The sequence below is a fragment of the Bradyrhizobium sp. CCBAU 53340 genome, from assembly GCF_015291645.1.
In the GTDB taxonomy this organism is placed as follows: Bacteria; Pseudomonadota; Alphaproteobacteria; order Rhizobiales; family Xanthobacteraceae; genus Bradyrhizobium.
This window is the reverse complement of the sequence record NZ_CP030056.1, coordinates 573,478-631,148: the sequence shown is the minus strand read 5'-3', so window position 1 is coordinate 631,148 and position 57,671 is coordinate 573,478. Positions and strand designations below refer to the sequence as shown.

Annotated in this window: 41 protein-coding genes and 9 pseudogenes (2 of these 50 only partly in view); 43 read left to right on the top strand and 7 right to left on the bottom strand. The window is 58.5% G+C overall.

What is annotated here, in order from left to right:
* From XH89_RS39525 to istB, 3 genes and pseudogenes are all read left to right on the top strand, one after another.
* Nucleotides 1-458, top strand: the 3' end of a protein-coding gene (locus tag XH89_RS39525; RefSeq protein ID WP_164934317.1) for an IS110 family transposase. Its footprint begins 568 nt before the window's first position; the window shows 458 of its 1,026 coding nt (coding positions 569-1,026); its start codon lies beyond the left edge, outside the window; its stop codon occupies nucleotides 456-458.
* Nucleotides 459-739: 281 nt separating this feature from the next.
* Nucleotides 740-2,212 (top strand): annotated as a pseudogene (gene istA / locus XH89_RS39520) (IS21 family transposase).
* A pseudogene (istB, locus tag XH89_RS39515) lies at nucleotides 2,209-3,017 on the top strand (IS21-like element helper ATPase IstB). The pseudogenes istA and istB overlap by 4 nt, the downstream one beginning before the upstream one ends.
* A gap of 1,024 nt (nucleotides 3,018-4,041) precedes the next feature.
* Here istB and XH89_RS39510 read toward each other — a convergent pair.
* The gene (locus XH89_RS39510; RefSeq protein ID WP_128955129.1) at nucleotides 4,042-5,055 is read right to left on the bottom strand and encodes an LLM class flavin-dependent oxidoreductase; all 1,014 of its coding nucleotides are present in this window, start codon (nucleotides 5,053-5,055) and stop codon (nucleotides 4,042-4,044) included.
* A 37-nt stretch (nucleotides 5,056-5,092) separates the two neighbouring features.
* Entirely contained in the window at nucleotides 5,093-6,145 is a 1,053-nt protein-coding gene (gene hisC / locus XH89_RS39505) for a histidinol-phosphate transaminase (protein ID WP_232995662.1), read from the bottom strand.
* A 655-nt stretch (nucleotides 6,146-6,800) separates the two neighbouring features.
* Between hisC and XH89_RS42265 the strand changes: the two genes are divergently transcribed.
* From XH89_RS42265 to XH89_RS42255, 3 genes and pseudogenes are all read left to right on the top strand, one after another.
* Nucleotides 6,801-7,193 carry a transposase gene (locus tag XH89_RS42265; RefSeq protein WP_128929899.1) on the top strand — a complete coding sequence of 131 codons (393 nt, stop codon included), beginning with the start codon at nucleotides 6,801-6,803 and terminating at the stop codon, nucleotides 7,191-7,193.
* Nucleotides 7,175-7,219, top strand: a pseudogene (locus XH89_RS42260) (hypothetical protein); the annotation flags it as partial. The gene XH89_RS42265 and the pseudogene XH89_RS42260, both read left to right, overlap by 19 nt.
* Nucleotides 7,220-7,264: 45 nt before the next feature.
* Nucleotides 7,265-7,462 carry a DDE-type integrase/transposase/recombinase gene (locus XH89_RS42255; protein ID WP_167506288.1) on the top strand — a complete coding sequence of 66 codons (198 nt, stop codon included), beginning with the start codon at nucleotides 7,265-7,267 and terminating at the stop codon, nucleotides 7,460-7,462.
* Nucleotides 7,463-7,613: 151 nt separating this feature from the next.
* Here XH89_RS42255 and XH89_RS39490 read toward each other — a convergent pair.
* A pseudogene (locus XH89_RS39490) lies at nucleotides 7,614-8,152 on the bottom strand (IS30 family transposase); the annotation flags it as partial.
* A 560-nt stretch (nucleotides 8,153-8,712) separates the two neighbouring features.
* Here XH89_RS39490 and XH89_RS39485 point away from each other — a divergent pair.
* Complete coding sequence (locus tag XH89_RS39485) at nucleotides 8,713-9,129, top strand: MerR family transcriptional regulator (RefSeq protein ID WP_128929901.1); 417 nt, start codon at nucleotides 8,713-8,715, stop codon at nucleotides 9,127-9,129.
* A 205-nt stretch (nucleotides 9,130-9,334) separates the two neighbouring features.
* On the opposite strand, the gene XH89_RS39480 is transcribed toward XH89_RS39485, so the two are convergent.
* Nucleotides 9,335-10,276 carry a LysR family transcriptional regulator gene (locus XH89_RS39480; RefSeq protein ID WP_128929902.1) on the bottom strand — a complete coding sequence of 314 codons (942 nt, stop codon included), beginning with the start codon at nucleotides 10,274-10,276 and terminating at the stop codon, nucleotides 9,335-9,337.
* A 725-nt stretch (nucleotides 10,277-11,001) separates the two neighbouring features.
* On the opposite strand from XH89_RS39480, the gene XH89_RS39475 reads away from it, so the two are divergent.
* The 13 genes and pseudogenes from XH89_RS39475 (at nucleotide 11,002) to XH89_RS39415 (ending at nucleotide 28,669) form a co-directional block, all read left to right on the top strand.
* The gene (locus tag XH89_RS39475) at nucleotides 11,002-11,595 is read left to right on the top strand and encodes a NodA family N-acyltransferase (RefSeq protein WP_128929903.1); all 594 of its coding nucleotides are present in this window, start codon (nucleotides 11,002-11,004) and stop codon (nucleotides 11,593-11,595) included.
* A gap of 11 nt (nucleotides 11,596-11,606) precedes the next feature.
* Entirely contained in the window at nucleotides 11,607-12,251 is a 645-nt protein-coding gene (nodB, locus tag XH89_RS39470; RefSeq protein ID WP_128930191.1) for a chitooligosaccharide deacetylase NodB, read from the top strand.
* Nucleotides 12,252-12,258: 7 nt separating this feature from the next.
* Nucleotides 12,259-13,569: a chitooligosaccharide synthase NodC gene (gene nodC, locus XH89_RS39465; protein ID WP_128929904.1), complete on the top strand. Its 1,311-nt coding sequence runs from the start codon at nucleotides 12,259-12,261 to the stop codon at nucleotides 13,567-13,569.
* Nucleotides 13,570-13,649: 80 nt separating this feature from the next.
* Entirely contained in the window at nucleotides 13,650-14,258 is a 609-nt protein-coding gene (locus tag XH89_RS39460) for an SAM-dependent methyltransferase (protein ID WP_128929905.1), read from the top strand.
* Nucleotides 14,259-14,288: 30 nt separating this feature from the next.
* Complete coding sequence (gene nodU / locus XH89_RS39455) at nucleotides 14,289-16,001, top strand: nodulation protein NodU (RefSeq protein ID WP_128930192.1); 1,713 nt, start codon at nucleotides 14,289-14,291, stop codon at nucleotides 15,999-16,001.
* 8 nt (nucleotides 16,002-16,009) lie between these two features.
* Nucleotides 16,010-16,924 (top strand): nodulation factor ABC transporter ATP-binding protein NodI, encoded by a 915-nt coding sequence (gene nodI / locus XH89_RS39450; protein WP_128929906.1) that lies wholly within the window; start codon nucleotides 16,010-16,012, stop codon nucleotides 16,922-16,924.
* Nucleotides 16,921-17,709 carry an ABC transporter permease gene (locus XH89_RS39445; RefSeq protein ID WP_128929907.1) on the top strand — a complete coding sequence of 263 codons (789 nt, stop codon included), beginning with the start codon at nucleotides 16,921-16,923 and terminating at the stop codon, nucleotides 17,707-17,709. Before nodI ends, XH89_RS39445 begins: the two co-directional genes overlap by 4 nt.
* Before the next feature lie 139 nt (nucleotides 17,710-17,848).
* Nucleotides 17,849-19,882, top strand: coding sequence for a carbamoyltransferase (locus XH89_RS39440; protein ID WP_128929908.1), 2,034 nt, complete (start codon nucleotides 17,849-17,851; stop codon nucleotides 19,880-19,882).
* Between the two features lie 181 nt (nucleotides 19,883-20,063).
* Nucleotides 20,064-21,092: a nodulation protein NodZ gene (locus XH89_RS39435; RefSeq protein ID WP_128929909.1), complete on the top strand. Its 1,029-nt coding sequence runs from the start codon at nucleotides 20,064-20,066 to the stop codon at nucleotides 21,090-21,092.
* 646 nt (nucleotides 21,093-21,738) lie between these two features.
* Nucleotides 21,739-22,809, top strand: a complete 1,071-nt coding sequence (gene gmd / locus XH89_RS39430; RefSeq protein ID WP_128929910.1) for a GDP-mannose 4,6-dehydratase — start codon at nucleotides 21,739-21,741, stop codon at nucleotides 22,807-22,809.
* Nucleotides 22,790-23,739, top strand: a pseudogene (locus tag XH89_RS39425) (GDP-L-fucose synthase family protein). Before gmd ends, XH89_RS39425 begins: the two are co-directional and overlap by 20 nt.
* A gap of 1,364 nt (nucleotides 23,740-25,103) precedes the next feature.
* Nucleotides 25,104-26,819: a nif-specific transcriptional activator NifA gene (nifA, locus tag XH89_RS39420; RefSeq protein ID WP_128929911.1), complete on the top strand. Its 1,716-nt coding sequence runs from the start codon at nucleotides 25,104-25,106 to the stop codon at nucleotides 26,817-26,819.
* A gap of 1,466 nt (nucleotides 26,820-28,285) precedes the next feature.
* The gene (locus tag XH89_RS39415) at nucleotides 28,286-28,669 is read left to right on the top strand and encodes a hypothetical protein (RefSeq protein WP_128929913.1); all 384 of its coding nucleotides are present in this window, start codon (nucleotides 28,286-28,288) and stop codon (nucleotides 28,667-28,669) included.
* 272 nt (nucleotides 28,670-28,941) lie between these two features.
* Here the strand turns inward: XH89_RS39415 and XH89_RS39410 are convergent, their stop codons facing one another.
* Nucleotides 28,942-29,553: a hypothetical protein gene (locus tag XH89_RS39410; RefSeq protein ID WP_128929914.1), complete on the bottom strand. Its 612-nt coding sequence runs from the start codon at nucleotides 29,551-29,553 to the stop codon at nucleotides 28,942-28,944.
* 1,642 nt (nucleotides 29,554-31,195) lie between these two features.
* Between XH89_RS39410 and XH89_RS39405 the strand changes: the two genes are divergently transcribed.
* A complete protein-coding gene (locus XH89_RS39405; RefSeq protein WP_232995663.1) occupies nucleotides 31,196-32,305 on the top strand; it encodes a glycoside hydrolase family 28 protein in 1,110 nt (369 codons plus the stop codon).
* 213 nt (nucleotides 32,306-32,518) lie between these two features.
* On the opposite strand, the gene XH89_RS39400 is transcribed toward XH89_RS39405, so the two are convergent.
* The gene (locus XH89_RS39400; protein WP_128930193.1) at nucleotides 32,519-33,493 is read right to left on the bottom strand and encodes a pectinesterase family protein; all 975 of its coding nucleotides are present in this window, start codon (nucleotides 33,491-33,493) and stop codon (nucleotides 32,519-32,521) included.
* 262 nt (nucleotides 33,494-33,755) lie between these two features.
* Between XH89_RS39400 and XH89_RS39395 the strand changes: the two genes are divergently transcribed.
* The 15 genes and pseudogenes from XH89_RS39395 (at nucleotide 33,756) to XH89_RS39325 (ending at nucleotide 48,767) form a co-directional block, all read left to right on the top strand.
* Complete coding sequence (locus XH89_RS39395; RefSeq protein ID WP_128929916.1) at nucleotides 33,756-34,067, top strand: transposase; 312 nt, start codon at nucleotides 33,756-33,758, stop codon at nucleotides 34,065-34,067.
* 140 nt (nucleotides 34,068-34,207) lie between these two features.
* A pseudogene (locus XH89_RS39390) lies at nucleotides 34,208-35,297 on the top strand (IS110 family transposase).
* Between the two features lie 9 nt (nucleotides 35,298-35,306).
* A pseudogene (locus tag XH89_RS39385) lies at nucleotides 35,307-36,191 on the top strand (IS3 family transposase); the annotation flags it as partial.
* A gap of 1,596 nt (nucleotides 36,192-37,787) precedes the next feature.
* Nucleotides 37,788-38,618 (top strand): SDR family NAD(P)-dependent oxidoreductase, encoded by an 831-nt coding sequence (locus XH89_RS39380; RefSeq protein WP_232995639.1) that lies wholly within the window; start codon nucleotides 37,788-37,790, stop codon nucleotides 38,616-38,618.
* A 587-nt stretch (nucleotides 38,619-39,205) separates the two neighbouring features.
* Nucleotides 39,206-40,708: a nitrogenase molybdenum-iron protein alpha chain gene (gene nifD, locus XH89_RS39375; RefSeq protein ID WP_128929919.1), complete on the top strand. Its 1,503-nt coding sequence runs from the start codon at nucleotides 39,206-39,208 to the stop codon at nucleotides 40,706-40,708.
* An 85-nt stretch (nucleotides 40,709-40,793) separates the two neighbouring features.
* The gene (gene nifK, locus XH89_RS39370; protein WP_128929920.1) at nucleotides 40,794-42,338 is read left to right on the top strand and encodes a nitrogenase molybdenum-iron protein subunit beta; all 1,545 of its coding nucleotides are present in this window, start codon (nucleotides 40,794-40,796) and stop codon (nucleotides 42,336-42,338) included.
* A 117-nt stretch (nucleotides 42,339-42,455) separates the two neighbouring features.
* Complete coding sequence (nifE, locus tag XH89_RS39365; protein WP_128929921.1) at nucleotides 42,456-44,018, top strand: nitrogenase iron-molybdenum cofactor biosynthesis protein NifE; 1,563 nt, start codon at nucleotides 42,456-42,458, stop codon at nucleotides 44,016-44,018.
* A gap of 11 nt (nucleotides 44,019-44,029) precedes the next feature.
* Nucleotides 44,030-45,412, top strand: a complete 1,383-nt coding sequence (gene nifN, locus XH89_RS39360; RefSeq protein WP_128929922.1) for a nitrogenase iron-molybdenum cofactor biosynthesis protein NifN — start codon at nucleotides 44,030-44,032, stop codon at nucleotides 45,410-45,412.
* Nucleotides 45,413-45,432: 20 nt separating this feature from the next.
* Nucleotides 45,433-45,843 carry a nitrogen fixation protein NifX gene (gene nifX, locus XH89_RS39355; protein ID WP_128929923.1) on the top strand — a complete coding sequence of 137 codons (411 nt, stop codon included), beginning with the start codon at nucleotides 45,433-45,435 and terminating at the stop codon, nucleotides 45,841-45,843.
* Nucleotides 45,844-45,943: 100 nt separating this feature from the next.
* Nucleotides 45,944-46,093: a DUF269 domain-containing protein gene (locus XH89_RS39350; RefSeq protein WP_232995640.1), complete on the top strand. Its 150-nt coding sequence runs from the start codon at nucleotides 45,944-45,946 to the stop codon at nucleotides 46,091-46,093.
* 44 nt (nucleotides 46,094-46,137) lie between these two features.
* The gene (locus tag XH89_RS39345) at nucleotides 46,138-46,338 is read left to right on the top strand and encodes a hypothetical protein (RefSeq protein ID WP_232995641.1); all 201 of its coding nucleotides are present in this window, start codon (nucleotides 46,138-46,140) and stop codon (nucleotides 46,336-46,338) included.
* Nucleotides 46,244-46,576, top strand: a complete 333-nt coding sequence (gene fdxB / locus XH89_RS39340; protein WP_128929924.1) for a ferredoxin III, nif-specific — start codon at nucleotides 46,244-46,246, stop codon at nucleotides 46,574-46,576. Before XH89_RS39345 ends, fdxB begins: the two co-directional genes overlap by 95 nt.
* Before the next feature lie 846 nt (nucleotides 46,577-47,422).
* A complete protein-coding gene (locus tag XH89_RS39335) occupies nucleotides 47,423-47,725 on the top strand; it encodes an iron-sulfur cluster assembly accessory protein (RefSeq protein WP_128929925.1) in 303 nt (100 codons plus the stop codon).
* Nucleotides 47,726-47,838: 113 nt separating this feature from the next.
* Nucleotides 47,839-48,054, top strand: a complete 216-nt coding sequence (nifT, locus tag XH89_RS39330; protein WP_128929926.1) for a putative nitrogen fixation protein NifT — start codon at nucleotides 47,839-47,841, stop codon at nucleotides 48,052-48,054.
* Nucleotides 48,055-48,569: 515 nt separating this feature from the next.
* Nucleotides 48,570-48,767, top strand: a complete 198-nt coding sequence (locus tag XH89_RS39325; RefSeq protein WP_164934261.1) for a hypothetical protein — start codon at nucleotides 48,570-48,572, stop codon at nucleotides 48,765-48,767.
* On the opposite strand, the pseudogene XH89_RS39320 reads toward XH89_RS39325, so the two are convergent.
* Nucleotides 48,741-49,585, bottom strand: a pseudogene (locus XH89_RS39320) (transposase). The gene XH89_RS39325 and the pseudogene XH89_RS39320 overlap by 27 nt on opposite strands.
* A gap of 554 nt (nucleotides 49,586-50,139) precedes the next feature.
* Here XH89_RS39320 and nifB point away from each other — a divergent pair.
* The 7 genes and pseudogenes from nifB to XH89_RS39285 all read left to right on the top strand — a co-directional run.
* Nucleotides 50,140-51,696 (top strand): nitrogenase cofactor biosynthesis protein NifB, encoded by a 1,557-nt coding sequence (gene nifB, locus XH89_RS39315; protein ID WP_128929927.1) that lies wholly within the window; start codon nucleotides 50,140-50,142, stop codon nucleotides 51,694-51,696.
* Nucleotides 51,697-51,706: 10 nt separating this feature from the next.
* On the top strand, nucleotides 51,707-51,946 hold the full coding sequence (locus XH89_RS39310) for a 4Fe-4S binding protein (RefSeq protein WP_128929928.1): 240 nt from the start codon (nucleotides 51,707-51,709) through the stop codon (nucleotides 51,944-51,946).
* Between the two features lie 943 nt (nucleotides 51,947-52,889).
* Nucleotides 52,890-53,204, top strand: coding sequence for a nitrogen fixation protein NifZ (locus tag XH89_RS39305; protein ID WP_128929929.1), 315 nt, complete (start codon nucleotides 52,890-52,892; stop codon nucleotides 53,202-53,204).
* Between the two features lie 1,404 nt (nucleotides 53,205-54,608).
* Nucleotides 54,609-55,493: a nitrogenase iron protein gene (gene nifH, locus XH89_RS39300; protein WP_128929930.1), complete on the top strand. Its 885-nt coding sequence runs from the start codon at nucleotides 54,609-54,611 to the stop codon at nucleotides 55,491-55,493.
* A 95-nt stretch (nucleotides 55,494-55,588) separates the two neighbouring features.
* On the top strand, nucleotides 55,589-56,239 hold the full coding sequence (locus tag XH89_RS39295; RefSeq protein ID WP_128929931.1) for a nitrogen fixation protein NifQ: 651 nt from the start codon (nucleotides 55,589-55,591) through the stop codon (nucleotides 56,237-56,239).
* Nucleotides 56,240-56,724: 485 nt separating this feature from the next.
* Nucleotides 56,725-57,036, top strand: a pseudogene (nifW, locus tag XH89_RS39290) (nitrogenase stabilizing/protective protein NifW); the annotation flags it as partial.
* Between the two features lie 180 nt (nucleotides 57,037-57,216).
* Nucleotides 57,217-57,671 carry the 5' portion of an electron transfer flavoprotein subunit beta/FixA family protein gene (locus XH89_RS39285; RefSeq protein ID WP_128955188.1) on the top strand. It continues 388 nt past the right edge of the window, so the window shows 455 of its 843 coding nt (coding positions 1-455); its start codon is at nucleotides 57,217-57,219; its stop codon lies off the right edge, out of view.

The window sequence follows — 57,671 nt, the reverse complement described above, 5'->3', positions numbered from 1 at the left end:
AGCGGATCGATGCCAAGGCAGAGCAGCTCAAGAAGTTGGCGACGCGGACGGTCACGGCGCAGCGGCTGCAGACAATGCCGGGGGTCGGCCCGCTGACCGCACTCGCGATCGAGGCTTTCGCGCCCGACATGGCGGCCTTTCGACGTGGCCGAGACTTCGCGGCTTGGCTCGGCTTGGTCCCACGGCAACATTCCTCAGGGGGAAAGGAAAGGCTCGGACGCGTTTCGAAGGAAGGACAGGCGGACATTCGCCAGTTGCTCATCGTTGGGGCGATGTCGCGGCTGAACTGGCTCGGGCGCAAGTCGATCCCTAGCGGATCCTGGCTGGCGCAGATGCTGGCGAGGAAGCCGCGCATGCTTGTGGCGATCGCCTTGGCGAACAAGATGGCTCGGACGATTTGGGCCATGCTCACCCGGAAGGAGGATTATCGGAACCCAGCGCAGGCAGTGACGGCATGACTGCATGCAGCACGAAATAGCCTGACGTTGGCGAAGGGGGTGTGAGAAGGCGACGACCCGAATGGGCGCAACGATCGAACAGATCTGGATCAGGAAACCAGCTAGAGCCAAAGAGCCGACGTGCTCGGAGATGAGAATTGGACCTGGTCCGCGGATCACCATACCGGCCAGCGGCTTCTGAAAATGCCGTAAAGGAAGGCCTGACAGAAGACCGCACTCGATCACACGCCAAAGGGTCAGAAACTTCTTGCATTGCGGGCGGCAACCACAGAAGGCTCTACATGAAGTACCGTCAGACCGATAGCCCGCCAGTGGCGGCGGCCAAGGCGTCATTCAGTGCGTCGACCGCCTATCGGATCGAGAGAGATCCCCGATTTCCATCGCAAAGGAAGGCGCCCCGCGGCCGGCGACGACCGGACCCGTTGAGCGAGGTGTTCGAGACCGAGATCGTCCCGATCCTGAAGGCGGCACCTGGCTTACGCCCGGTGGCGGTGTTCGAGGAGATGCTACGGCGTCATCCGGATCTCGGCATCGGTATCCGTCGTACCCTGGAACGTCGGATCCGTGCATAGCGGGCGGTCCACGGCGAGGAGCAGGAGGTGATCTTCCGCCAAACCCACGAGCCTGGCCAACTCGGCCTCTCCGACTTCACAGACATGGACGAGTTGGGTGTGACGATCGCGGGTGCTCCGTTGGATCATCGTCTCTATCACTTCCGTTTGGCCTATTGCGGGTTCGAGCACGCCCACGTCGTGCTTGGCGGCGAGAGCTTCGTCGCCCTGGCGGAAGGCCTGCAGAATGCCCTCTGGTCGCTCGGTGGGGCGCCGCGGGAGCATCGGACCGACAGTCTGTCGGCCGCATTCTGCAATCTCAATCGTGATGCACGGGACGATCTGACGCAGCGATACGAGGCCCTTTGTGCCCATTACGGCATGCGGCCTTCCCGCAACAATCGAGGCGTCGCCCACGAGAATGGCTCGATCGAAGGGCCTCACGGTCATCTCAAGCGAGCAATCGCGGACGCCTTGCTGCTGCGCGGAACTGTCGACTTCGACGATCTTGCCACCTATCGCGGCTTCATCGACGAGATCGTCAGCCGCCGCAATGCCCGCAACGCCAAGCGGATCGATAGCGAGCGCGTGGTGTTGCAGGAGCTGCCCGATCGGCGCACCTCCGACTACGAAGAGGTGATCGTCCGCGTGACCTCGTCCGGCGGCTTCACCCTGCGCAAGGTGTTCTACACGGTGCCATCGCGCCTGATCGGTCACCGGCTGCGGGTGCGCCTTTACGACGATCGTCTCGACGTGTTCGTCGGGGGCACCCATCTCGTCACCTTGCCGCGTGGGCGGCCGCATCCCAATGGCAAGTACGACCAGGTCGTCGATTATCGGCACGTGATCCATTCCCTGCGGCGCAAGCCGATGGCACTTCTCAATCTGGTCTACCGGGATCGGCTGTTCCCGCGCGATGCCTACCGGAAGACCTTCGATCGCTTGCGCGAACGCTTGCCGGACAAAAAAGCCTGCCGGATCATGGTCGATCTCCTCGCGCTCGCTCATGAACGCGGCTGCGAGACCGAACTCGCCGATCAGCTCACCGCCGACCTCGAGGCCGGCCAACTGCCCGACATCAACCGGCTACGTGCTTACTTCGCCCCCGATCCCGCCAACCTGCCGAACGTCGTGGTGCAGCTCGTGCCGCTTGCGACCTACGAATGCCTCATCGGTACCGCCGAGACCGGAGGTGCCGCATGAGCGTAACGAACACGGTTGATGCCGCGCGCCTCAATCTGTTGCTCAATGAGCTCCGTCTGCCTGCCATCAAGGTGCTGTGGGCGCAATTTGCCGAACAGTCCGACAAGGAAGGCTGGCCGGCCGGCCGCTTCCTCGCGACCATCGCCGAGCACGAGATTGCCGAACGCGGCCGCCGTCGGACCGAACGACACCTTGTCGAAGCACGTTTGCCCACCGGAAAGACCTTCGACAGCTTCGACTTCGAAGCTGTGCCGATGATCTCAAAGGCGCAGGTGATGGCGCTCGCCGGTGACAGCTGGCTGGGCAAGGGCGCCAATTTGCTGTTGTTCGGCCCGCCCGGCGGCGGAAAGAGCCACTTGGCGGCAGCGATCGGCCTGGCCCTCATCGAGAACGGATGGCGCGTCCTCTTCACCCGGACCACCGATCTCGTGCAGAAGCTCCAGCTAGCGCGACGCGAGCTTAACCTCGAGGCGGCCATCAATCGTCTCGATCGCTTCGATCTCCTGATTCTTGATGATCTCGCTTACGTCACCAAGGATCAGGCCGAGACCAGCGTGCTGTTCGAGCTCATCAGCGCACGCTACGAGCGCCGCTCGATGCTGATCACCGCCAATCAGCCATTCGGCGAATGGAACAGGGTCTTCCCGGACCCCGCCATGACCTGGCCGCTATCGATCGCCTCGTTCATCACGCCACCATCGTCGAGATGAACGTCGAGAGCTATCGCAGACGGACCGCCCTCGAACGAAAACGCGGTCCCGGACGGCCGCCATCGCACGCGACATCCAAAACCGTCGCTGATTGACGCTGCGCGACAATCAGAGTTCAACAAAACTCTTGCGCGCGACAATCATCGCGGCAATCATCATCAGGCCGCGACACGCCTCGCCATCCTGATTGCCGCGCACTTCCTACCCAGATTGCCGCGCTACATCAGCTCCCGTCGCTACGACCCCAATCGGGAATCCAACAGCCAGAGTGTACTCAGGGCTGGATAATCGTTGGGGGTCAGTCAAAGTCTACGGCTGCTGATGTAGTTCCAGAAGTTCCAAATGGGAGTCGCCAAGTTCCATGCCTTTGTCGGAACGAGCCGCCCGTCCAACAGTCAAGCACGGATGACGCCAGACTGGGGACAGACGCCGGCACTGTCGTCCCCGGAATGTCTACTGAAGGAGCAACAACGGCTCACATCTAGGGCCAAGTAATCTCACCCCACGCGCCAAATTGCTACCTCTCGGTAACATGGCATGATCCAATCCGTCGGGCAGGAATGACAAATTGGGGTTCGCTTGCTGGCTGTGGGCCCATCCGGTTTGGACCGTGCAAACCACAGCCACGGCAATCGAGGACGACGAACCGTCCGTGATGACGACTACCGCATCCTGCTCGCATCTCGACAAAAGCTCGACAAGTTCACAAACCTTCATCTTCCTAACCAACTTCTCGCCATCTAACCTCCTACTACAACAGCTTCTGTCTCTCTTTGACATTTCGCATTGCTCGGCTGACTGATCCGCCCTCAGTCGGTCGTCACTCTCCTGTTAAATACAGAGCCCACCTCGAGGTCATCGGACCTCGCCACCTTGCGAGGCACCACCACTCGCTCGTTCAGCGCCCGGAAAGCCCGCCGAATGAGCAGACCTGGAGTACTCACCCGCGCCGCCTGGGACAACCATGCTTCGAACACTTGATGTGCCCGCTCGACTGCACTAGGTGCAGCCGAGCGGGCATCCGCTTCACAGGCGCTCGACCTGGCGCCGCAGCGCCTGTCCAGAGAGGATCATGGGCTTCAGCCCACCGAAAGGTTTATCACTCTTATCCTAAGAGGTTCATGGGCCGCCTCCCGCCATAAGTTCGGACCGGAGAATAGTCGCCGTGTTCAAGGCCGCAACAAGCGGGAGATCGCCAAAGGCCACTTGGCAGAGAAGATAGTTAGCTCCCGCTTGCTCCAGGTGATCAATAAGGACACTTCGCACAGAAGCGGCGGTTCCGACAACGCACAATTCACTTTCAATTGCTGCTTCGAAGGTTGGCGGAAGGTTCGGAGGGGCAGGTACCCCGCTGAGATCATAAAGGACCCTAAAGCTCGTGAGCCATCTGTCGTAAGCCGCTGCAGCTAGCGAATACGCATGAGCTTCCGAAGTGTCTGCTACAATCATGCGAAGCAAACCGACAAGCGGAGCCCCTCCGCGCCAATTGCACGCGCGGTACGCGTCAGTCGATTTCCGAACCATAGAGGCCGGGCCAATGCTCGCGATATTGGCACCGATCTCAGCGGCCGCTCGCGCAGAGCCGGGCTGGCTCACGGGAATCCAGGTCGGTGGATGGGGACGCTGATAAGGCGTAATTGCTAACGGCACTTCGTGGAGGCGATAATGCTGACCTTCGTAGGACAAGGTCCCGCCTCGCATCGCTCTGGTCAAGATCTCCATTCCTTCGGAATACAGCTCGCGAGCGCTCTCTGCGCTAACCCCGAAGTACCCCAATTCAATCGGTAGAGAGCCCCACCCGATACCGAGCTCAAGACGACCGCCGCTCAAATGATCCAGCATGCATGCCTCTTCATAGGCCCGAAGGGGGTGCTGAAGGCTTAGCAGCATGACCATCGGCCCGATGCGGAGCTGCTTCGTACGCTGCGCAACGCTCGACAGAAATACGTTAGGCGAGGGCGATCGCCCGTGCGGTGTGCAATGGTGCTCGGCAAGATGGTACGCGTGGTATCCCAACCGGTCACACGCTTCGGCCAACACCAGTCGATCGTTATACTGCTGCGATAAGTCGAGACCGTCTTCGTCCAAGTGGTCAAAGATTCCAAGCCGTATTCGACGTGATACATTTGTCACGTTAGTCCTCCCGATTTGACGAAATCGTTCTCATTAATCAGATCAGCCCCCCAGCAATGCCACTGACCACAGATAAACAGGTGTCCATCTGCTCCGCCGCACCTATTGAGATTCTTATGAAGCCCCCAAGGTCCCCCTCGGGAAACACCGCAACGTTCACATTCTTCCTCTCTAAGGCTTGCTGCCACCATCTACCGTCGTACCCAAGCGGTACGCGAGCCAATACAAAGTTTGCATGTGATGGCAGGACATAGAATCCAAGCGCCGACAGCGCCACCATAGTTCTCTCCCTTTCCTGAACAATGCATTCAATGCACTGATCGTAGGCATTACGATGCTCGAGGATGCTGACGCCAACGGACTGGCTAATCACGCTCATGTTGAAAGGGTTCTGTATGCTACGCAGTCTTGCAATCACCCGCGGGTTACCGAGGCCAAAGCCGATGCGAAGGCCCGCTGCAGCGTAACTCTTCGAAAACGTCCTTAGCAGCAGAAGATTCTGATATCGGTCGATCAGACCCAGTGCATTGTCTGGAGCAAAGTCGACATACGCCTCATCGAGCACGATAAGCTGATCCGTTTCAGCGACCAGTCGCTCAATTTCCGCGATCTGAACGAATGTCCCTGTTGGGTTATTTGGGTTGGCGAGCACGATGAACTTTGCGTCTCCTGCCGCCTGCCGAACACTTTGGCTCGCCGGCAGAGCATTGTGATCGGCCCAATCAACTTCAAGCAAGCGCGCTCCGTTCACCGCCGCCAATTTATGATTGAACGAAAAGCCGGGCGACAACATTCCGACAGTATCGCCAGCGGCAAGAAACCCCCGGTAAATAAGTGCGAGAATCTCCGATGAGCCATTTCCTGCGATCACCTGCTCGACAGAGACCCCATAGGCTCGCGCGGCCGCTGATCGTAAGCCGCCGCTGTCCTCCTCCGGATACCTATTGTGGGTTCCAATCGCGGCAAACGCAGCCCGCATGACTACGTCAGGCATCGGGAACGGGTTTTCGTTCCTGTTGAGGTTCACGCATGGCAGCGAGTACGCAGCGATCCCGGCGGATCTGCCTTCCGCGAGACTCCTGTCTGCCATAGCATGTCGATGAAGGTATTCCTCGTCACCTGACATCCAGATCCTCCTCTATGCAGCCCGACATCCGCCTGCTGCCGCAGGTCGCGCTGCTTTCCCTATCTCTGTTGCGGACCAGCCGCACCTCACCTCTTGGTTTGTTCAAAGCCGGTCACAGTGCCCCACATTGGGCTCTATGGGTTCGGTTGAAGACACTCGAGGCTGTCACACAGCAAGGCGTCAAAATGCAGCCCTAACCGACAGCATCTAGCGCGATCGCCATAGCCATTGCTTACCAATCGAGCTCACTCGGCACGCCTGTGCGCTTCCACCTTTTCCGTGTACAACCTGACCCTGCGGTCGATTCAAGTGGTTTATCCCAAGGCCGCTCCTGCAGACCGACATTAATCAGCTGGAAGCACACACAATCCGAACCAATAATGCCGCCGTTCACAGATCACTCCTTTCGCCACAGGGCCGCCAAAAGCAAACCGCCTGCCCCCCGGCCTGTTCAAATGACCTGTTGAGCCTCTGCCGCTGAATGCCGCACCGATCAGAAACAGCCCGGTGCCACACCGCACATTGGCTCCGGATATTACCGATCTCCCTTGTTGCACCCGTGAACCTCCTCCGAATTGATGGACACCTGTAGTAGGCTCGAAGAGCCAGGAGGTGTCGGATGGAAGGACGTCAGCGTCGGTCGCTTACGGACGACTACAAGCGGCAAGCGGTTGATCTCGTAACATCGAGTTGGCGCTCGATCGGATCTGTTGCCAAGGAGCTTGGCTTGCGAGAGTCCGTGCTGCGGCGGTGGGTGGAGCAGCGAGGGGTTCGGCTGCAGCCGACGGCGGCGGCGCGGCGCCCCACGACGCGGGCGACGCTGCCGTCGGCGGACCACGCGGCAGAGATCGCGCGTTTGCAGCGAGAGAACGAGCGGCTGCGCATTATGCCTGGCGCTCGCGCCCGGGGAGCCGACGATCTGCTGCCAATCGTGACCTCGTCGACGACATCAGGCGGGTCCACCGCGACACCCGCGGGCGTTATGGCAGCCCGCGTATCCATGCCGAGTTGAAGGATCAGGGCCGCGGGGCGAGCCGTGGTCGCATCGAGCGGTTGATGCGGCGTCACGGCAGCAGGGCCATCATGGCGCGGCCACGTCGGGTGCGGACCACCGACAGCCGCCACGACCTGCCGATCGCCCCCAATCTGCTCGACCGCAACTTCATCGCCACTGCGCCGAACCGGATCTGGCTGGCCGATATCACCTACATCGAGACCGATCAGGGCTGGCTCTATCTGGCTGCCGTCATGGATCTGTACAGCCGCAGGATTGTCGGCTAGGCGATGGCGGATCATTTGCGCGCCGAGCTGGCCTTGGCGGCGTTGCGGATGGCGATCGCGGCGCGGCGGCCAAGTGCCGGCCTGATCCACCATTCCGATCGCGGCGTTCAAGGCGGATTCAAGCGGTCGTCGCAACACAGATTGTGTTCACTCACGATAGCAACTCGTCAAGGGCCTCTGCCGGCGTTTTCTAACCCAGGGTTTTTCTCGGTCGAGCATTGAGGGCCGCGGCCACAGCGGCGATCTCGTCGGCGCTGTGGCCGCTCAGGTCGGTGCCTTTCGGGAAGTACTGACGCAGCAGCCCATTTGTGTTCTCGTTGGTGCCACGCTGCCATGGGCTTTGCGGATCGCAGAAGTAGATTTGGACACCCGCGTCGATCTTAAGACGATCGTGCTGAGCCATTTCAGCTCCCTGATCCCAGGTCAGCGAACGACGCAGCTCTTCGGGCAAGCTGATGATGGTGCGCGTAATCGCGCCGCGCACCGCTTCAGCTCCGTGCCCTGCGAGAGCAGGCCCATTCTTCATGCGCGGAGCTTCGCCATGCCCCGCAACCCGGGGAAGATGCAGCAGCATCGTGAAGCGCGTCGTACGCTCAACCAGCGTGCCGATCACCGAGCTGCCAAGACCAAGGATGAGGTCTCCCTCCCAGTGACCGGCACCGCGCGATCGGCCGCTTCGGCGGGGCGTTGTCGCTTAAACTCGCTCCTCTAGGCGGGGGCACCTGAGAGCTTCTCCGTGCCCGGGCCGAGGAGCCTGCGTTTTTTCAAGTCTCCGGTCCTACGCGCCCCAGGTCCGTCTCCGTTCTGCCTCATAGCAGCCAAACCCCTTTGTAAGGAGCCGCGCCGACGTGACGGATTTGAATACAAGCTAAGGGACCACGTTGCATATGCCAGGCCGCATCTATACTCCCGAAGACCTCTTAATGCTCGGACGTCTTCTTGATGAGGCCGTCGTTGCGCTCCCCGATTGCATGCGAACTCCTGCGAATCGCACAGCACTCGCGACGCTCATTCTTGAACGCACGTCCGCCGCGGACGATCTGCGTTCATTTGTCAGGCTGATGCAGCTTGTAGCGCCCTCAACGTAGTTCAGGCCGGATGCGCTATTAGCGCAATATTGCGCTACATGGCCTGCCGCAACACCCGCGTATCGCAAGCTTCGTTCGATCTACGACACGCCGCCGCCCTGCCAGGCAAGCGGTCCGAAAGCGCTTGAACCTCCCCTGGCGTCAGGTTGTACAGGTCCGGCTATGAACAGGCCTTCATTCTATAAGCGTCGGTGGCGGCGCATTGGTGAACTTGCAGATGCCACCGGCGTCACGGTGCGGGCATTGCGTCACTATGAGCAGACAGGACTGCTCACTGCTTCTCAGCGTACGTGCGGCGGCCATCGCATGTACGACGCCGACAGTTTGACACGCGTTTACCACATAGTCGCACTTCGCCGGCTCGGCCTTTCGCTTCAGGAAATCCGGAGCGCTCTTGAAGGACGCTCGTCTCTTTCGCGTTTGTTGAGCGAGCAGCTGGAACGTGCAGAGCGCGAAGTGATGCGCGCAACCGCCGTCCGCGATCTGCTGCGCCGCCTCGCTCAGAATGTCGACGCAGATGTCCGGCTAGACGAGCTACCCAACCATCTGAACCGACCTCCGGGTAAAGTCGACATGTGAGTACCTCTGCTCGAACGGCGCGCTCGGCGGCAATCAGAGTGGGGCCGTCGCCTGTCTGGACGCCGCTGCGCGACACCGTTTCCGACGACCAACAAGGGCATGCGGGTCATTTGCTGCGGCCAACCCGTGTCACGTGGAGGCCAGTAATTGAAGGCTTAGCGCGACATGCTCCGCCGCGTCTGAACGGCCCCAATTGGGGGACGCGCTACTCAGGAGCCAGGCTTGGTTCCTCCTGTGACGAACCGAGGCGAGCGGCTTCCTCAAGCAAGACCTGGCGCATCCACTTGCTTGCAGGCTCATTGTTGTGCAGTGCAGGCCATTGCAGCGTCTCCGTAAAGCCAGGCAACGGCAGGGGAAGCTTTGCAACGCGCAAGGGTAGCGATTTTGCGAAATGCCGCACCAACGTTGCCGGCATGGTCGCTACCCGGTTCGTCCCGACGAGCATGTGGGGCATCATGCTGAAGCCCTGAACCACGACCTCCACGCGCCGCTTAACTCGATGCTCCTGCATGAACCATTCGTCGATTGACGGGACGCGAGAACGGCCGAACCGGACAGCAACGTGCCCCATGGACATGTAGCTTGAGAACGTCAGCGGTCGCGCCAATCGCTTGTTGGAACGGCAGCCCACGCAAACCAGCGTCTCATCAAATAGCGTGGCCTTCGGATGCTCATCCGTCGTGTACACGTCGGGAAGAATGATAAAGTCGACCGCACCCCGCTGAAGGGGGTGGTCGAATGGATCGGCCAGTGGCATCAGCTCGAATTTGATGCCGGGCGCCTCTCGCGCGACGCGCTCAATCACCTTGCGAATAAGCACGATAGCCGCGAAATCGGACATGCAAAGGCGAAAACGGCGATTTGATTCGTCCGGCCTAAAGGGCTCGCGAGACGTGATGGAAAGCTGAATGTGCAGTAACGCTTCGCGAGTAGGTGAGGCGAGAGCCTCTGCGCGTGGGGTCAGGACAAGTTCACGGCCGCTCATCGTGAACAACTCGTCCTTGAAATACGCACGCAGGCGGGCGACCGCCGCACTCATTGCGGGCTGGCTCAAGTTGATGCTGCGTGCTGCTGCCGTCAAGTTACGCTCTGCTATCAGGGCATCAAGAGCGACGAGCAGATTTAGATCTAGGCCACGAAACCGCATTGTTCATTCATCCGCAGTGTAGATGTAACTCATCTAAACAATCGATTTTACCCGCGCGCGCCACGATGGAATAAAAGTGACGTGTCCGACGCAACACGTTAGATTTTGGAGACCACGATCGTGGCGCTGCGCATTGAACATAGTGAACCGCGAATCATAGCGACACCGCCCCAGGCATTTCTTGAAGCTCACATATGGTCTCAGCCCTGCAGACCCCTTGGTCTCGCGACCCAGTTATCAAGCGGCAATGGGCTCTTTACAACGATCAATCGGACAGCGCGCCCCATCCAATCGACACCACCATGCGTGCCCCTTGCAAACAGCAACAGGCGCTATCCCAGTTCGAGCGCGCCATGTCTTACATTAGTAGCCCGTACCAGTTCACACATTCAAACCACCTCGATCACCCCATCAAACATCTTTAAGGCGAGTAATACATCAGAGGTGCTTTGTCTCGCAACTCGCAGGACGCCGATATGTCCGCGAAAGGACGCCGATATACCATCGTATATTGTACAACCTGACCGCACCCACCTTCTTTCTAGCAGGATTCCTGTAGGGCTCCCGCGGCCTGCTACGCATTGCGCCGCATTCCCAAGTCGTTCTTCGCCGAACCGCAGGAGAGCGCCTGCAGCAGCCCCGTGCGCTCGATTCCGTGCGCACCCTGCTGTAGCGCCTCACCTCATGCATACACGGCAATGAAGCCAAACGTAGGAGATGGGTCGATGCGCCCCCCAATACAGTGGCGGACGTGCTGGGAGAATGAGTTGGAGCTATCGGATCATATCCAGCTCTCGGCATTCTTACGAGCGGCTTACGGACCGACCGGAACGTTCAATGCACGTCCCTTTGAGGGCTATCGGAGCTGGGCGGGTGCGAGGCCCGAGCTCCGATGTGTCGGCTACGACAGCAGGGGCGTTGCGGCTCATCTTGGCGCGCTGCGACGGTTCATCAAGGTCGGCGATGCCGACGTGTTGGTGGCCGAACTCGGATTGTACGCGGTACGCCCCGACCTAGAGGGTCTGGGAGTGCCACACTCTGTACGCGCAATGTATCCTACACTACACCTGATGGGCGTTCCTTTCGGATTTGGCACAGTCCGTCATGCGCTCAAAACGCACATCACGAGGTTGCTCGATCGCCCAGGGCTGGCCTCGATCATTCCGGGTATACGCGTCCGTTCTACGCTGGCGGAGGTCTATCCTGCTTTGCCGCCCACGCGAACAGACGACGCTCTTCTCGTCGTTTTGCCTGTCGGAAAGCCGTTGAGCGAATGGCCGCCCGGAACGACAATTGAGCGAAACGGGCCCGAACTGTGACAGGCCTCTCTATGCACTTAACAAGCGTTGGCGATGGCAGGCAGTATGCTGACTCACCAAGCGTCCACTTGACGTTCGACGACGGGCCGCACTCTTTTTATACCCCGCACATCTTAGACATCCTCTCCCAACATAACGTGCCGGCGACGTTCTGCGTCATCGGCAGATATGCAGCAGAACATCCGCACATTACGCGCAGGATAGTTTCCGACGGACACGAACTCGCAAACCACACCATGAACCATCCCGATCTCTCGAAATGCGAGCCAACGAAAGTCGCGTCGGAGATTGCACACGCGAACTGTGCCATTAAGTCGGCTTGCCCGGAGGCTCGGCTCCGACATGTGCGTGCGCCATATGGGCTCTGGACCGAACATGTGCTCTCCTGCGCCGCGAGCGCTGGGCTCGGCGCACTTCACTGGTCTGTAGACCCTCGCGACTGGTCTCGGCCTGGTGCGGATGCGATCGTCAGCGCGGTACTGAGCTCCATCCAACCTGGAGCCATTGTTCTTTTGCACGATGGCTGCCCTCCCGATGAACGCAATTGGGGTCATGATCAAAGGCTGCGCGATCAGACAGTATGCGCCGTCAGCCAGCTAATTCCCGCATTGCACAGTCGCGGCTTTGCAATTCGTCCCATTCCTCACTTTCACTGAGACCAGAATGAGCCTGCTTGTGACCGCCAGCACTGCCGCGATTGGATCATACACAATCCTTTCAGCGTTTTATAAGAGCGCTCAAATGATCTATGCAATAAAGAGCCGGGCCTCATCGCCGCCACTCACGGACGTCGATCACGAAACGATGCCCAGTGTCGACGTTATCGTTCCTTGCTACAATGAAACGCCAGACACCCTGTCGGCGTGCTTAGGCTCGATTGCCGCCCAGGATTTTACTGGACGACTGCGCGTCTATGTCGTTGACGATGGCTCTCAAAACCTCGCTGCTGTCAAAGCTGTCCACGACGCTTACGCGCAAGATACACGATTTCGCTTTATCATTCTGCGAAAGAACGTAGGCAAGAGGAAGGCGCAGATTTGTGCCATCCGGCAGTCATCTGGAGACCTGGTTCTCAACGTCGACTCTGATACGACGCTCGCAGTCGATGTCGTCACAAAACTAGCAGCTAGCATGCACGAGCCGGAAGTTGGTGCCGCTATGGGCCATCTGGTCGCGACCAATCGGGATCGCACTTGGCTCACGCGGCTCATCGACATGGAGTACTGGCTTGCTTGTAACGAAGAACGCGCTGCACAAGCCAGCTTCGGTGCTGTTATGTGCTGCTGCGGACCCTGCGCCATGTATCGCCGTTCGGCTCTTACATCGCTGCTCGACAAGTATGAAACGCAATATTTCCGCGGGAAGCCCAGTGATTTCGGCGAGGATCGTCACCTCACAATACTTATGCTGCAGGCAGGGTTTCGAACTGAATACGTTCCAGATGCGATAGCCGCAACCGTCGTTCCCGACAGGCTCGGACCTTATTTGCGTCAACAACTACGCTGGGCACGCAGTACGTTCCGCGACACGCTGCTAGCACTGCGGCTGCTGCCTCATCTTAATGGCTATCTCACATTAGATGTTATCGGACAGAACCTTGGCCCTCTTCTTTTGGCTCTGTCCATAATGACCGGGCTCGCTCAGCTTGCGACCACGCACACCATACCATGGTTGACGATCGTTGCTATTTCATCGCTAACGCTGATGCGGTGCACCACAGCGGCGATTCGTGCTCGTGAGGTGCGATTTCTTGGCTTCGCGTTGCACACGCCAATCAATCTGTTCCTAGTGCTTCCCTTGAAAGCCTATGCATTGTGTACATTGGATAACAGTAACTGGCTCTCCCGTACGACGCCTCCGGCATCACTCTGCGGGGCTCCGGAAACGATCCACGAACGTGACGCCTGTCACCATGATGCCGCTCGGCGACAGCCGGCAGCGCTGGCGGTCACCGGGGAGGGGACCACCCGTTAAGGCGCTCCAACGCTCGGCCTGTGATCTAGGACCGCGCTCAAACGCGGCGAAAACAAGCGCACTAAAGTAAGGAAGGGTGAATGACATTCGATAAGGTACTGCGCTTGCTCGAGCGGGAGATGGAGGCGGACGACCCGTGGCGGCTCAACGCGAACCCATTCGAGCAAGAGCGCCACGCGCACTTGCTCCGTCTGTGCCTCGCGGAAGGCGCGGTCGGTAACGCGCTTGAGGTGGGTTGCGCAGCGGGCGTCTTCACGGCAAAGCTGGCGCCCCACTGCCAGCAACTCGTAGCAATCGACGTTCTGCCGCGTGCGATCACTCGAGCAAGGGAGCAAGCTCAATGGCCTCATATCGCCTGGCACATCTCTGACGTGCGGGACCTCAACGCAACTAATCCATTCGACCTGATCGTGGTGGCGGAAGTGCTTTATTATCTTGAAGATACCGGCCAGATGGGTGACGCCATCGAGAAGCTCACGCGAATGCTGGCGCCCAGCGGACGGCTCGTTTTCGGATCAGCGCGTGACGCCTCTTGTCAGCGTTGGGGGCATCCTGCGGGTGCCGAAACAATGCTTGATGTTTTGAATGAACATCTGGTCGAGACTGAGCGCGTACAATGCCGTGGCGCGAGCATCGACGAAGATTGTTTGATTGCGTCTTTTCGCACTAAGTCGAACTTGCCAGACTAGTGCATTCGCTGCGGCGAACACGGAGTGACTATGCGAATCTGTGGAATCAAGCTGACACATGACGGAGCGGTTGCCGTTGTGGAAGATGGGCGCTTGCTCTTCTGCATAGAGCAAGAAAAGAGAGCCAATAATCCACGCTATCAAGCCATCACCGACCTCTGCGCAGTCACTCTCGCGCTGGCCGAACACGGCTTAAGGCCCACGGATGTTGACCGATTTGTCATCGACGGCTGGGACGGGCTGACGCACTCGCAATTTGATGTCCTAAGTGAAGGGGTGCCGCTCACCATTAAGGGAGCGCCATATATCGAGTCCCACGAAAACACGCTCCTCACGCCCTATGCCGGGTCGGGCCTCGTCCTCGATCGGGTGCCTTTACGTTATCATAGCTATGCTCACGTAGCCGGCCACGTGGCCGGCGCTTACTGTACCAGTGCTTTCGCCAAAGCCCGAGCCCCTGCATTGTGCTTAGTGTGGGACGGCTGCATCTTTCCGCGCCTGTATCATGTAGATCCGACCGGAGCCCGCTTCCTCGACACTCTTTTCCCTTTCATCGGCCATGCCTATGCTATCGCTGGGCAGCACTTCGGGCCCTATCGTCAAGCCAGCAGGGCAGGCTGGGATCTTGGTGTCGCAGGTAAGCTTATGGCGTATATCGGGCTAGGCGCTCTCGATGAGGGCATTCTGGCAGTCTTTCAAGAGATGTATGAAGCGTGTCTAGCCGGTCCTTCCGAGCGTGCTCGCGCTTACCGTGCCAGCATAAACGATCCTGAAGCCTTACTTGCCGCCACTGACTGGTTTTTCGAGGCATGCGGTCGTCGGCTCACCGGTACGCCTTCCGAAGATGTACTCGCATCTTTTCACGTTTTTCTGGAGCGGCTGCTGGAGCAAGAAATAGGACTTGCTCTGCTACGGCACTCAGGTCTTCCGGGCTTACGGCACCTGTGCATCGCTGGAGGGTGTGGACTTAATATAAAGTGGAATAGTGCTCTGCGCGCGACGGGATTGTTTGATTCAGTTTGGGTACCCCCGTTTCCAAATGATAGCGGCTCAGCAATTGGCGCGGCTTGCGCCGCCATGGCCGAGCCAAACGCTTTGACTCCTTTGGAGTGGTCAGTTCACAGCGGACCGGCCTTGACCGGAAGCAACCCATCAGGCCAATGGGAGGCTTTGCCCTGTACCATCGTAGAGCTTGCGGCTCTCATCGCTACAGGCAAGCCCGTAGTGTTCCTCACCGGCCTCGCGGAGCTCGGACCCAGAGCACTCGGCGGCCGCAGTATTATTGCGGCTGCAACCTCCAAGGAGATGAAAGACCTTCTGAACGATATCAAGCTACGGGAACGATTTCGTCCCGTCGCTCCTATTTGCCTCGAGGACCGGGCTGCTGAAATTTTCGATCCCGGCAGCCCAGATCCTTACATGCTCTTCGACCATCAAACCCGTCGCGAATGGCGGACAAAAGTTCCCGCTATCGTGCACCTGGATGGTTCTGCCCGATTGCAAACAATCTCCCGAACGTCTCCGCAAAAGATCGCTGCTCTTCTGGTCGAGTATGAGAAACTTACAGGAATTCCGCTGCTCTGCAACACGAGCGCCAACCATCCTGGCCGGGGGTTTTTTCCTGATGTTGCTAGCGCTTGTGACTGGGGTCGCGTCGACCATGTTTGGTGCGACGGCTTTCTCTGGCAACGATCCGTCGAAGCTGGTCTGACATTATCCAATTCCGCTCTGGTCACTGACTAAGACAGCCTATGTCCAATCCAGCGATTCAACTGACTGACGTCCAAAAGACTTATCATGATCGAGGCGTCGTACGGGGTCTGACCTTTAGCGTCGCTAAGGGAGAGTGTTTCGGGCTACTCGGTCCAAATGGGGCGGGTAAAAGCACGATCGTTCGGATGATCCTCGGCCTCATATCGCCCGATGCCGGCCGGATCACTGTTTTGGGTGAGCAGGTGCCGGCACGCGCCCGTTTGGCGCGCGCGGGCATCGGCGTCGTCCCACAAGTTGATAATCTCGAGGATGCGTTCACTGTGCGCGAAAATCTCCTCATATTTGGACGGTACTTTGGACTGAATACGCGCGAAAGTGAGGAGGCTGTGCCTTCGCTGCTCGAATTTGCGCGACTTGAGGGTAGAGCAGAGTCACGGGTCGCGGATCTGTCCGGCGGCATGAAGCGACGTCTCGTGCTGGCCCGTGCCCTGATCAACGATCCACAACTGCTCATCATGGATGAACCCACGACCAGCCTCGATCCCCACGCCCGCCACTTGATTTGGGAACGCCTGCGTCTTCTGCTCGCTCGAGGAAAGACTATCCTGCTGACGACCCACTTCATGGAAGAGGCTGAACGACTTTGCGATCGCCTCTGCGTGCTAGAGAATGGACGTAAGATCGCCGAGGGTGCGCCCAATGCTCTGATCGACTCTCAGATTGGCTGTGATGTCCTCGAGGTCTACGGCGGAAACCCACTCGAGCTCCGTGCGATAATAGAGCCTCACGCTTCGCGCATCGAGGTGAGGGGAGAGACGCTGTTTTGCTACGCGCCGGATCAGGCGGCGGTGCGGCTTCGGCTTCGTGGATGCACCGGTCTGCGCCTTCTGGAGCGGCCGCCTAACCTGGAAGACGTCTTCCTGCGGTTGACGGGACACAGGATAGACGCATGAAGACGATATCCAAAGCAGCCTTGCCATCGGACGCACTCAGTTGGATCAGCGTGTGGCGCCGCAACTATCTGGCATGGAGGAAGGCCGCCGCTGCTTCGCTGCTTGGCAACTTGGCCGACCCGTTGACCAACCTCTTGGGTCTCGGCTTTGGGCTCGGCCTGATTGTCGGCAATGTAGACGGTCACTCATATGTCGATTTCTTGGTCGGCGGAATGGTGGCAACCAGCGCTATGACCGCGGCAAGCTTCGAAACTCTGTACGGAACGTTCGCTCGCATGCGCAGCCAACGAACCTGGGACGCAATGATGTGCACTCCGCTCACGCTGGGTGATATCCTCCTCGGTGAATTGGTTTGGGCAGCAAGCAAGGCCACTTTGGCGGGCACCGGAATCGCGCTTGTTGCTACGGGGCTTGGCTATGGCACCTTATTATCCACGTTCTATTGTTTCCCCGCTCTCGCCCTCACCGGCCTTGCGTTCGCGAGCGCGGCGCTCGTCGTTGTCGCGATTGCCCCAAGCTACGACTATTTTGTGTTCTACCAGACTCTCATCTCGACCCCTATGGTGTTCCTATCCGGGGCAGTCTTTCCCGTTGCGCACCTTCCGCCCGCTCTCCAGTTGGCTGCAGCCGCGTTACCTTTGGAACATTCGATTGCGCTAATACGGCCTGCAATGCTCGGGCTACCACTCGATAGCATCGGCGCGCATGTTGGTGTCCTTTTCGCTTACGCAGTACTGCTCTTCTTACTGTCGGCAAAGCTATTTCGGCGACGCTTATCACACTGACGATGCCCAGCCGCTTAATGAACGCACACCCTGTTTCTCGGCCTGCGCTTGCCGGCCTATTCGCGTTCAACGTCGCGGACGTTTCATTACCCGGCCGCCCTAAAGATCATGATTACTACCACACTTGCTGGAGGATAGAATGCTGTGTCTTGGATTGAGCGGCGGATTGGATAAGGTCCATGAATATCGACCTGCACTCTCGCACACATTCTTGCATGATGGCGCAGCTGTCATGGTGCGTGACGGGCGTGTGTTAGCCGCGGTTGAAGAAGAACGCCTAAACCGAATTAAGCATTCCAACAAATTTCCCGCCCAGGCCATCCGCTACTGCCTGGCTGCTGCGGGAGCGCAATTAAAGGACATCGATCGCATCGCATTCTATGCAACCGAGTCCTATTGCAACGCGATGCTTCGGCTTTTGTTTGGTTCGGAGACGCAGAGTGGCATCCCTCTCGACGCCAGAACCCTTCTACAGCTTATGCTATCGCAGGAGTTTGATACAGAGATCGAGCCATCGCGCTTGTCATTCGTCAGTCACCATCATGCGCATGCAACAAGTGCTTTTGCTGTGTCCGGCTATGACGAAGGTCTAGTCTTGGCAATCGACGGCGGCGGTGATTTCCTCTCCGGGATGGTGGCCATTGGATCGGGAAGTCGTCTTACTCAACTACATACCTTCCCAGAGGACGGTTCCCTCGGATTGTTTTACTTAGAGGCAATCAAGTGCCTCGGTTATGGCTTGTTCGACGAGTACAAGGTTATGGGCCTTGCTCCGTACGGGGACTCCTCGCGTTTCCGAGAACTATTTCAGCAATTCTACGAATTAAAGGAGAACGGTGGCTACAAGATACATTTGAACGACATCGCTCCGGCGTTAGAGCACGACATACACGTTCGCGGCAAGGGAATGCCGTTCACCCAAGAGCATAAAGATGTTAGTGCAGCCTTGCAGGAGGCCTTGGAACGTATTGTTTTTCATGTTCTCAGGCATTACCGTGAGGTGACCGGCATGAAGCGGCTATGCTTGGCTGGTGGTGTCGCCCACAACTGCACCATGACCGGTAAGTTGCTCTATACAGGACTATTTGATGATATCTTCGTGCAGCCCGCGGCGCACGATGCTGGATGCGCACTCGGCGCTGCTCTCATGGTTTCCGAAGAACAAGGACGTCCCGCACCCCGTGAGCGGCTTCAGCATGTCTATTGGGGCCCGGCACTTGGGGATGACCATGCTGTAGAGCGAGAGGTTGCTGCATGGCGCGGGCATATCGACGTGCAAAGAAGCGCGAACGTGGCGAGCGTGGTAGCTGAATGGATAGCCAACGGTTCGGTTGTTGGCTGGGTCCAAGGCCGCTCCGAATTTGGACCGCGCGCCCTCGGTAACCGCAGCATTGTTGCTGACCCCAGACCAGCAAAGAATAAGGACCGCATAAACGCCATCGTTAAAAAACGCGAGGGCTACCGGCCGTTTGCACCTTCCGTATTGGAGGAACATGCCGCTGAGTTTTTCGATCTTCCTAAGACCGCGGGAGCTTTTCCGTTCATGAACTTTGTCGTTCAAGTTCGTGATTGCAAGCGAAGTGTGCTTGGTGCGGTTACGCACGTCGATGGTACAGCACGGCTGCAGACGGTGTCACGTAGATCGAACCCGCGGTACTGGGAGCTGATTAATCAATTCCACAAGCGGACGGGCGTCCCTGTCCTCCTCAATACATCTTTCAACAACAATGTCGAACCGATCGTGCAGTCGGTTACCGACGCAATGGTCACGTTCCTTACGACAGATCTTGACGCCCTCGTGATCGGATCGCTTCTCATCACGAAGCGCGTCGCCACGCCGGAGGACTGGGCTGCGCTCCGCGTTTCCTTACCGGCCTACACTTCACTTCGCCGTACCCCGGATCACGTCACCGCAGAGTGTCGGGAGATCGTCTGCGAGACTTATACCACCTTCTCCGATGGCGGCGCTGTGCGCATCTCGCCCGATCTATTCGAGTTGCTGCATGGAATCAAAGGGGACGCCGCCCTCGGCGAGCTTCTCGCTCACGTAAAGGGCGAGCGGCGCGACGCAATCATCCTTGAACTTCGGCAGTTGTGGGAAAAGCGCCGCATCTGCTTGCGTCCCGCCGCCAACAATCTGGGAGATCTGCGCGATCAGGCGCATGCGACTTGATAGGTATCTCTTTGTCTAGCTAGCGAACGGCAATCCATAACCGACCTCTTGGTCGCGAAGCGGACAAGCTCTCGCAACCTAACATACGGCTCGCGACGGCCTGGCGGACGATAACACTGCCGGTACTTTCCTGCCGTCCAGGGTGAGCAACTTATTCAACTGCCGGAGCAATGGATTCAAGATGACTCATCAACAGCGCTTCGTCATTTCCAGGCGTCGCACCGGTTTCGGCGATTGCTTATGGTCGCTCGCGTCAGCCTGGCAATACTCCAAGCGAACAGGGCGCACTTTGGTCATTGACTGGCGCGGATCTTGCTATCTCTCTGACCCCTTTACAAACGCCTTCAGCGTGTTCTTTGAGCCGCTCGACAACATCTCGGGCGTACCCGTTATCTGCGACGATAAGATCAATCAACTCTGCTTTCCTGGGCCGTTTTTTCCACATTGGTGGAACAGGCCTGCAATTGACGGCGTTTACCGGTCGGATGACCAAATTTTCCACGAGCGTGATGAGCTGCGCAGGTTGTTGGTAACGTCAAGGGATATCCAGGCGAATACTATCGTTTGTGACGCTTGCTTAATGTGGGGCTGTGATCAGGAGGCCGAGCGCAACATATTCCAAAGCATCACACCACGCCAGGAGATCAGGCGTCGCATCGACGATGTTTACCATCGAGCGTTTGAGGGGCACGATGTAATCGGGATACACGTTCGGCACGGGAACGGTGAAGATACTATGGGTCATAGGCCTTATTGGACCGACCCACGAGTCGCTATGGAGCAGGTATGCGCTGCAGTTGAACGGGCAAAAGCATTGCATCATACACGACCGACAAGGCTCTTTTTGTGCACTGACAGTCCCAGCGTCGCTGATCACCTTTCGGCTGTCTATTCTGAGCTCTTCAGCATTCCCAAACGCTTCCGAGCGAACGATGCTGGCCCGCTGCACACTGCAGATCTTGGAGTCGAGGGCGGATTCGCTGCTCTCGTGGAAATGTACCTCCTGGCCTACTGCCATACCGTTATCCGATTTCCGTCGACAAGTGCTTTCTCGCGCTACGCAAGCCTAGTCGTCCCCCAAGTAATCGAATTTAGCTTGGACGATCCAAGCCACTTGATCTTAGCCGAAAGGTCATCCGCCGAGCACGCGCCAGATGCGCGCTCTCTCGCCGGTCCTCACGAGCGGCGGCCAGCGAAGCCGGCCTTTTGATGCTTGCCACAGGACGTCAAGCCCCACCAGCGCCAAGAAAGGCTTAAATGAGCCTAGCACTTACTTCAGCAGTCACCAGGTACAACGCCTCGGTGCCATATCTGGACATCGGTTCGAAGCCATCCAATGGACTCCGCGCGAAGCGAGGGTGCGACACTGCTGTCGTAATGTCTCACCGACCTATGCCGTTCTCCGACGGAGCCGGCTCGGTTCGTATCCCAAGCACCTTGTTTGGTGAAGGCGAGTGCTGCGGATGAAGGTGCGGCGGGAGTAGATTTCTCAAATGAGTTACCGATGCCCATACCTGGAGATAAGGTGGTCACACATTGTGCTGGACCTCTCTATGCACACGAGGGAAGGGCGCCGAGCTCACCTCGCGCGGGTTGATGCCGGATGCAGGCCTCCCAGGATCGTTAATTCAGGCCCCAACGTACTTGGTATTCCTTGCTGCTTTCACCACACAGCGCCTTGCCAACTTCTCCACGGCTGAGAGATGGTGGAGCCAGGGCGCGCCGCCACACTTCCCCGGAATATGAGCACTAGCGCCATAGTAGGTTGACCACGCCGGACGATATGTCAGAGGGACAGGCTTCGGCCGTTGCTGGAAGTCGGTAGGCCCCTGAGGCATTTGGGAGCATTTGTGAATATGGCTGAGCGCGTCGCTCTCATCACCGGCGTAACCGGGCAAGACGGGGCTTATCTCGCCGACTATCTACTGTCGCTCGGCTATGTTGTGCACGGCATCAAGCGCCGCTCGTCCTCGTTCAACACAGCGCGCGTCGATCACCTTTACCAGGATCCGCATGTCGGCAAGGTCCCGTTCCTGATGCATTACGGCGACATGACGGATTCGACCAATCTGATCCGCCTGATACAGCAAATCCGGCCGACTGAGATCTACAATCTCGCCGCCCAAAGCCATGTTGCCGTCAGCTTCGAGAGCCCGGAATATACCGCTAATGCGGACGCAATCGGGGTGCTGCGCCTCCTGGAAGCAGTCCGCATTCTTGGAATGGAGAGGCACACGCGGTTCTATCAGGCTTCGACCTCGGAGCTTTATGGCCTGGTGCAGGAGATTCCGCAGAAGGAGACGACCGCATTCTATCCACGCTCGCCTTATGGCGTCGCAAAGCTGTATGGCTACTGGATTACGGTAAACTACCGCGAAGCCTATGGCATGTTCGCCTCCAACGGTATTCTGTTCAACCATGAGAGCCCGATCCGTGGCGAGACCTTCGTGACCCGCAAGATCACGCGTGCCGTCGCGCGCATCGAGGTCGGCCTGGAAGATGCGCTCTATCTTGGCAATCTCGAAGCCAAGCGGGATTGGGGCCATGCCCGCGACTATGTGGCGGGCATGCATTTGATCCTGCAGGCCGATAAGCCAGACGACTTCGTGCTTGCCACCGGAGAGATGCATTCCGTGCGGGAGATGGTCGAGCTGGCCTTCGCGCAGGTCGGCCGCCGCATCGAATGGCGGGGCGTGGGCGTCGAGGAAACCGGCCTCGACGCTAGAAGCGGCAAGACCGTGGTCCGCATCGATCCGACCTATTTTCGCCCCACCGAGGTTGATCTTTTGGTCGGCGATGCCAGCAAGGCGCGCACCAAGCTCGGGTGGAAGCCAAAGCGGAGCTTTGTCCAACTGGTTCAGGAAATGATGGCGAGTGATCTGGCCGAAGCAAAACGGGACGCCGACAATGGCAGCCACTTCCTTTGAGCTGAAGGTCACACGCGTCTACGTCGCCGGTCATCGCGGCATGGTCGGCAGCGTGCTGGCGCGCCGGCTCGCGCAGGAGGAGGTTGAACTTGTGACTGTCGACCGGCACGGTCGACCTCTGCAACCAGGCCGCCGTATTCGACTGGTTCGCAAAGAAGACGCCGCAAGTCGTTTTTCCTTGCCGCGGCCAAAGTCAGCGGTATCCTCGCCAACAATACGCGGCGCGCTGAGTTCATCTACGATAATATTGCCATCGCGCCGAACGTGACCCATGGCGCGCATCTGAATAGCGCCGAGAAGCTGATGTTTCTTGGCTCCTCCTGCATCTATCCGAAGCTGGCGCCACAGCCGCTTCGCGAGGACTCACAGGCCAGCTGGAGCCGACCAATGAGCCCTACGCCATGCAAAGATCGCCGGGATCAAGATGGCCGAGGCCTATCGCAGCCAGTATGGCAGCGACTTCGTCAGTGTAATGCCGACTACTCTGTACGGCCTTGGCAACAATTGTCATCCAGAATACAGCCACGTCGTAGCCGCGCTGATCCGGCGCTTTCACGAAGCGACGCTTGCCGGCGCGAAAAACGTTGTGGTCAGGGACACCGGCTTGCCACGCGCAAATTCCTTTATGTCGACGACATGGCGAATGCCTGCCTCCGTTTGATGAAGCGCTATTCTGAGTCCGAGCTCGTCAATATCGGGAGCGGCGAGGACATCATCATCGCCGAGTTCTCCCGCCTCGTCGCCGAGGTCATCGGTTATCGAGGCGAGATCAGCTTCGACACCTCGCGTCCCGGCGGCATGCCACGCAAGCTGCTCGATCTCCGCCGCCTTGACAAGCTCGGCTAGCGGGCGACGACGTCGCTTCGCGACGGCTTGATGCGCGCCTATGAATCCTATCAGGCGTTCACTCGGCTCCCGCCGCAAACCTAGATACGATTACCACAAGCAGGAGTTAGCCGCAGGGAGCAGGAACGACATGCCACACGAGGCTGCCACGCGGTCGTGGCGATGATGCTCACGATCATCTAGGCGCTCATTCTATCGCGTGATGCCTGGGTCTCGGTGTCGTTCGACTCGTCCTGCTGTCCCATGACGCACCCCCTCAGGGTGGAACCGCGGACGAGCTCTATCCTGAGACGCCGCTCTGCGATTCGCTTCTTGGCAACGGTAGTAGCAATGAGAGGCGCTCCGTGGTTGCGGACCAACGCGCACCATCGCCTTACACTCCCTCGTTTGACCTTCTCGCCATTGCGACGTGCCGGTTCCAGACTCAACCGCCCTGACGGCCCTCGTCAGCGGACGTTTCGTAATCGGCCATGCTGACATACCGGGCGCCCTCCAGTGGAGACACGGGATCAGTCGCATCAAGCCGTTGAGCGAACACGCGGAGGACCGCGTCACCGGCCGCGCAAAGCGCCTTTGCCCGACCGCCTCACTCTGCCATTTTGCATGCAGCCTGTCAGTAAATCACTCTAGGTCGACGGCACCAATGCTTCGTCAATAGGCCTCCGACCGTGAAACCACCGCTTACGGGCGCGGTGTTGACGGCTCGAGGCGACCGAGTCAGCCGGCCATTGCGAATGCTTCGTCAGCGTCCTGCGAATCCGGCACAGCTTTAAGCGTCGGAGCGACGCGCTGCGGCCAAAGGAGGTCAAGGAGCACGACGACCTCGCAAACCAGTCTGGTGCCTGATTACGTGTCTCGAGCGAAACGTCCCGGCTCCTACAGCTGCCTCTACAGCTGTTACGGCCATTGTTCTCGCGTAAATCACAGTACCCGGACCTCGTCCGAACGCACTTTTGCCCGACTACGGCTGAGCTCGCATGCCGCGCCTCTCGCAGCCCTCCCAATGGGCAGCAGCGCGCTGAAAGCGATTTGCGGTGGCACCTTCATCGGTACACCAGTCCAGGACGAGCGGAGCGAGCTGCATGACCACGACTTTGAAAGAAGTCCGATTGTCACCAATCGGAAATGGCGGCCCTCGCAGCTTCGCCGAACCTGTTCACCTGAGCCTAGATGCTGCCCGCAGTAGGGACCGGCATGGACGACAGACGACCTGCTATCTCTGAAAGCACTCGAGGATCATTTGCATAAGATGCGCCAATATGGCGCACTCCTTGCGTTAAAGGACCTCACATATTCAAACTGGCGACGCTGCACCGGAGCAAATCTCTCGTCCAGGGCTGACTCTTTAATCATGGTTGGCCTTGTCGTCGCTGCACGAAACGTTGTTAGGTCCGCGACAGCGCAGGCGCCACGGCCGGCGTAACAACGATCGGCGGAAACCGGACAATATGACTAGCGACATTTTGTCTTCAACATCACAGTTCAAGTCACCGGGAGCGGAGGCCTCTCGCAGCGACGCTCAATGGGCACACCCGAAAGTGCCTGAGATCCTGCTGCGCATAGCGGAACAACTCGCCGCGCCCTTTCGGCTCGAGCTTCGGCTGGAGGCCGTCGTCGCGTTAATACAGTCTCAGCTTCAGATGCAACATTGTGTGGTCTGTCTGCATGCCGGTCACAACGCTCCGGCGATTGCCGTGGGCGCGGGCTGGACTGAAGGGAGCGATCAGCGTTTTCGACTCCGCCTGCCGCAAGGAGCTGTCGAGCGCGTGCTCAATACGGCCACACCCCTTATAATAACCCCTACGCAACCGAACAATTCCCAGACCACAAGCGATTCAGGTTCATCTGACGCCACGGCACATAGTCGATTGTCGTTCATCGCCGTTCCAATCGCTGTCGAGAGCACGACCGTCGGGGTGCTCTCGGCCGAGCTGTTCCGGGACGGGTCCCCATCGTTAGATCCCAATTCACACGTGACCCTTCTCCTCGCTATCGCGAACATGCTCGGCCACTTTCTGAGGTCATACCTCTCCACGGCCCACGATGACAGCGAGCCGCCTCTTGCGACCGATGGCAACCAGACAACGTTGCCGCAGGATGATCAAGCCGAAGCGGACCGCAACCTAACGCTACCTGGCGTAGTTGGTCGCAGCCCGGCCCTGCGCAAGCTCCTCCGCAAGATCAATGTGGTCGCTAAATCAAATGCAACGATACTCTTGCGAGGCGAGTCCGGTAGCGGAAAAGAGGTTGCTGCACAAGCGATCCACGACCTATCGCCCCGAGCCAACCGCCCATTCGTCAAACTAAACTGTGCGGCATTATCGGAGACTATTTTGGAATCTGAGCTGTTTGGACACGAGAAGGGCGCCTTTACCGGAGCCATCAATTCGCGCAAAGGGCGCTTCGAGCTGGCTGACAAAGGCACGCTGTTTCTCGACGAGATTGGTGAAATCTCACCTTCTTTTCAAGCGAAGCTGCTGCGAGTGCTACAACAGCAGGAATTTGAGAGAGTCGGCGGTACACACACGATAAGAGTTGACGTTCGACTCATAGCAGCGACTAACAAGGATCTAGAGGTCGCCGTTTCGCAGACACAATTTCGCGCGGATCTCTACTACCGTCTGAGCGTCATCCCTTTGCTTGTCCCACCATTGTGTGAGCGCCGCGACGATATTCCGTTGCTCGCTACTGAATTTCTTCGCACGTTCAACTCCGAAAACGAGCGCTCGTTGACTTTCGAACCAAGCGCGTTCGACGTATTGAAAAGTTGCGAATTTCCCGGCAATATTAGGGAGCTTCACAATTGCGTTCAGCGGACTGCCACCATGGCGGCCGGTCCAGCGATTAACAGTCGCGATTTCGCCTGCAAATCCGATGGTTGCTTCTCCGCTCGACTTTGGAAGAGTAAGCAGCCGCTATCGATGCCGTCACAACCGCTGCCGCATACGGGGCCATGCGATGCTTCATCCGAACCCGCTCACGGAACCACGCTCTCGCACCTGCAGGTTACGAGAGGTGAGCGAATAATTGATCGCGAGCACCTTATCGCGGCCATGGAAAGGGCGGGCTGGGTACAGGCGAAAGCAGCACGGCTACTCAAACTGACGTCGCGCCAAATAGGCTACGCACTCAAAAAACACGGAGTCGAGCTAAAGCACTTATAATCACCCTTGACTGCAACCGGGGGATCGTTTGAAAGCACAGGTTCACGCTTCAGCTTACCGGGCCACTAAGGCACGAGCAAATCACACGCAGACTCCGCCGGATGCTTCTCGTAAGATAGACCGCTTTCAAGGCAGAGGCGCAGTTCAACCGATCATCTACACCACGGTGCGCCAGCGACAGCTCACACCGTTGCTCATCTGATGCTTTCGTGTGGCGGCCCACCTTGACTAACCACTTAGCGACTCTGCTCATCTAGCACCCGACCACACTGGTTCAATGAATTCGCTCCGCCAGGCGCCTTTACTTCGACGATACATCAGGCCCCTTAGGCTGGATACTCGCTTGCAATCCGACGCCACGTACATCTCCTGGACACGCTGCTCACCGTGCGTCGAACGCCGGACGTAACCGACCGCGCTACTTAGTGTCAGCCAGCGCCAACACCGTACGACAATCTATATGATCGCCGGCTCACTTTGATACACCACTCGGCCGCTCGCGGGTTGACAGAACCAAGCGGCATTCCGCACTCACACCGGCCACGTTTGACTTCAGACACGAAGTGATTGCGTTCGCATCAGGTATGGCCGCGCTACAGAGCCGAAAGACGTCGGCGATACACGCCTGCTTTTCCTGTTCCGTGGGTAGAGGCCCGCCGGCTTTGGCGTACATGAATGACAACGAGTTTAGCGCGGCAACAATACTAACCGTTAGCATATAGTACTTGAATCTGTCGCTCCAGCAAGATGAGTTGAGCTGCCTTCGACGCATGATATCCTCTCAAGGTAGGTCGGCTTAGGTGGACACGGTGTGCTATAACGTTTGTAGGTCGCAAGTCGACGACTTCGAGTGCTACCGAGAGGGTATGGCTCGAACGGTTGCTTAGTGGGCCATCGTAACCTGATTGAATCCATCTGCACGGACGATGACCATCAATTCATTGATCCCGGTTTATCGACCGCACGGCCAATCCAAACCACGAGCAGCGCCCCTGTTTGTGGAGCCGCCCGATCTGGCTCACGATGCCCGGTACATCGCCCAAAGATAACACCATTGCGGCCTCGCGCGTCTCGTCTCGAACTGCTCATTTGCTTCACATCGTACAATCTCTCGCTGCGTCCGATTCAACCCCTCTCTTAACCAACTGAGCACATTTGTAAGCAGCCGTGCCCGCGCCCCACACTCGCCGCCCCGGTTCAACGAGCCGGCACCTCAGAGAGTTCTCAACGGCCACCATCATTGCCTCGGGAGCTGTATCTCGCAATCAACAGCCAGCACCGGCCACGTTGGCCTGACTATAGCGCCCGCTTTTCGCAATGCCCTTTCGCTCGGACCTACACTTAGATCGGCGCGGGTCGTGGACAGAGCGCACAGCTGATCCGTTGGATCTGCGCAGGATCTTCTTGATTCTCTCGTTACGTCACGTTGTACGCATCATTCGCCGAATTGCGAAAGGGACACTTCGATGCTTCAGCAGAAATTCACGTTCATCGGGAGCACGCGATCGCGTCAACTTCCATCGCCACTCTCCATTGATCGGCGTGCTTACAACTCAGGTGGGCACGAGCCACGTTCTGACAGTGTGCGCGAGGAGGCGCAGTACGTCTGGCAATTGTGCCTTTCCCCTCAAGAGCGGATAACGTACATTCGAAACAATCGCTCGTATTTTGCTTTTGACAGCTATCGAGAGATGATCGAGGTTGTCCGCGGCCGTCGCTTCAGCGGTTGCGCGCCGCAACTTGTGAATTGGCGCCGCCGATTCAGAGCGGGAGTATGGCGCTTCGCCGCACTGTACTGCCTTGCGACATGGATATTTATTTTTTTTGCTCTCCGCTTGCTTCTCTCCTGATGGCAATACTGCGAGGTTTCCGATCCATAGACCATGAGCGGGCGTACGGCCGTCCGCTCTGAAGCGATTCTCCAGAGAGCCAGGGAGGAGGCGGCGATCCAACATGCGCAGCACCGGAGCGCAGAAAGGTTGTCTGCCCGCTACGACACTATGCGATTGCAACCCGCCCTGCCCAGTCGACTAACAGAAAACGTCAAAGCCGAGCACATCGGCATCTCCTCACAACGCGAGCAATCGCGGCTGCGCTACTTCGGAAACGATGTTAGGTACAGTCACATCTCTTCGGCGGCGGCAGCAATCGCAGCGACGCACTTGATGAAACGATTAAACTCGACTTTGGTTTCAGATGTCCGGCCGAGGATAAGTTTAGCTATATCTGTTCTATGGCATTGCGTCCGCAAACTCGGAGTTAACGCCGATACCGCTTTGTCAAAAAGATGGCCCAATCTCAAGAGCCTTTCCGGCTCATAGATGTCGCTCATTTCTACCGGAGCACGGTTAGCGAAGCGATCCGTCGCCTCAGTAGTGACGCATTTGACTTTGGAAACAATCCCGAGCTGCGCGAGTATGAGTTGATTTGTCAACTCAGTGAGATGGCGGGTTGCTTCGCCTGGCGCTTCACCTCCGCCCACTAACCTGCCAATCTCCGCAACTTGCGCTTCGATATTTTGCCTGAGACGTTCCTGAGAATCGCTCGGGTCAGCCGCATCAGGCGGGTCAGCAAGCGATTCGAGGTGGGGCCGCCGGGAAGGTAAGGGGCTTGTAAACAGTCGCCACCACGACAGATAGTGCCTCAGTTTCGGCAACCACAACGTTAAGGCCTGATCTCCCATGCTGATTTGTTCCGCCGAGGTCGAGTTTCTGGTACTGTTCATCATCATCATCACGTCCACCCGTTATATGGTTCTGTACCAGGACGCGCGCCGTGAGTGAAACGGCTAGTCAGCGTATAACGCACGCCATGCGGCCCCTGCGACCTGAGTACCAGGCTTGATCGACATCAGTGAAATCGATTGTTCTGATAGAGCGCATTCATATTCTGAATTGGTCGGCCGCACTGACATCGAGGCCATGCAGCGAACGCCTCCTCCCACCCGCTCGCGTCTGCCTTTCCCCCAAGACACGCTTTTTGCAAATATGGCAGAACAAATGGTGGTGCAGCATTGCGAGCATGGCCAGCGCTATGCAGTGTTTGGTCCAAGGCGCTCTACGGACGCAGGGAGCGGCGCTGGCCGTAGCTCTGATCCGCCGCAATCGCATTCGAGCGATTAGGGCCGTAACCTCCTGTCCGCGCCAACGTAACTCGTCACGATCTCTCGATCGCTCCGAACCTGATCGCGCTCGACTTCACCACCACAGCTCCACACCGGCTCTGGCTGGCTGACATCACCTATATCCCGCCTGTCGAGTGCCGGCTGTATCGCGCCGCCATCACCGACCGGTTCGGCCGCAAGATGGTCGATCGGCCCATGTGCTATCACATGCGGGCTAACTCCCCTGTGCTGTGATAACGACGATCCGCCAGCAGCCTCTGACGGACTGATCCATGATTGAGGTCGGAGCGAGCAGTACGTTCCACATATCGCGTGCGGAGCCCTGCGGCTGCGGGCTGTACCCGATCGACGCGCCACAAGGGCGACTGCTTCTACAATGCTTTGATGGAGAGCTTGTCCACCACCCTGCCGAGCTCGTTCACGATCGTCAGGAGGAGACTCGTGCCGATGCACCGCGTGTATATCTCCGCGTTCGTTCGTGACTGCTACATTCCCGCCCGGCTCCATTCCACCATCGGATCGCCCCTCCGATCATCGCCTCAAAAGCCAAAGTGGCTACGATCCATCATTTAAATGGGCCCCATCCAAACACTCAATTTTACTAAGCTCGGACAAACGCGCATACGCGAGACGGGCATTCGACAAGCTGCGCGGGGCGCGACCCAGCTGTTTTCTGATCGGTCACTTGAGGGACTTCGATGCAAGCCAATTGCGTAAATAGGTCGTACCCTCCGGGTGACTGCGACGGGCAGACCGGAAGACAAAGGCAAATACGGTCATAGTATGCGGACGTAGCAGTACATTCGGATGGCTAAATGACCCGCCAGCGATTTCGTTCGACTCCGGGAATAGGGAGACGTCTGCGGTCGTCGCTTTCCACCAGCGCACTTCCGCCGGATGGCCATCCGTTTCACCACGCGGCAATTGCACCCGCATCTACAGGTTACGAGACTTGCACAGCCGTAGCGACCGCCCGCACTTGCCTGCCTATGAAACCAATGGAGTGGCAATGGCCGCCCGTTTCCGCTACCTAGCCGCAGTTTTCATACTTGCGGTCGGGCTGCTTTCCGCCGCGTCTCAGGCAAAGGATCGCCGCAATGTTCGCGAACCGGCCGCGCCTAAAGGGGTATGCGCGCGCCTAGACCCGTCAGGTGGAAATGACACTGCCAGATTGCAAGCCGCCATAGACCATTGCGTCCCAAGCGCCGCCGTATATCTAGGCCCAGGGCCGTTCCTTTCGGGTCCAATCGAAATGAAGTCCGGCACAACACTGTGGCTCGCTGGGGGCGCGATACTGACGGCTGTAGCCGACCCAAAAGCATACCAAAAGAGCTCGGGAAGCTGTGGCCACATCGATCGGAGCGGTGATGGCTGTCGGCCCCTCATCAGTTTCACGAAGACTAAAGGCGGCGGTCTCTATGGATACGGTACAATAGACGGCGGAGGCGGGACCTTGATGGCGGGCACGGCTGAGACTTGGTGGCAACTGGCCCGTCGTGCACAAAGTGAGGGCGCAAAACAAAACGCGCCTCGATTGATCCAAATGGACCGTGCTGAGGACGTCTCTGTTCATGGCATCACCTTGCGCAACGCAGCAAACTTTCACATTGCGATGAGCCACGTGGAACGTGCTACCATCTGGGCGGTCATCATTGATACACCCGCTGATGCCCGCAATACCGACGGAATAGACCCAGCCGCAAGCGAGGATGTGACGATAATCCACTCCTTTATCCGCACCGGAGACGACAATATCGCGATCAAGGCTGGCACAAGCGGCCCTGCACGCCACATTTCCATTTTAGACAACCAATTCGGCTGGGGGCACGGCATGTCGATTGGTAGCGAACTGAATTCCGGTGTCAGTGACGTGCTGGTTCGCAACCTGACCTTGGACGGCACGACATTTGGTCTGCGCATTAAAAGCGATCCCAGCCGAGGCGGCTTAGTTGAGCGGGTTAATTACGAGAATATATGTATGAGAAATAACAAATGGCCCATACACTTCGACACGCGCTACGGCCCCTTCGCTGGCAATAACTTGCCACTTTATCAACAGATCGTCCTAAGGCACGTCTATGGGACTGATGGTACGCTCGTAATGCGAGGCTTTGATCAACAGCATCCGCTCGATATTGCGATGGAAGATGTGCGCTTTTCTCCCCGCGCAACTTGGCAAGTGGAGAATGCAACAGTGACCGCGGTCAATGTATTTCCATCTCCGCCAGGTGCCGCCGCTACTCCACATTACGGCGCATCGAACCCGTGCGTAGTTGCCTTCCGCCCGTTCCCTGAAGCCACCAGTAGCAAAAACGGTGGCATTGAGCGCGACCCTCGGGCCGCAGCTCCAATCGATCGCTGACGATCACAAAGGATTGGCCGGTGTAAAAGCCGGATTGCATGGTTGCGGTCAGCTTCGTACCCGCCGTGCTTGGTACGCAACTCGCACCAGTGCTTCCTGATACTCACGCTCCCACACAGATGGTCCCAATTCGGGCCCGCCAAGACAGCCCGTCTGCAGGCCTGTCGCTAATCGGCACCGGCGCGCTGCTATTGCGGGCACTCCCGCTGCGTTCTATCGCGCTTGCGGGATCCAGCTCGTATCGTGCGAGAAGAATGTCTGGAGCGACCATTGCATTGCCTCCCGATCGCTTAGCTGGCGCGCATATCTTTCTCTTCCTCTAGGATCGGCACCAGTACCGGAGGATCTGTATTCAGCATAGTAGGCGTTCATTAAGCGGCGGCTCTTGCCCGGGTCCCATTCCACCCACCCCTCAGCCATGACCGGCGCATTAATCTGCGACGATAAGAAGATCACCGCAGCATAGGGACGCCATGGACGCCCAAGAGCAATGTCGCGCGCGCCCTTGTCGGCTGTCAGCGTGCAATGATCAAACACAAAGGCGCTGTCTTCGTCCGGGAAGGCTCTGCTTTGTGCGGTATAGACGACTGCGTGGTTTGCAACACCGTGTAGCTCACATTGCCTAAAGTAGGCCTTGGCGTTACCAAATATAAAATCGATATGGCCTTCGACGTAGCAGTTTACGAAGAACTGACGACTGGCGTTCCTGTTCGGCCCCTTGTTGACAAACAATGTGTCTTGCGCACCAAGTATTCTGACGTTTGCAAAAACATCCTTGTCGCCGGTGACAGAAAGTGCCACTGCCTGAGATGCTGGATTGCCCGAATTGGCAGAATAGTCGTTCCAAACAGTCAGATTTTCGAGCCGGAAGTTATCGCCCGACGCATCTAAGGTCGCGGAACGGACAGTCCCACCCGCAGTGACGGCGCTATCACCGTAGACAATCACCGCTTCATCCGGCCCACCACCGGCGCCCTTGATATTGACATTGGGTTTCGTCACTCTAACCTTTCCGCGATAGGTACCCGGCGCGACTACTATACTTCCACCAGCCTGAGGTAGCGCGTCTACCGCGTCTTGTATTGACCTATACGCGCCCTTTTCAGATAACGATACCTTCAGTTGCTCGGCATCGCCTGAGCGAACACTCGCAATCGTTGCCATTAATGCGACGACGCACAACACCATCTTCAACTCGATCTCCTCCTGTTTTGGCTTGCGGTGGGGCTTGATTATCCGCTTGCCTGGAATAGCGCAATGACACTGCTCGCGACCACTCTCCCAACCGGCTGAGCTACTCGTCGAACATGGCCGCGCGTATGTGGCGCACTTTAGATTCACGTGACTAGCTAGTCATCTGGAACGCAAGTTCGTCACATTAGTTGATAGCTGAACTTCCTCCCGAATGAGTGGACACCTGTAGTAGGCTCGTTGAGCCTGGAGGTGTTGAATGGAACGTGCACGACGGTCGTTTACTGAAGAGTACAAGCGCGAGGCGGCAGGATTGGTGGTGTCGAGCGGCCGCTCGATCGGGTCGGTCGCCAAGGAGCTCGGTCTGCGCGACTCAGTGCTGCGGCGCTGGGTCGATAAGCTCCGGCGCGAGCCGGCATCGGCGGCGTGGCGCCCCACCACGCAGGCGACGCCGATGTCGGCGGACCAGGCTTCGGAACTCGCCTTGCTGCGCCAGGAGAACGAGCGGCTGCGGATGGAACGCGACATTTTAAAAAACTGTCCAGCGTCGTGGCGCGCCTGCGCGGGATAGAAACAGCCTTGTGCTATCATTTAGCTCGGAGGGTAGCGGCCGGAGAGTGGTGACGCCGTTTCGACGGCGATCCCGATTAGGAAGATGACAAATTGGCATAGCCCAGACCCTCCAGCCCATCATCGGACGGAGGAGTTGCGATGCCTAACAGGACAACCGACCGCGGCCCGGACCTAAAGCTGGTCAACCTCGGCGCGGCCGCTATCGATATCGGATCAAAGATGCACATGGCCGCGGTAAACCCGGCCTGCACCGACAAGCCAGTGCGTGCATTCGGCACATTCACGCAAGACCTGCATGAACTGGCGGACTGGTTCAAGATGTGCGGCGTGACCAGTGTCGCGATGGAATCCACTGGGGTCTATTGGATCCCAGTCTACGAGATCCTAGAACAGCGCGGGTTTGAGGTCATTCTGGTCAACGCGCGGTACGCCAAGATTGTACCTGGCCGTAAAACCGATCTCAGCGATGCCGCTTGGTTACGCCAGCTCCACTCCTATGGCCTGTTACGGGGCAGCTTCCGACCCGATGCCGAGATCGCAACGTTGCGAGCCTATCTACGCCAGCGCGAGCGGCTCGTGGAATATGCTGCCGCCCATATCCAACATATGCAAAAGGCTCTGATGGAGATGAACCTGCAGCTCCATCATGTTGTGTCGGATATCACCGGCGCGACCGGCATGCGGATTATCCGAGCCATTGTTGCAGGCGAACGCAATCCCGACCTCCTGGCAACCTATCGGGACGTGCGCTGCCACTCATCGATCGAGACGATCCGCGCAGCGCTCGTAGGCAATGACCGCCACGAACATGTTTTCGCGTTAGCTCAATCACTGGAGCTCTACGACGTTTATCAGGCAAAGATGCTCGACTGTGATCGCAAGCTCGAAGTCCTGATCAGTGCATTGAACACCAAAGGAGCAAGACCGGTCGGAAACCTAGCCAAGCCGCGCGTAAAGACCAAGCAGGTCAACATCCCCACCTTCGATGTCAGGACCGCACTGTACGGAGTGCTGGGCGTCGATTGAGGCGGTGACGGCGACGGCTCGCAAGATTGCGGTTTTATTCTACAACACACTCCGGCACGGCATGAGCTACAAGGATCCTGGCGCCGACCAATATGAGCAGCAATATCGTAGCCGCGTCCTCGCCAACCTACAGCGCCGGGCGAAATCGCTAGGCTTCGTGTTGCAGGCCCTCCCGGGCGACGCCAATCCGGCTGTTTCTTAGGAAGTCGATCGCGATCTTTGCCGGAACCCGGACATGAGCTTTCGCTTCATCGAGGACCATCGCGACACCTATCCGGTGCGGCTGATGTGCGCCGTGCTCGAGGTCTCGCCGGCCGGCTACTACGCTTGGCGCGACCGCCCCGTGAGTGAGCGGACAAAATCCCATGCCGCGCTGCTGGCCGAGATACGGCAGGTCCATCAGGACAGCAGCGGCCGCTACGGCAGTCCGCGCGTCCATGCCGCCCTGCGCAGGCAGGGACGCAGCGCCAGCCGCGGCCGGATCGAGCGGACGATGCGCCGGCATGGCATCCGCGCCATCACCGCAAAGCCACGCCGTGTGCGCACCACCGACAGCCATCACGACCTGCCGGTCGCACCGAACCTGATCGCGCGCGACTTCACGGCGGAAGCCCCGAACCGGGTCTGGCTCGGCGACATCACCTACATCCCGACCGCCGAGGGATGGCTTTATCTGGCCGCCGTCATGGATCTGTTCAGCCGAAAGATCGTCCGCTGGGCCATGCGCGATCACATGCACGTCGAGCTCGCCTCCGCAGCCCTGACGATGGCAATCCGGGAGCGGCGGCCGCAGGCCGGATTGATCTGCCACACCGACCGGGGTGTGCAGTACGCTTCGCACGCTTATCGCAGCACCCTTATGGAGGCCGGCATGACGGCATCAATGAGCCGCAGGGCCGATTGCTACGACAACGCCCCGATGGAAAGCTTCTTCCATACCCTGAAGACCGAGCTCGTCCATCATCGCAACTACAAGACCCGCGCCGAAGCTCAACGCGATATCTTCGCCTTCATCGAGGGATTCTATAACCGGACAAGGCTCCATTCCGCACTCGGATATATCCCCCCGATCGAGATGGAGCTAAAAGCCGCTTAACCCGTCCACTTTATCGGGGGAAGATCAGATCCAGGTCAATGTGTTGGGCGCCGAACGTCGGCGGGATAGAGTTACTTCGAGTAGGTCTGCCCGGTCGAGGAAATCTTGCAGGCCGGGGAGAGGGTCTGCGGCATCATGCGGCTGGGATGGCTCATAGGTTCTGTTCACATGGTGTCGGATAACGCCCTATCGATCAGGACGGCGCAAATGACTTACATGCTAGCAGGCATCGGCTGGCGGAGTTCCACATTGAGTTAGCAGCCGCAGAGCGCAGGCTGAGCGCGGACTCTGTCGCTTCTTGCATTTTGGTGAATCCCACCGCGTCCAATTGCTTATTCACTGCGTCGCACAAATGTAGATCGCGACGCTGTTCGGGATCCCGTTCCCACCCCGAAAGCGGCGCTGGCAGCCGAGCGTGCGAAGGTTTGGCGATCGGCGCTGAGCCGTTCGCTGTGGCCTACGCCCAACAGCTACCTTACGGAAGAATGTCGGAACCAAAAGAACTCGAGCCATTTTCTGCGGCCACCACAATGTCTGAAGATCCTCGGCATTCATTCAGTTCCCGAGAACTGCCGGGCGCCGGGCCGGCCTTAGCGAGGCACCTATGTTGTATGCCGCATGAGAGCTCAAGCCCGCCGAACTCCCTGGGAAGCAGCGATCATCACTGCAGGATCGATGCGCCTTTGAAGACTGCTCAGAGACGTTCGGCGGATTTTGCCGGCGCGACGATCACGATGTTCGCGCGCCGGGGACCTTCAGATTGCCGATTGCAAGACACAATCGGTGGCTTGATCGGCGCAATAGCAAAATGGCAGCTCCTGGCTCGACGAACCCACGGCTTGACATCTGTACTACTAGCGCCACTCTTTCCGCTCGCTGGCCTCCGGCCCAAAGCAGCTTTTTTAATAGACAACTGTGAGACCTTCTCACTTATGATCAAAACGCCGATTGGCCATTCCACGCCCACGCGTCGAGCCTATCTAGCCGTCACTTGCACATGAACTTCGCCTCCAGCCGAGCTCTCAATGATTGCGCTTCAAAAGCACAAGGCCATAGCGGTCGGCCGGCTTGTCCGCAAGTCAGCGGCAACAACATCTTTGTGCAGCAGGAGACGGCCGTGATGCCAAGACATACACAACTACCAGGAACGAAGGCGGACACCCGATGGCATCGATGACGGTGCGTCGGGACGCTGCGGAGAAACTCTCTCGCTCGTGTCCTCGGGCGTCCTGTAGCGACCGCTGCGGCGCCGGGTACGCCAGCGTGACCCGAATCGGCGCTTACCAGTAAGCTGACAGGATCATACCCAATGAGCGCCGGTTTTCAGTTTCATGTAGCGGCCGTGCCGTGCCGTCTAGACGCCGTTCTGTTCAAGCGGGATCTGTCGACGAGCCTCGCTTGTTGGAGTGTGATGACGCGGCACGCCACGCTCCGAATCAAAGCGGCCCGCCTCGTCCTACACTCTACATGTCGCGTAAGCGACATCGAGCCGCGCACATCGCGACTACCGGCCAGGAGACGCGTGGCCCGGGTCCTGCAGGGCCACCTGCTAGCATCATTAGAGTGCGCCCGCCGAGGCGCTATCAGGAGCTTCGCGTGACCCTCAATCTGCTGGACCGCCAAAATGTAACAGATGGCGCGCCAGCGCCCGCCGCGTGCCCATCTAGCAATAAGCGGCGCACTCAAAATGCCGAGGGGAAGACGCTCGTATTGACTGGTGCTTCCCGCGGTATAGGCCACGCGACCGGCAAATTGTTTTCGGCAGCTGGATGGCGGATCATCACGTGTTCTCGGCAGCCATTCGAGGGTAGCCGTTGTCCTTGGGAAGCAGGATTGGACAACCATATTCAAGCCGAACTTAGCGACTCTCGAGCGTTGCAGCACGCGATCGCGGAGATCAAGGAGCGGCTCAATGGCGGCCCTCTGCATGCGCTTATCAACAATGCGGGCATTTCCCCGAAGGCCGCTGACGGCACCCGATTAAATTCGCTGAACACTCCGGTCGACACCTGGAAGAGCGTGTTCCATGTCAATTTGCTCGCACCCATCATGTTCTCGCAGGGGCTCTTCCATCAGCTAACGCTCGCTTCTGGTGCAATCGTGAACGTCACCTCGATCGCCGGATCGAGAGTGCATCCGTATGCCGGTACTGCCTATGCGACATCAAAGGCGGCACTTTCGTGCTTGACCCGCGAGATGGCGCATGACTATGCGCCTTACGGGATTCGCGTCAATGCTATTGCACCAGGCGAGATCAAGACAGACATTCTGTCGCCGGAGACAGAAACCAATTTGATCCCAACTATCCCGATGCACCGGGTCGGAACACCGGACGAGGTCGCGAAGGTTATCTTCTTCCTTTGCTCGGAGGCTGCCAGCTATGTCACAGGTGCCGAAGTGCCTGCAAATGGAGGGCAGCATGTGTGATCAGACACCAAGAAGAGTTACTCACGCGCGATCGATTAATTGGCAGCTCCCGCATGGAGCGTTGAGCGCTCGCGTTACTCCCGACTAGCAATTCCTGATTCCGCAGTTTCGATCCAACGGCCACGCCGTACGAGCCAGGATAGCGCCGTTGCTCGCACGCCGCGGCGCGACCGCGATGGCACGCCTCTCGCCTGAGAGATACCACGTTTTGGCCCACGTTCCATTCCGGCCGCAGGAACATTTTTTATGAGCTGCCACATAGACGCTAGCCCCGATGCCCAAGGGGCGGCGGCCAGAAGGTGAAATTTATTAAGCGCGGCCTTTATAAAACAAGTCCCGCTAATATGGCTCGACGGGGCATGTCACATTTCGAACAATGCTACGAGTAAGAACATATCAGCACGCGGCTACGTCCACTTTGCGACAATCGGGTGCATCGACGCTGTCTGCCTCCGACCTTTTTCCTTCCTATCCGTCGGCACACTTGTTGCAAACGCCTTCTAATGCAGCCTCGCGTTAATAGATCGCCAGAAGCGCGCGCCGCGCAAGGCGCCCGATCGTTCAAGCACCGCATCCGAGGAATTCGTATGAGCATAGTCACTACCCAGAGCGCCGCGGAGATGAAGGCCCGCAACAAGCAACTGATCGATGAGGCCTTAAAAATCTACCCGGAAAAGACCGCCAAGCGCCGCGCCAAACACCTGAACGTACACGAGGCGGGTAAGCACGATTGCGGGGTTAAGTCGAACCTGAAGTCGATCCCCGGAGTAATGACGACTCGCGGCTGTGCATACGCTGGCTCCAAGGGGGTCGTGTGGGGCCCGATCAAGGACATGATTAACATCAGCCACGGTCCGGTCGGCTGCGGCCAATATTCCTGGGCTGCACGCCGCAATTACTACATAGGCAAGACCGGAATCGACAGCTTCGTCACCATGCAGTTCACCTCCGACTTCCAGGAGAAAGACATCGTGTTTGGCGGCGACAAGAAGCTCGGTAAGGTCATTGACGAACTTCAGGAGCTCTTTCCGCTCAACCACGGCATTACGATTCAGTCCGAGTGCCCGATCGGCCTTATCGGCGACGACATCGAGGCTGTGTCGAAGGCGAAGTCAAAGGAACACAATGGCAAGACCATTGTACCGGTTCGCTGCGAAGGGTTTCGCGGCGTCTCGCAGTCGCTTGGCCACCACATCGCCAACGATGCGCTGCGGGACTGGATCCTGGACAGAGTGTCGCCGGAAGCGACACCCGCGTTCGAGTCAACGCCCTACGATGTCACGATCATCGGCGACTACAATATCGGTGGGGACGCTTGGTCATCGCGTATCCTGCTCGAAGAGATGGGCCTGCGTGTGATTGCGCAATGGTCCGGCGACGGCAGCCTCGCCGAACTGGAAGCAACGCCCAGGGCGAAGCTCAACCTATTGCACTGCTACCGTTCGATGAACTACATCTCCCGACACATGGAGGAAAAGTTCGGCATTCCATGGTGCGAGTACAACTTCTTTGGCCCTTCCAAGATCGCCGATTCGCTGCGCAAAATTGCCAGCTTCTTCGACGAACGCATCAAGGAAGGTGCCGAGCGTGTGATCGCCAAGTACCAGCCGCTGATGGCCTCGGTAATTGAGAAGTACCGCCCCCGCCTCCAGGGCAAGACAGTGATGCTGTTCGTCGGCGGCTTGCGTCCCCGCCACGTAATCGGCGCCTATGAGGACCTTGGTATGGAGGTCGTAGGAACGGGCTACGAATTCGGCCATCATGACGACTACCAGCGCACTGCTCAGCACTACTTAAAGGACGGCACACTGATCTATGACGACGTCACGGGCTACGAGTTTGAGCGTTTCGTCGAGACCATTCAGCCAGATCTCGTCGGCTCCGGCATAAAGGAGAAGTACGTCTTCCAGAAAATGGGCATTCCATTCCGTCAAATGCACTCCTGGGACTATTCCGGTCCTTATCACGGCTATGACGGCTTCGCGATCTTCGCTCGTGACATGGACATGGCAATAAACTCGCCCGTCTGGAAGAAACTCAAGGCACCTTGGAAGGATACTCCAGCGCCAGGCCTAATGGCCGCGGAATAAAGGAATGCACAGATCTGGCTCCGCCTATGCGAGAAGGCGGGCCAACCTAGTCGATAAACCAATCGCCGAAAAGGAGAGTGCCGCGTTGACACAGAATGCCGAACACGTCCTCGATCACTTGGATCTATTCCGAGGTCCGGAATATCAGCAAATGCTCGCCAAAAAGAAGGCGCTGTTCGAGAACCCGCATGACCAAAGGGAAGTCGAGCGGATCAGCGAATGGTCAAAGACGCGAGAATACCGCGAGAAGAACTTCGCGCGTGAAGCATTGACTGTGAACCCCGCCAAGGCCTGCCAGCCACTCGGTGCGGTGTTCGCTGCCTCCGGTTTTGAGGGCACGCTGCCCTTCGTTCACGGCTCACAGGGTTGCGTCGCATACTACCGAAGTCATCTTTCGAGACACTTTAAGGAGCCAAGCTCCTGCGTCTCTTCCTCGATGACTGAGGACGCCGGGGTGTTCGGTGGTCTAAACAACATGATTGACGGGCTCGCTAACGCTTACAACATATACAAGCCCAAGATGATCGCGGTTTCCACCACGTGCATGGCCGAAGTGATCGGGGATGACCTGAACGCCTTCATCAAGACAGCGAAGGAGAAGGGGTCAGTCCCGGCACAATATGATGTTCCCTTCGCTCATACACCTGCCTTTGTCGGCAGCCACGTGACCGGGTATGACAATGCGCTGAAGAGCATCCTTGAGCACTTCTGGGATGGCAAGGCAGGCACCGCCTCCAAACTAGAGCGCAAGGTGAACGGCAAGATTAATTTCATCGGTGGGTTCGACGGGTACACGGTCGGGAACATCCGGGAAATTAAGCGCGTCTTCGAGTTGATGGGAATCGAATATACTATACTCGCCGACAACAGCGATGTCTTCGATACTCCGACCGACGGCGAGTTCCGCATGTATGATGGCGGCACCACGCTGGAGGACGCGGCTAACGCGATCCATGCCAAAGCCACGATCTCCATGCAGCAACACTGCACCGAGAAGACACTGTCCTTCGTCGAGGGGCACGGTCATGAGGTTGCCGCCTTCAACTACCCCATCGGTGTCAGCGCGACGGACGAATTCCTAATGACTGTGTCCCGCATGACCGGCAAGCCGATCGCGAAGGCATTGGAGCGGGAGCGCGGCCGTCTCGTGGACGCCATGGCAGACTCCAGTGCGTATCTGCACGGCAAGAAGTTCGCGATCTACGGCGATCCGGATCTCTGCTACGGGCTCTCTTCATTCCTCCTGGAGCTCGGTGCAGAGCCGGCTCATGTGCTGTCTACGAATGGTGGCAAGGCTTGGGCAGAGAAAATGGAGGAACTGTTTGTTAGTTCACTGTTTGGCAAGAACTGCTCTGCATATCCCGGCAAAGATCTCTGGCACATGCGCTCCCTATTATGCACTGAGCCGGTCGATTACCTGATTGGCAACACCTACGGGAAGTACCTCGAGCGCGATACCGGGACGCCACTGATCCGCATCGGTTTCCCTGTGTTCGATCGGCACCATCAACATCGGTATCCCGTCTGGGGTTATCAGGGCGGCATAAACGTTCTTGTCAAGATACTGGACAAGGTCCTGGACCAGATGGACAGGACTGGAGCGGACTATAGCTTTGATATCATCCGCTGACGTAAATGATTTGGTCTAGCGCCGGCCAGAGCAGGGTCGACGGCCGGTGTCTAGCCAGAAAGATCCACGTCGCGGCACAAGGCTCGCGCGGCGGGTCGAAGAAAATAGGAGATACGTATGAGCGTCGACACGTCCGCCATCGAGGACGTCTTCAACGAGCCGGGTTGTGGCAGAAACGACAACAAGACGGCGGCCGAACGTACTATGGGGTGCACTAGGCAGTTGAAGCCAGGAGAGGCGGGCGGCGGATGCGCATTCGACGGCGCCAAAATCGCGCTACAGCCGTTCACCGACGTTGCGCATCTGGTCCACGGCCCAATCGCCTGCGAGGGCAATTCCTGGGACAACCGAGGCAGCGCCTCCTCAGGCTCCGATCTCTGGCGCCGAAGCTTCACGACCGACATGAACGAAACCGATGTAATCTTTGGCGGCGAAAAGCGCCTTTATCAAGCGATCGGGGAGGTGATCGGCAAGTTCGATCCGCCGGCTGTCTTTGTTTACCAAACCTGCGTGCCAGCCGCGATTGGCGACGACATCAAGGCCGTGTGCAAGGCTGCCGTGGCCAAGTTCGGTAAGCCTATCATTCCTGTAAATTCGCCGGGGTTCGTCGGGTCCAAGAACCTCGGAAACAAGCTTGCCGGCGAGGCGCTGCTTGAGCATGTGATCGGCACTGAGGAACCGGACTATACCACTCCCTACGACATCAATATCATCGGCGAATACAACTTGTCCGGCGAGTTCTGGCAGATCAAACCGCTGCTCGATGAACTTGGCATCCGCATCCTTTCTTGTATCTCCGGCGATGGGAAATATCACGAGCTGGCCTGTTCGCATCGCGCAAAGGCTGCGATGCTAGTGTGTTCCAAGGCGATGATAAACGTCGCCCGTAAGATGGAGGAACGCTACGGCATTCCCTACTTCGAGGGCTCGTTCTACGGCGTGCAGGATTCCAGCAACTCCTTGCGGACGATCGCGCGCATGCTGATCGAGCGCGGCGCGCCGCTGGAGCTTGGAGGGCGTACCGAGGCTGTCATCATGCGTGAGGAAGCAAGGGTACGCGCGGCGATCGAGCGCTTCAAACCACGATTCAAGGGTAAGAAGGTTCTGTTGATCACCGGCGGTGTTAAGTCGTGGTCGGTGGTCGCGGCGCTGCAGGAGGCCGGTCTAGAGATCGCCGGCACCTCCGTGAAGAAGTCCACCAAAGAGGACAAAGACCGCATCAAGGAGCTGATGGGCCGGCACGCCCTTATGATCGAGGAAGCGGCGCCGCGCGACATCTACAAAATGTTGATGAACTCCCGGGCTGATATGATGCTCTCCGGCGGCAAGTCGCAGTTCGTCGCGCTGAAGGCGATGATACCTTGGCTTGACATCAACCAGGAGCGTTCTCAGGCGTACATGGGGTATATTGGCATGGTCAAGCTGATGGAGGAGATTGATAAGGCGCTCTACAATCCAATATGGACCCAACTACGCCGTCCCGCGCCTTGGGACGAAGCGGAGGTCAATCGGCAGACCAACATCCCGCACACGGATTCGCACGCCGCAGAGAATTCCACCGCCGTGCGAGGTCATTCCAGCGCCGCCGGATTCAAGGAACGCGCCAATGCCTCGGGCAGGTGGGTCGTTGGGCACATTTCCGCTGCGCAGGCAACATGCGCCGTCCAGGCGTCGGAATAGGGCGTCTGCCAATGGCCATCGTCTCCACCTCCGAGAAATCCTGCACGGTCAATCCGCTCAAGATGAGCCAGCCGATCGGCGGCTCTTTCGCCTTTATGGGCCTTCGCGGCGCGATGCCGCTGCTACACGGCTCCCAGGGCTGCACCTCGTTCGGCCTGACCCTGTTCGTGCGGCACTTCAGGGAGGCAGTGCCGATGCAGACCACCGCAATGAGTGAAGTCGAGGCCGTGTTCGGCGGTCAGGAAAATGTCGAACAGGCGATACTTAACATCTACAATGGTGCGAAACCGGAAATCATCGGGATCAATTCGACCGGCCTGACCGAGATAAAGGGAGAGGACGTCGAACGATTCATTTACCTGATTCAGCAAAAGCACCCACAGCTCGAAAGGCTTCCGCTGGTTTACGTCTCGACCCCGGATTTCAAGGGCGCGTTCCAGGACGGCTGGGACAAGACGGTCGCACGAATGGTGGAAGTCCTGGTCCATCCCGTCGAGACGGGTCGGGCGCGGGATCCCGCTCGCATCAATGTTCTGCCGGGCTGCCACCTCACGCCAGGCGATCTCAATGAGCTGCGGACGATCCTGGAGGATTTCGGACTGAAACCATCCTTCCTGCCGGACCTGGCCGGTTCGCTCGACGGTCAAATTCCCGATGAGTTCACGCCCACCACGATCGGCGGCATCGGGGTCGACGAGATTGCGACAATGGGGCAGGCGGCATGGACGATCGCGATCGGCGCGCAGATGCAACGTGCGGCGGAGGCCATGTATGCGAAAACAGGCGTACGATTTCGCTTGTTCGAACGCCTCTGCGGCCTCGTTCCCAACGACGAGTTCATCGCGTTTCTGAGCAAGATCAGTGACCGGCCAGTTCCGCTAAAGTACCGCCGGCAGCGCGGCCAACTCGCGGATGCTATGTTGGATGCGCATTTCTACATCGGGGGCCGTAAGCTGGCGATCGGCGCCGAGCCGGACTTGCTCTTCGATCTCTCCAGCATGCTGTACGACATGGGTGCCAATATCGCAGTCGCCGTGACCACAACAGCCTCCCCCGTGTTGCAGCGTATCAGGACGGAGGAGGTCCTGATCGGAGATCTCGAAGATCTCGAGGAACTTGCCAAGACCCACGGCTGCAATCTCCTCATCACCCATTCGCACGGCCGCCAGGCGGCCTCGCGCCTTAACATCCCGTTTTTTCGCGCTGGCTTCCCGATGTTCGATCGTCTTGGCGCCGGCCACCAGCTCTCAGTCGGCTACCGCGGCACGCGCGATCTCATCTTCGGCCTCGCCAATCTTGTCATTGCCGATCGCGAGGCGAAGCACCAGCCGACGCCCGATACTTGGCGAAGCGTTGACCGCGACTTCAAGACCGTCCCGTCCTACCCGCAATAACCCAATAAGGAGAATAGATCTTGAAAGTCGCTTTTGCCACCCAGGATCTGAAGTGCGTGGATGCGCATTTCGGTTGGGCCAAGAACATCGCTATCTACGACGTCACTCCGGACGCTCACCGCATCCTTCAGGTCATCGAGTTCGGTGACGATCTCACGGAAGATGGCCGCAAGGATAAGCTGACGCGGAAAATCGACGCCATCAAGGACTGCACGATCCTTTATGTCGCTGCGATCGGCGGCTCGGCCGCGGCACGCGTCGTTGCCAACAAAATCCATCCGTTAACGGTGATCAAGCGCGAGGCGATCGAGACCCTCTGCATCAAGCTCGAAGATGCGCTGAAGGGCTCCCCACCACCCTGGTTGCGCAAGGCGCTCGGAGGTACGAGCAAAGCCCCCCTCCATTTTGACGACTGCAGGACGCTTCCATGACAGACGCTGCTTAACCCGCTTTCTCCCGCACTGCGACTCGAGTCGGCCGCGCTCGCAATCGAGAAAGCGACTGGCGTCATGATCTTGACGATACTTAGAGATGCACCTCGAAGAATTTGAGCGCATGGACCTGCTCGGCGGCCGGTTCATCGTCATCAACAAACAACCGCGCGACGTGAACCGCTTAGACTTCGACGATTTCGGCACGCTCGCAGCCACGGTTAATATGTCTGTCGGCCGAGCGGCGTAGGCCAATCGGACCTGCACGATCTATCGACGGCGCTTACGCCGAACTTGGCCTCGATCCTGAGCGTCGCGCAGAAGGCTCATGATGCCTTCACCAAGCTTGATCGCAAGCGCAAACAGAAGAGACAGAAAACAGCGCAAAATGATCGCAATCATGTCCTACGTAACCCGCGACGGACGCGCCTGGATACCGGACTATCTGGTATCAATCGATACCCAGAAGTGCATCGGCTGCGGCCGCTGCTATAAGGTTTGCGGCCGGCAAGTCATGACGCTGAAGGGCATCAACGAGGATGGCGAGGTCATCGGCCTCGATGATGATGATGGTGACTTAGAGAGGAAGGCCATGGTGATGCAAGACGCCGGTGCATGCATCGGCTGCGGCGCCTGTTCGCGGATCTGTCCTGCGAACTGCCAGACTCACACCCGGCCGCTTGAACTCGGGCCGGAGTGGACGAACCCGCAAGTCGATCCGCCGCCGTTTTAGGCAGCGTTCTTGGCCTCCGCAAGCCATCTGTCGGCCCGTGGGCGGCTCGGCGCCGGACATCACTGCGACGAACCCGATCGCACCCGTTCCCCCGCGTAACTTTTCTACTTGGAACTGTGAACACACCGAGCCCGGTGAACCTGACGACGGTCTGCTCTCTCGTGCGACCGTGCTCTGAGCCTCGAGGGCTTGTCCTTGAACAGACCGAACCCGCTAGCCGGCGTTGTGCGCCTGTACCACCATGCTCCGGTGCAAGTTGTTTTGCCGCAACCAGTGGGCAGCTCCTGAGCACGTTGTTCTTAGTGCTATGGAGCTTAGGTTAGCGCGGATGTGCTTAATGCCTAAGGCTCGGCAAACGCATCGCCGACAGCGAACTATTCGTCACCACGCCGATCATCGCTTACGACGCCCTGACCGTGACGCCCTAGCTTTGGGGTACGCCACGGCAGCGTTGAGACAACGAAAAAGAGCCGTTCGTGTCTGGTCCGATCGACCTCCAAGAAGGCGACGCGGGATGGGATGATAGTACACATCTATGGACGAGTCCGCCGACAGCGCCAGAGTTAGCGCCGCCGACCTGTCACAGGCGCGATGGTTTTCGGCCGCCTTAGTCCGCCGGCGTCGACGAACGTTTCCATACATGGGATTCCGGACTGCTGTGTGCGGTACGCCCGGTACAGCTGTGCCATTCCGCTTCTCGTGCGCCACCGAGGCCGGTTGTCGCAGATCCGACACGCGAGGCGGAGCAACGGGCGGTGGCGGCGAAATGCCAGTGATTTCCGTCTTCTGTGTGCTCTGGCACGAGAGTTGCGATCTGTTGAACGATCCATAACAGCGGGACGTGCGATGATTGATTTGACGGAGAGCGCGGTGAATGCGGTGAAGGCAGCGATCTCGATGGCGCCGCAACAAACGAGCGGTTTGCGCATCATAGTCGAAACCGGCGGCTGCGCCGGGTTCAAGTACGTGATGGCCCTCGCCGTGGAAGCCAATCCGGACGATACTGTTATCGAGCGTCACGGCGTCAAGCTGTTCGTCGATCGCAAGAGCCTGACGCACCTCAACGGCACCACCATGGACTTCGTCGTGGGTCTAGATGGCTCCGGTTTCACGTTTGATAACCCCAATGTGAACTCACACAACGACTAACGAAGTAGCGATGTGATGCACGCACTGCCCGAGTCCCTATGGAATCAGAGAGCATCGCATCCGCCGTGCGAAGAGCGCACGAGCAGCGGCTCCCGCAACCAGAAGTTCAGATCATGAAAGTCACGATCCGCCGCTCAACGGAGACCGGTCTGTCGATTTACGTGCCGAAGAAGGATCTCGAGGAGCCAATCGTCGAAGCCGAGCACGAGACGCTGTGGGGCGGGTGGATCAAGATCGCCAATGGCTGGGTGCTCGACCTGCCGCACATGGCCTCCGACACCCAGTTGCCCATCACGATCAGCGCCAGGAAGCGGGGCGGAGAGGGATAGGAGTGATGAATGCGCTCGCCCCATACACGAATTCGCCGGCCCCACCCCGGCGCTGAAGCACATCAGAAGACCTCACCAAGTCCGCCCATGCCCCGTGAGAAGGCACCCCTGCAAGCGCCTTCGCCAAGCCACATTCGTTTTCGCCGCTTAAGTTGCCGCCAATCAGAAGAGGCTAGTAAAATTGCGCAACGGGAAGCCCTCTTCGCCGGGCGCTGCCATTTGACCCCGCCCACCTGGCGTAGCCCGCACCGATCTCGGCGATGATCGCTGGTACGGTTTTTTTTATGGCAAGCCGCGAAAGAAGGATGGACCACAGTCATAAGGCGTGCTGCATCGGCTACGGTCTTCACGTTTTTCGCCTGCAGCAGAAAACGGGCAACTCCTGCGCACCTACCGGGCTGTTGAAGAACTCAGCCGCGTCTACAGCGAACGCAAAGTCGTCGCCAATGTGGATCTAGAAGTGGCTCATCGCCGACACATGACAACTCGGTGCGGGGCGATCCGTGGCGGGTGACTTGGCAGCCATCAAGGAAGCCCTTCAGGGCAGCGAAGGCACATTTGTTGTCGGGCTTGTCCTCGAAGGTGAGATGCGCCTCTTCGACAAGATCGAGAAACTCTCTGTCCCGGTTGTCCATCTTGACAATGTTCGTCAGCGACCGGCCAAGCCCCAGCCGAAGCCGTGCACCTTAGCCTTCAGCCCGGTCCCGCGATAAGATTCGGCAATCGCACCAGCTTGTAGGCGGTGGCAACGAAGATAGAGGCCCATTTGGCGCGCTCACCACCATGAAACCTGTCTCTTGCCCGGCAACCGTATTGATCCCGCCGAATGCCTCCCGACCCGCTTGCAGATGCGCTGGCTTACGGCTAGTGACCGACCCAAACTCAGAGCTACGGCCGCTGGTATTCTGTGAAACATGCGCGTCACGTTCATCGAGCGCGGCTCATTGACGAACTCTTCCGCATCGTGGGCCGGCCATTCAGCACGCGGCTCCATCATGTGCAGCGCTGCGATGCATTCGGCATGCCCGCCAGCATGAGGCAGGCGTCGGCCAGCCGGTCGTGGCGGTTCTGCATCAGCCCGTGTCCACAGTGGCGTCCTCTTGCCTTTGCCCTTCCTGCAGCGCGGTAGCGCCTAGCATCGGGACTGGTGGTCGACGCATGGAGGTCCTTCCAGCGTGTTTTGGCTATGGAAGTCGGGCCGGCGGCTCGCCAGAGTCGTCCTTCGGACTGCCGATTGAGCACCCGGCCGCCGTTTTTCGAGAACATCGAACATCCCGGACCACGTCGTCACCCCCGATTGCGACAAACCAGCGGACAGCGGGCGGGTATTCCAGCCGCTCTTCACAAGCCGTTCCGCGCGGATCAAATAAAACGCCTGCAACAGCGTCGCCCGCAGCAGCTTCACTCTGCGAGATCGCAGCCCGTCCAATCGTCGAATAGAGCGCAGCGCAGTCCCGCTCCAACGCCGACAGCGCCTCGTTCACAATCGTTAGAATCGCGGCGGATGATCACGCCGCACCCGCGTCTCCAGATCAAGCTAGCTATACAGCTCGCCCATTCGATTATCGCCGCGACCCAGGCACCATCTCCGAAGTTTGTCGGAGCCGCCAATGGATCACGGTACCACCATCAGCGGCGAGCGACTTTTTTTCAACGGCCTGCTAGAACGCGACGGACGCCCCTACGCTTGGCGGGCGTCCCCCTTCGGCGCGCGACCAAACGCTGTCTTTAGAGCGAACTCCTCTTTGCGCCCTGGGCTTCAATTCGATTCATTTTAATTTGCGCGCGCGGCCAGGTTCGGGCTGACGCTCTGGCTCATGATAGCCAGATACGATCGGTCGAACCGGGGATGCGCAGACCATTTTCGTAAAAGCGCTCTCTGGTAACGCCAAATTCGTCCATTTTCCAACGTGCGTCGGCTACCCGACATACTCGACTTCTGTAACGACCAATCTTGCAGGCGCAAACCAGCGCATGGACCCAACGCTGGCATAGAGGTTGCTGAAGGCCGTTCTAGAACGACGCATCAGACGCTTGGCAAGATCCGAGCTTCCAATCTATTCGGTCTCCAGGGAGAATGACCAAATGTACGCTTCAGCTCAACACGGCGCTAGCAGGAGCGATATCCTCACCGCTCTCGGCGATACCAAGCAGGTCGGGCGCAAGAGCTGCAGCACCTCAGGTTGTTGCGGTCAAGGAAAGTGCGGATCGCAAAAAGGGCAGGGAGATCTGCCGTCCGGACTCTGGGACAAAGTGAAGACCCATCCATGCTATAGCGAGGAGGCGCATCATCACTACGCGCGCATGCATGTCGCGGTGGCACCCGCTTGCAATATTCAGTGTAACTACTGTAATCGCAAATACGACTGCGCAAACGAGTCGCGCCCTGGCGTGGTCAGCGAGAGGCTGTCGCCCGAACAAGCTGTCAAGAAAGTACTGGCGGTCGCCTCGGCCGTCCCGCAGATGACGGTGCTCGGCATTGCTGGCCCGGGCGATCCGCTGGCGAACCCCAAAAGGACGTTCAAAACCTTCGAGCTAGTCAAGACCGCGGCCCCCGACATAAAGCTGTGCCTGTCCACAAATGGGCTTATGCTGCCGGATTACATCGACGCCATTTCCAATTTCAACGTCGACCATGTCACGATCACCATCAACACGGTCGATCCTGAGATCGGCACTCGGATCTATCCTTGGATCTTCTATAAGCACAAGCGTTACACCGGCCATGAAGCGGCTAAGATTTTGACTGAACGCCAGCTTCAGGGGCTTCAGATGCTCACCGAGCGCGGTGTCCTCACCAAAGTCAACTCTGTAATGATACCGGGGATTAACGACCATCACCTTGCGGAGGTCAACAAGGTAGTGAAATCGCGCGGCGGTTTTTTGCACAACATCATGCCGCTTATCTCCTCACCGGAGCACGGCACTGCTTTCGGCGCCAGCGGTCAGCGTGGCCCGAGCCCTCAGGAGTTGAAAGCCGTTCAAGACTCCTGCGAAGGCGAGATGATTATGATGCGGCACTGCCGTCAGTGCCGCGCTGACGCTGTCGGTCTGCTTGGCGAGAGCCGCACCGCCGAGTTCACCATCGAGAGGATCATGTCAATGGAGCTGAACTACGATATGGACACCCGTAAGGCTTACCGAGCCAAGGTCGAGAAGGAGCGCGCCGCTATGATTGTGGCAGGGCATGACGCGCTTGTCGGACTGGCGGATGTGTCAAGCGACATCAAGGTGCTGGCTGCGGTCGCGACTAAGGGCTCTGGTCTGATCAATGAGCACTTTGGCCACGCTGCGGAGTTCCAGGTTTACGAGCTCTCGAAGGCAGGGGCGAAATTCGTAGGCCACCGCCGCGTCGATGTCTATTGCCAGGGCGGCTACGGCGAGGAGGGCAGCTTGGCTTCGATTATCAGCGCAATCAATGATTGCCACGCAGTGTTCGTGGCTAAGATCGGCGCCTGCCCGAGGGAGGCCCTGATCAAGGCAGGCATCACGCCAGTCGATCAATTCGCCCATGACTTCATCGTCAAGTCGGCGATCGTGTGGTTCACAGCCTATCTGAAGAAAGTCAACAGCGGCGAGATTGCACACGTGCAGCGCATTCAGGCCGGCAGTCGCAACGCCACGGTTATTTCTGCAGCTTGAGGAGACATCAATGCCATTCAAGATCGTTTCTTCGCAATGTACGGGCTGCTCCGCCTGCGAGCTGGAATGTCCGAATGCAGCAATCTTTGAGAGGGATGGCTCTTTCGTAATCGATTCAAAGAAGTGCACTGAGTGCATCGGGCACTTCGACGAGCCGCAATGTGTGGCCGTTTGTCCTGTGGACAGAACCTGCGTCATCGATACCTCGCTACCGCGCTACCAAGCGCCTGCTAGAGGGGAAACAGCATGACCTTCATGGTCATACCGACAACGCGCCAATCGACGTCAAGAATGCCCCGCAGCGACCGCGGCATTGGAGGCAGCTTTCTGCTCGGGCGACTGCTCCCAGCCTGGCAGCCGCCCGAGCGTAACCGCTGAGCCCCGACCGGCGGGCCGGGTCGCCGAGCGGCGGCTCGAGATCCAGGAGCTACTGGAGCTCGACCCCAGCGATACAATCGACGCCAAGGTTTTGCTGAACGTGTTCGAGAGGACAGACACTATGATGAGTTATGGCGGCGTCGAGGCTCTCGACCGGAACGCCAGGTCGACGCAATCGTTGTCTGAATTGGCGGTCCATGGCGCGGGCGCCTACCAGATCAGTCGCGCTTAGGTGTACCATTGCTAGCACCGCACCGCCTTTTCCTCGCCCAGCGCCTCGACGAGGCCCACCCGCCATATTCGCGTATCGTCGCTGCGCAATCGCAGTAGGGCTCTCATTCTGGTCTTGCGTCACCTCTGCTGGGCGATCTCGTCAACAGATCCGCGGGCATCCCCTCAACGCCTGGCCGAGCAATTTGGTGTGCCGTCGCGAAACGCTCCGCATCGCGCGACGAAGATGCGAGTTCGAAAGCCGATCGAGAATGGCAGCCTGCAGCCGATCGTTGCCGGCGAGGCCGGCGAAAACTCAGATGCTAGCATGTACCGGCTAACACCGGAGCTCCCTGGAGGGATAATCAAGACGAGGCCAATGTCCACCCGGTCGTGGCCCAAGGCATTTTACGCATGGCTACCCGGCATGCTTACCTAACGCCACGCTGCAGTGCACTTGACGGCCCGCCATCCGACATCCATTTCAGCGTTACGGCTCGTGCCGTGGCTGGCGAGCTCATGGTGCGGGGCGAAAGCCATGATAGCCTCGTGCAAAACGCGCGCGGCCGCCGGCCACCCCTCCGCTGGAGCGAGGAAATGCGAGTATGAGCGACCACGTGAACGACGACGACTTTATCGAGCTAACGGCCCAGCCGTTTTTCAGCTATGGAGAGAAAGTGCGGGCAACGCGCACCATTCGAAATGATGGGACGTATGCTGGCAAGGAGATCGGCGAGGTTCTCGCTGTGAAGGGCGAGATCGGCTATGTCGTCTCGATTGGCACCTTCCTCCAGCGATTCTACATTTATGGCGTCGATTTCATCGAAAGCGGTCGCCGCGTCGGGATGAAGCGCAAGGAGCTTGATCGCGTTGCGCCGCGCGACGGCATCAGGCACGTCCAGTTACCGGACGAGTGCTGATAGTCGCGCTGGATTGACAATTGTTAGTCGCCGGCACGTAAGGGGCAGTCGATCGGCACCACGACCGCGTCTTTTCCAAGAATCGACCGACGATGTCTAGGCGCGCGCCGACCAACTAGGCGCATTATGTTGCTGACCGACACTATGCAGACCTGTCGATCCAAATCGTTGATTCCGCGGGTGGCGGTCGGTCGCCTCCCAGGCGAGAAAGCGGGCGGTACGCATGCGCTTGCGGCACGAAGGCATCACCGGATGCACATCGAAACATGAGAGGGCACACGAGCGACGCATCTACGTACGATTATTCCAGTGAGAACGTGCTTTTATGGAAGATCGCACACACGGCGGTGCTTCTGCACGGCAGGACAACGGCGGCCGGTGCACACTTCCGGCTCTTCGCTGGCCAATGGCCGGCCTGAGGCCTCGCGATCGACGCTCGCTTCAGCGCTCGTCAGCCAGGGGTAAGACCAGAATATCCCAGAGCATTGGCGTAACTAGGCGCCGCCGCATCCGACCCGGCTCGCTCTATCTCGGCTCTCGGGTTTCCCTGCCGCGGCCAGTCCAGCCATAACGTGACAGGCGTCTTCCTAAGGAAGCCGCACCATCGCTGTGCGGTCCATTGCTCGCGCCAGAAGCTCCTTCTTATCGCGCTTTGGCGAGGCGCCTGCAGTTCAGGTTGCCCGAACGTCTTCAAGCACCTGCATGATTGCAACAGCCGTTAGCGCCAGTATTCATCGCTTATCCGTGGCTTCGTCGCACTTGTCGACGACAGCGAGATGTTCGCGCCGGGAGCGCGCTTCCTGCCTTAGGCGATCGGTTTAACGCTGCGCTCCATCAAGAAGGCGCCGAACAGCAGCCGAGCAGGGTTCAGCCAGCCCACGCCCCTTTCGGGAGAGTCGGCCTCCGCCCGAGGCGAGGCTGTCGCTCTCGATTCCCGCATGCGACAGGCTCTGGGCGGCATAGCTGATCCACTTTCGTCCGTCACAGACATTGGACAATGGCTCCTTAACTGTCGCAATACCGATCTGCACCGACGCGTCTAAACGCTAGCGCCCAACCTGAAGCAACCTTTCCCCCGCCTATGGCGGCGCAGATACGCTGTGATCTTACCATGGCGGCGCTCCTTTGTCTGGATCCTCACACTGGCCTGACTTTCGTAGAGGCGACATCCCTTCCAACTTCGGCTCCGGGCGAACCACTTTGCGAGCGTACTCAGCGCCTTAGTCCGCGCGGAGCCAACGGCACACCAGTTGCACTTCGCATACAGCAACACGGTGGGAGCTGAGAGCTCGGCTGGCGGCTCCAAACTCTCCCTACCGAATCCTCGGGTCGCCGCTTCTGACGGTGGCTCAATGCGACGCGAGACTGCGCGGTGCTTTTGGCACCCGCTTAATGGAGATGAACATGTCGTCACTGAGGCAAATCGCATTTTACGGCAAAGGTGGTATCGGAAAGTCGACTACGTCCCAGAACACGCTCGCAGCGCTTGCTGAGATGGGCCACAGAATCCTTATCGTGGGATGCGATCCTAAGGCGGACTCTACGCGCTTGATCCTGCACGCTAAGGCGCAAGACACCATTCTCAGCCTCGCCGCCAGTGTCGGCAGCGTCGAAGACCTTGAGATCGAGGACGTCATGAAAATCGGATATAAGGACATCCGCTGCGTGGAGTCCGGTGGTCCAGAGCCTGGCGTCGGTTGTGCTGGGCGGGGGGTCATCACCTCCATCAATTTTCTAGAACACAACGGTGCCTATGAGGACATCGACTACGTATCCTACGACGTGCTCGGCGACGTCGTCTGCGGCGGCTTCGCAATGCCGATCCGCGAGAACAAGGCGCAGGAAATCTACATTGTGATGTCCGGCGAGATGATGGCCATGTACGCCGCCAATAACATCTCCAAAGGCATTCTGAAATACGCCCATTCAGGCGGCGTCCGTCTTGGGGGGCTTGTCTGCAACGAGCGTCAGACCGACAAGGAGCTGGAGCTAGCGGACGCGCTGGCGAAGAAGCTGGGAACTCAGCTCATCTACTTCGTGCCGCGAGACAACATCGTGCAGCATGCTGAGCTGCGCCGCATGACGGTGCTGGAGTATGCGCCGGACTCCAAGCAGGCGGATCATTATCGCAACCTTGCATCCAAGATACACAACAACGGCGGGAAGGGCGTTGTTCCGACCCCGATCAGCATGGACGAGCTGGAGGATATGCTGATGGAACACGGGATCATGAAGGCGGTAGACGAGAGCCAGATCGGCAAAACCGCGGCCCAGCCCGCGACGCCATAAGGATCCTGCCGGTCTCCTCGTCTCATGGGGCCGGCTATCCAGCGGTCTTTCCAATAGCGGCGGGGCATTTCTTGGCTGAGGTGCAAGCGAGTAACATGGAAGTGTCGAACTCTCGATCGGCTGAGCCGAGCGCCGTTGTGCAACAGGTCGGAATCGCGCTCTATCGACTGCTCACGGGCAGCAACCCAGCGGAAGCCGAAATCAGCGCCGACGATGATTTCGATCGTCATGCACTGGCCTCAATCCTGGTCGCTGCCGCGTTGGATGGCGGCTCGATCGTAGAACGCGTTGGAATTCCAGAGCATGCCCTGAGAAAACTGCTCGCCGGCTTTTTCCCGGCGGCCGCGGCCCGCGCCTTCACATGGATACCAAACTCATCCTCCGACGTCCATGACGAAACCGCTGTCCTGCGCGAGCTCCTGCTCGCGCAGCGTTCGACTGCCGGCGACGTCGGCCATTGGCTCGCGGCAATGGTAGCGCGACGTGCAATGGAGCCTCACCACCTCTGGCAGGATCTCGGGCTGCGCGGGCGTACGGAGCTGTCCCGTCTCCTGACGCGCCATTTCGCGCCACTGGCCCGCCGGAACACCGGGAATATGCGTTGGAAGCGCTTCTTCTATCGCGTGCTCTGCGAACGCGATAGTTTAGGTATGTGCAGGGCGCCAGTCTGCACCCAATGCGCCGATTTTGGTCGTTGCTTTGGCGAAGAGAGCGGTGAGAGCCGCCTGGTCGAACGCAAGCTGTAGCTGAGGTGGCACGTGCATTGCTCACTTCGATGATTGGAATGAATATGGAAAGACCCAGATGACGGCACCCCGCCCGACACCATCAGACCTTGATCAGTCCCGATCTCTCGTCGACCAACAACATCATCTCGACCGATGGCACACCAAGCGCCAACCTCCAGAAAGCAAGACGGTGCCGATCGCATCAGCGCTAATTTCCGCAAGCATCAACAACGCCACAGCTTCATGGGGAAGTGACGGCCTTGCGCGAACACCGGTCCGTCGTGCCAGCCAACTCGTCCGACGACGGTCGGCTCCGGACTACCAGCATCGGCCACTGTTGCCGACGCCCGGAGTGAGCGCGCCGATGCGGACTCGCGGCGTGCAGATCGCCACCAATTAGATCGCACCGGGCCGGACGTTGAGGCGCAACGCTCGCTCGGCATATCAGCGCACCCGCGAAGCAGACCCGGCCGGTAGAGACCGCAGAGTATGAAGGAACTTGAATGTCTGATGGAATTATCGCGCGCCTCAGCAAAGCCGCTTCTGCCGAAGAGTTCTTCGCTCTGTTAGGCGTCGACTACGATCCTAAAGTGGTCAACGTTGCGCGGCTGCACATTCTCAGGCGCATGGGCGAATATCTTGCTAAGGAGAGCCTTAGCGATCTGGCGGACGACAGCGTTGCTAAACGGTGCAAACTCGTGCTTGAGCGCGCATATTCAGATTTCGTCACGTCACCGCCGATTGAACAGCGCGTGTTCAAGGTCTTAAAGGACGCCGCGCCCGACACCAAGCCTGTACCCGTACTAGTGCAGATTGGTAACGAAATTGAACTGCCCTCTGTCGGACTGGCTACGCCTAGTCGCAGCGGCGTACTGCCCTCCGGGCGCCTAGCGGTTACACCCGAAACCTCCGCCGACTGAAACGTTCTCGTTCTCGTTGGTGTGATTGCCATTCCACTCTGAACTGTTTTGGGGAGATTAGTCTTGGAGAAGATCATGCACTTGCTCGTTTGCATCAAGCAGGTTCCAGACTCCGGACAGATCCGCGTGCATCCCGTGACAAATACCATCATGCGTCAGGGCGTGCCGACCATCATCAACCCGTACGATCTCTTTGCATTGGAAGCTGCCCTTGAGCTACGCGATCAGTTCGGCGGCGAAGTCACGGTGTTGACTATGGGCCCCCCTTCTGCCGAGGACAGTCTTCGCAAGGCGCTCACCTTCGGCGCGGATCGTGCGGTGCTCCTGACCGATCGCTTTTTCGCGGGCGCGGACACCCTAGCCACAACCTACGCTTTGGCGACAGCGATCCGTAGGATCTCGAGCGAGTTCGGCGCCCCTGACATTGTCTTCACAGGAAAGCAGACCATCGATGGAGACACCGCACAGGTCGGCCCTGGCATCGCAAAACGGCTTGGCCTGTTTCAGCTCACCTATGTTGGCAAGATCAG

Coding starts and splice junctions, on each gene's coding strand:
- hisC (WP_232995662.1), bottom strand. CDS start 6,145: ATGGCAGACAGGAGTCTCGCGGAAGGCAGATCCGCCGGGATCGCTGCG.
- XH89_RS42265 (WP_128929899.1), top strand. CDS start 6,801: ATGGAAGGACGTCAGCGTCGGTCGCTTACGGACGACTACAAGCGGCAA.
- XH89_RS42255 (WP_167506288.1), top strand. CDS start 7,265: ATGGCGCGGCCACGTCGGGTGCGGACCACCGACAGCCGCCACGACCTG.
- XH89_RS39485 (WP_128929901.1), top strand. CDS start 8,713: ATGAACAGGCCTTCATTCTATAAGCGTCGGTGGCGGCGCATTGGTGAA.
- XH89_RS39480 (WP_128929902.1), bottom strand. CDS start 10,276: ATGCGGTTTCGTGGCCTAGATCTAAATCTGCTCGTCGCTCTTGATGCC.
- XH89_RS39475 (WP_128929903.1), top strand. CDS start 11,002: ATGCGCCCCCCAATACAGTGGCGGACGTGCTGGGAGAATGAGTTGGAG.
- nodB (WP_128930191.1), top strand. CDS start 11,607: ATGCACTTAACAAGCGTTGGCGATGGCAGGCAGTATGCTGACTCACCA.
- nodC (WP_128929904.1), top strand. CDS start 12,259: ATGAGCCTGCTTGTGACCGCCAGCACTGCCGCGATTGGATCATACACA.
- XH89_RS39460 (WP_128929905.1), top strand. CDS start 13,650: ATGACATTCGATAAGGTACTGCGCTTGCTCGAGCGGGAGATGGAGGCG.
- nodU (WP_128930192.1), top strand. CDS start 14,289: ATGCGAATCTGTGGAATCAAGCTGACACATGACGGAGCGGTTGCCGTT.
- nodI (WP_128929906.1), top strand. CDS start 16,010: ATGTCCAATCCAGCGATTCAACTGACTGACGTCCAAAAGACTTATCAT.
- XH89_RS39445 (WP_128929907.1), top strand. CDS start 16,921: ATGAAGACGATATCCAAAGCAGCCTTGCCATCGGACGCACTCAGTTGG.
- XH89_RS39440 (WP_128929908.1), top strand. CDS start 17,849: ATGCTGTGTCTTGGATTGAGCGGCGGATTGGATAAGGTCCATGAATAT.
- XH89_RS39435 (WP_128929909.1), top strand. CDS start 20,064: ATGACTCATCAACAGCGCTTCGTCATTTCCAGGCGTCGCACCGGTTTC.
- gmd (WP_128929910.1), top strand. CDS start 21,739: ATGGCTGAGCGCGTCGCTCTCATCACCGGCGTAACCGGGCAAGACGGG.
- nifA (WP_128929911.1), top strand. CDS start 25,104: ATGACTAGCGACATTTTGTCTTCAACATCACAGTTCAAGTCACCGGGA.
- XH89_RS39415 (WP_128929913.1), top strand. CDS start 28,286: ATGCTTCAGCAGAAATTCACGTTCATCGGGAGCACGCGATCGCGTCAA.
- XH89_RS39410 (WP_128929914.1), bottom strand. CDS start 29,553: ATGATGATGATGAACAGTACCAGAAACTCGACCTCGGCGGAACAAATC.
- XH89_RS39405 (WP_232995663.1), top strand. CDS start 31,196: ATGAAGTCCGGCACAACACTGTGGCTCGCTGGGGGCGCGATACTGACG.
- XH89_RS39400 (WP_128930193.1), bottom strand. CDS start 33,493: ATGGTGTTGTGCGTCGTCGCATTAATGGCAACGATTGCGAGTGTTCGC.
- XH89_RS39395 (WP_128929916.1), top strand. CDS start 33,756: ATGGAACGTGCACGACGGTCGTTTACTGAAGAGTACAAGCGCGAGGCG.
- nifD (WP_128929919.1), top strand. CDS start 39,206: ATGAGCATAGTCACTACCCAGAGCGCCGCGGAGATGAAGGCCCGCAAC.
- nifE (WP_128929921.1), top strand. CDS start 42,456: ATGAGCGTCGACACGTCCGCCATCGAGGACGTCTTCAACGAGCCGGGT.
- nifN (WP_128929922.1), top strand. CDS start 44,030: ATGGCCATCGTCTCCACCTCCGAGAAATCCTGCACGGTCAATCCGCTC.
- XH89_RS39350 (WP_232995640.1), top strand. CDS start 45,944: ATGCACCTCGAAGAATTTGAGCGCATGGACCTGCTCGGCGGCCGGTTC.
- fdxB (WP_128929924.1), top strand. CDS start 46,244: ATGTCCTACGTAACCCGCGACGGACGCGCCTGGATACCGGACTATCTG.
- XH89_RS39335 (WP_128929925.1), top strand. CDS start 47,423: ATGATTGATTTGACGGAGAGCGCGGTGAATGCGGTGAAGGCAGCGATC.
- nifT (WP_128929926.1), top strand. CDS start 47,839: ATGAAAGTCACGATCCGCCGCTCAACGGAGACCGGTCTGTCGATTTAC.
- nifB (WP_128929927.1), top strand. CDS start 50,140: ATGTACGCTTCAGCTCAACACGGCGCTAGCAGGAGCGATATCCTCACC.
- XH89_RS39310 (WP_128929928.1), top strand. CDS start 51,707: ATGCCATTCAAGATCGTTTCTTCGCAATGTACGGGCTGCTCCGCCTGC.
- XH89_RS39305 (WP_128929929.1), top strand. CDS start 52,890: ATGAGCGACCACGTGAACGACGACGACTTTATCGAGCTAACGGCCCAG.
- nifH (WP_128929930.1), top strand. CDS start 54,609: ATGTCGTCACTGAGGCAAATCGCATTTTACGGCAAAGGTGGTATCGGA.
- XH89_RS39295 (WP_128929931.1), top strand. CDS start 55,589: ATGGAAGTGTCGAACTCTCGATCGGCTGAGCCGAGCGCCGTTGTGCAA.